General features: G+C 70.5%; 54 protein-coding genes (1 of these 54 running past the window's edge). 22 read left to right on the forward strand and 32 right to left on the reverse strand.

All coding sequences use genetic code 11. The annotated features are described in order from the left end of the window. Positions 1-349: 349 nt before the first annotated feature. The 7 genes from WG923_RS26825 to WG923_RS26855 all read right to left on the reverse strand — a co-directional run bounded on the left by WG923_RS26825 (position 350) and on the right by WG923_RS26855 (position 9146). Positions 350-1486, reverse strand: coding sequence for an MBL fold metallo-hydrolase (locus tag WG923_RS26825; protein WP_340354090.1), 1137 nt, complete (start codon positions 1484-1486; stop codon positions 350-352). 160 nt (positions 1487-1646) lie between these two features. Beyond that, on the reverse strand, positions 1647-2039 hold the full coding sequence (locus tag WG923_RS26830) for a hypothetical protein (protein ID WP_340354091.1): 393 nt from the start codon (positions 2037-2039) through the stop codon (positions 1647-1649). A 324-nt stretch (positions 2040-2363) separates the two neighbouring features. Then, a complete protein-coding gene (gene ligD, locus WG923_RS26835) occupies positions 2364-4904 on the reverse strand; it encodes a DNA ligase D (RefSeq protein WP_340354092.1) in 2541 nt (846 codons plus the stop codon). Further along, complete coding sequence (locus WG923_RS26840; protein ID WP_340354093.1) at positions 4904-5779, reverse strand: tetratricopeptide repeat protein; 876 nt, start codon at positions 5777-5779, stop codon at positions 4904-4906. Before WG923_RS26840 ends, ligD begins: the two co-directional genes overlap by 1 nt. Before the next feature lie 3 nt (positions 5780-5782). After that, entirely contained in the window at positions 5783-6721 is a 939-nt protein-coding gene (ku, locus tag WG923_RS26845; RefSeq protein ID WP_340354094.1) for a non-homologous end joining protein Ku, read from the reverse strand. Between the two features lie 350 nt (positions 6722-7071). Beyond that, positions 7072-7551: a tetratricopeptide repeat protein gene (locus WG923_RS26850; protein WP_340354095.1), complete on the reverse strand. Its 480-nt coding sequence runs from the start codon at positions 7549-7551 to the stop codon at positions 7072-7074. Continuing rightward, the gene (locus tag WG923_RS26855; protein ID WP_340354096.1) at positions 7548-9146 is read right to left on the reverse strand and encodes a hypothetical protein; all 1599 of its coding nucleotides are present in this window, start codon (positions 9144-9146) and stop codon (positions 7548-7550) included. The genes WG923_RS26850 and WG923_RS26855 overlap by 4 nt, the downstream gene beginning before the upstream one ends. A 241-nt stretch (positions 9147-9387) precedes the next feature. On the opposite strand from WG923_RS26855, the gene WG923_RS26860 reads away from it, so the two are divergent. Next, complete coding sequence (locus tag WG923_RS26860) at positions 9388-10011, forward strand: glutathione S-transferase family protein (RefSeq protein ID WP_340354097.1); 624 nt, start codon at positions 9388-9390, stop codon at positions 10009-10011. Positions 10012-10657: 646 nt separating this feature from the next. Here the strand turns inward: WG923_RS26860 and WG923_RS26865 are convergent. From WG923_RS26865 to WG923_RS26875, 3 genes are all read right to left on the reverse strand, one after another. Beyond that, positions 10658-11419, reverse strand: coding sequence for an ABC transporter permease (locus WG923_RS26865; protein WP_340354098.1), 762 nt, complete (start codon positions 11417-11419; stop codon positions 10658-10660). Next, complete coding sequence (locus WG923_RS26870; protein ID WP_340354099.1) at positions 11416-12351, reverse strand: ABC transporter ATP-binding protein; 936 nt, start codon at positions 12349-12351, stop codon at positions 11416-11418. The genes WG923_RS26865 and WG923_RS26870 overlap by 4 nt, the downstream gene beginning before the upstream one ends. A gap of 98 nt (positions 12352-12449) precedes the next feature. Further along, a complete protein-coding gene (locus WG923_RS26875) occupies positions 12450-12680 on the reverse strand; it encodes a hypothetical protein (protein ID WP_340354100.1) in 231 nt (76 codons plus the stop codon). A 293-nt stretch (positions 12681-12973) separates the two neighbouring features. Here WG923_RS26875 and WG923_RS26880 point away from each other — a divergent pair, with 293 nt between their 5' ends. The 9 genes from WG923_RS26880 to WG923_RS26920 all read left to right on the forward strand — a co-directional run bounded on the left by WG923_RS26880 (position 12974) and on the right by WG923_RS26920 (position 22436). After that, the gene (locus WG923_RS26880; RefSeq protein WP_445322982.1) at positions 12974-14023 is read left to right on the forward strand and encodes an ATP-NAD kinase family protein; all 1050 of its coding nucleotides are present in this window, start codon (positions 12974-12976) and stop codon (positions 14021-14023) included. Between the two features lie 17 nt (positions 14024-14040). Beyond that, the gene (locus tag WG923_RS26885; protein WP_340354102.1) at positions 14041-15024 is read left to right on the forward strand and encodes a thiamine pyrophosphate-dependent dehydrogenase E1 component subunit alpha; all 984 of its coding nucleotides are present in this window, start codon (positions 14041-14043) and stop codon (positions 15022-15024) included. Between the two features lie 17 nt (positions 15025-15041). Further along, positions 15042-16058 (forward strand): alpha-ketoacid dehydrogenase subunit beta, encoded by a 1017-nt coding sequence (locus tag WG923_RS26890; protein ID WP_340354103.1) that lies wholly within the window; start codon positions 15042-15044, stop codon positions 16056-16058. Continuing rightward, a complete protein-coding gene (locus WG923_RS26895; protein ID WP_340354104.1) occupies positions 16055-17173 on the forward strand; it encodes an acetoin dehydrogenase dihydrolipoyllysine-residue acetyltransferase subunit in 1119 nt (372 codons plus the stop codon). The genes WG923_RS26890 and WG923_RS26895 overlap by 4 nt, the downstream gene beginning before the upstream one ends. Positions 17174-17250: 77 nt before the next feature. Beyond that, positions 17251-17952 (forward strand): lipoyl protein ligase domain-containing protein, encoded by a 702-nt coding sequence (locus tag WG923_RS26900; RefSeq protein ID WP_340354105.1) that lies wholly within the window; start codon positions 17251-17253, stop codon positions 17950-17952. 46 nt (positions 17953-17998) lie between these two features. Continuing rightward, on the forward strand, positions 17999-19948 hold the full coding sequence (locus WG923_RS26905) for a sigma-54-dependent Fis family transcriptional regulator (protein ID WP_340354106.1): 1950 nt from the start codon (positions 17999-18001) through the stop codon (positions 19946-19948). Between the two features lie 22 nt (positions 19949-19970). Further along, positions 19971-20726 (forward strand): SDR family NAD(P)-dependent oxidoreductase, encoded by a 756-nt coding sequence (locus WG923_RS26910; RefSeq protein WP_340354107.1) that lies wholly within the window; start codon positions 19971-19973, stop codon positions 20724-20726. Between the two features lie 11 nt (positions 20727-20737). Next, the gene (locus tag WG923_RS26915; protein WP_340354108.1) at positions 20738-21679 is read left to right on the forward strand and encodes an acetamidase/formamidase family protein; all 942 of its coding nucleotides are present in this window, start codon (positions 20738-20740) and stop codon (positions 21677-21679) included. Positions 21680-21740: 61 nt separating this feature from the next. Further along, positions 21741-22436, forward strand: coding sequence for an RraA family protein (locus tag WG923_RS26920; protein WP_340354109.1), 696 nt, complete (start codon positions 21741-21743; stop codon positions 22434-22436). 98 nt (positions 22437-22534) lie between these two features. On the opposite strand, the gene WG923_RS26925 is transcribed toward WG923_RS26920, so the two are convergent. The 4 genes from WG923_RS26925 to kaiC form a co-directional block, all read right to left on the reverse strand. After that, positions 22535-24241, reverse strand: a complete 1707-nt coding sequence (locus WG923_RS26925; RefSeq protein WP_340354110.1) for a hybrid sensor histidine kinase/response regulator — start codon at positions 24239-24241, stop codon at positions 22535-22537. Positions 24242-24270: 29 nt separating this feature from the next. Further along, entirely contained in the window at positions 24271-24516 is a 246-nt protein-coding gene (locus tag WG923_RS26930; RefSeq protein ID WP_340354111.1) for a circadian clock KaiB family protein, read from the reverse strand. Between the two features lie 68 nt (positions 24517-24584). After that, a complete protein-coding gene (locus tag WG923_RS26935) occupies positions 24585-24917 on the reverse strand; it encodes a circadian clock KaiB family protein (RefSeq protein ID WP_340354112.1) in 333 nt (110 codons plus the stop codon). Continuing rightward, a complete protein-coding gene (gene kaiC, locus WG923_RS26940; protein ID WP_340354113.1) occupies positions 24914-26680 on the reverse strand; it encodes a circadian clock protein KaiC in 1767 nt (588 codons plus the stop codon). The genes WG923_RS26935 and kaiC overlap by 4 nt, the downstream gene beginning before the upstream one ends. 292 nt (positions 26681-26972) lie before the next feature. Between kaiC and WG923_RS26945 the strand changes: the two genes are divergently transcribed. The 5 genes from WG923_RS26945 to WG923_RS26965 are packed head-to-tail and all read left to right on the forward strand — an operon-like array spanning position 26973 to position 31536. Continuing rightward, entirely contained in the window at positions 26973-28232 is a 1260-nt protein-coding gene (locus tag WG923_RS26945) for an ABC transporter substrate-binding protein (RefSeq protein WP_340354114.1), read from the forward strand. 9 nt (positions 28233-28241) lie between these two features. Further along, a complete protein-coding gene (locus tag WG923_RS26950; protein ID WP_340354115.1) occupies positions 28242-29096 on the forward strand; it encodes a branched-chain amino acid ABC transporter permease in 855 nt (284 codons plus the stop codon). Between the two features lie 10 nt (positions 29097-29106). Then, complete coding sequence (locus tag WG923_RS26955) at positions 29107-30087, forward strand: branched-chain amino acid ABC transporter permease (protein ID WP_340354116.1); 981 nt, start codon at positions 29107-29109, stop codon at positions 30085-30087. Beyond that, positions 30084-30839, forward strand: coding sequence for an ABC transporter ATP-binding protein (locus WG923_RS26960; protein ID WP_340354117.1), 756 nt, complete (start codon positions 30084-30086; stop codon positions 30837-30839). The genes WG923_RS26955 and WG923_RS26960 overlap by 4 nt, the downstream gene beginning before the upstream one ends. Continuing rightward, a complete protein-coding gene (locus tag WG923_RS26965) occupies positions 30829-31536 on the forward strand; it encodes an ABC transporter ATP-binding protein (protein WP_445322983.1) in 708 nt (235 codons plus the stop codon). The genes WG923_RS26960 and WG923_RS26965 overlap by 11 nt, the downstream gene beginning before the upstream one ends. Here the strand turns inward: WG923_RS26965 and WG923_RS26970 are convergent. Beyond that, positions 31533-32150, reverse strand: a complete 618-nt coding sequence (locus WG923_RS26970) for a TetR/AcrR family transcriptional regulator (protein WP_340354118.1) — start codon at positions 32148-32150, stop codon at positions 31533-31535. The two genes, WG923_RS26965 and WG923_RS26970, sit on opposite strands and share 4 nt — an antisense overlap. Before the next feature lie 67 nt (positions 32151-32217). After that, positions 32218-33183 carry a recombination-associated protein RdgC gene (locus tag WG923_RS26975; RefSeq protein ID WP_340354119.1) on the reverse strand — a complete coding sequence of 322 codons (966 nt, stop codon included), beginning with the start codon at positions 33181-33183 and terminating at the stop codon, positions 32218-32220. 124 nt (positions 33184-33307) lie between these two features. Here WG923_RS26975 and WG923_RS26980 point away from each other — a divergent pair, with 124 nt between their 5' ends. Continuing rightward, positions 33308-34741, forward strand: a complete 1434-nt coding sequence (locus tag WG923_RS26980; RefSeq protein WP_445322984.1) for an MFS transporter — start codon at positions 33308-33310, stop codon at positions 34739-34741. A gap of 110 nt (positions 34742-34851) precedes the next feature. On the opposite strand, the gene WG923_RS26985 is transcribed toward WG923_RS26980, so the two are convergent. Further along, positions 34852-35553, reverse strand: coding sequence for a glutathione binding-like protein (locus WG923_RS26985; protein ID WP_340354120.1), 702 nt, complete (start codon positions 35551-35553; stop codon positions 34852-34854). 55 nt (positions 35554-35608) lie between these two features. Here WG923_RS26985 and WG923_RS26990 point away from each other — a divergent pair, with 55 nt between their 5' ends. Beyond that, positions 35609-36301 (forward strand): hypothetical protein, encoded by a 693-nt coding sequence (locus WG923_RS26990; RefSeq protein ID WP_340354121.1) that lies wholly within the window; start codon positions 35609-35611, stop codon positions 36299-36301. 4 nt (positions 36302-36305) lie between these two features. Here the strand turns inward: WG923_RS26990 and WG923_RS26995 are convergent, their stop codons facing one another. The 5 genes from WG923_RS26995 to WG923_RS27015 all read right to left on the reverse strand — a co-directional run bounded on the left by WG923_RS26995 (position 36306) and on the right by WG923_RS27015 (position 41898). Further along, a complete protein-coding gene (locus tag WG923_RS26995) occupies positions 36306-37580 on the reverse strand; it encodes an acyl-CoA dehydrogenase family protein (RefSeq protein WP_340354122.1) in 1275 nt (424 codons plus the stop codon). A gap of 35 nt (positions 37581-37615) precedes the next feature. Then, positions 37616-38725: a phosphotransferase gene (locus WG923_RS27000; protein WP_340354123.1), complete on the reverse strand. Its 1110-nt coding sequence runs from the start codon at positions 38723-38725 to the stop codon at positions 37616-37618. 3 nt (positions 38726-38728) lie between these two features. Next, positions 38729-39454 (reverse strand): Crp/Fnr family transcriptional regulator, encoded by a 726-nt coding sequence (locus tag WG923_RS27005; protein ID WP_340354124.1) that lies wholly within the window; start codon positions 39452-39454, stop codon positions 38729-38731. Positions 39455-39507: 53 nt separating this feature from the next. Continuing rightward, positions 39508-40287, reverse strand: a complete 780-nt coding sequence (locus WG923_RS27010) for an oxepin-CoA hydrolase, alternative type (protein WP_340354125.1) — start codon at positions 40285-40287, stop codon at positions 39508-39510. A gap of 90 nt (positions 40288-40377) precedes the next feature. After that, positions 40378-41898 (reverse strand): 3-hydroxyacyl-CoA dehydrogenase, encoded by a 1521-nt coding sequence (locus WG923_RS27015; protein WP_340354126.1) that lies wholly within the window; start codon positions 41896-41898, stop codon positions 40378-40380. Between the two features lie 85 nt (positions 41899-41983). Between WG923_RS27015 and WG923_RS27020 the strand changes: the two genes are divergently transcribed. Further along, on the forward strand, positions 41984-44053 hold the full coding sequence (locus WG923_RS27020) for a type IV pilus assembly protein FimV (RefSeq protein ID WP_340354127.1): 2070 nt from the start codon (positions 41984-41986) through the stop codon (positions 44051-44053). Between the two features lie 17 nt (positions 44054-44070). Here WG923_RS27020 and WG923_RS27025 read toward each other — a convergent pair whose 3' ends face one another. Both WG923_RS27025 and WG923_RS27030 read right to left on the reverse strand, forming a co-directional pair. Continuing rightward, complete coding sequence (locus WG923_RS27025; RefSeq protein WP_340354128.1) at positions 44071-45258, reverse strand: MFS transporter; 1188 nt, start codon at positions 45256-45258, stop codon at positions 44071-44073. A 24-nt stretch (positions 45259-45282) separates the two neighbouring features. Beyond that, complete coding sequence (locus tag WG923_RS27030) at positions 45283-46290, reverse strand: D-2-hydroxyacid dehydrogenase family protein (RefSeq protein WP_340354129.1); 1008 nt, start codon at positions 46288-46290, stop codon at positions 45283-45285. A gap of 148 nt (positions 46291-46438) precedes the next feature. Here WG923_RS27030 and WG923_RS27035 point away from each other — a divergent pair, with 148 nt between their 5' ends. Then, positions 46439-46957 (forward strand): DUF1993 domain-containing protein, encoded by a 519-nt coding sequence (locus tag WG923_RS27035; protein WP_340354130.1) that lies wholly within the window; start codon positions 46439-46441, stop codon positions 46955-46957. 19 nt (positions 46958-46976) lie between these two features. On the opposite strand, the gene WG923_RS27040 is transcribed toward WG923_RS27035, so the two are convergent. After that, positions 46977-47255, reverse strand: coding sequence for a hypothetical protein (locus WG923_RS27040; protein ID WP_340354131.1), 279 nt, complete (start codon positions 47253-47255; stop codon positions 46977-46979). 107 nt (positions 47256-47362) lie between these two features. Next, positions 47363-48061, reverse strand: coding sequence for a transcriptional repressor LexA (lexA, locus tag WG923_RS27045; protein ID WP_340354132.1), 699 nt, complete (start codon positions 48059-48061; stop codon positions 47363-47365). Positions 48062-48132: 71 nt separating this feature from the next. On the opposite strand from lexA, the gene WG923_RS27050 reads away from it, so the two are divergent. Next, positions 48133-49071 carry an asparaginase gene (locus tag WG923_RS27050; RefSeq protein ID WP_340354133.1) on the forward strand — a complete coding sequence of 313 codons (939 nt, stop codon included), beginning with the start codon at positions 48133-48135 and terminating at the stop codon, positions 49069-49071. A 190-nt stretch (positions 49072-49261) separates the two neighbouring features. Here WG923_RS27050 and adk read toward each other — a convergent pair whose 3' ends face one another. The 6 genes from adk to WG923_RS27080 form a co-directional block, all read right to left on the reverse strand. Continuing rightward, entirely contained in the window at positions 49262-49921 is a 660-nt protein-coding gene (adk, locus tag WG923_RS27055; RefSeq protein ID WP_340354134.1) for an adenylate kinase, read from the reverse strand. Positions 49922-50022: 101 nt separating this feature from the next. Next, positions 50023-50802, reverse strand: a complete 780-nt coding sequence (gene kdsB, locus WG923_RS27060; RefSeq protein ID WP_340354135.1) for a 3-deoxy-manno-octulosonate cytidylyltransferase — start codon at positions 50800-50802, stop codon at positions 50023-50025. Continuing rightward, positions 50799-51005, reverse strand: a complete 207-nt coding sequence (locus WG923_RS27065) for a Trm112 family protein (RefSeq protein ID WP_340354136.1) — start codon at positions 51003-51005, stop codon at positions 50799-50801. Before WG923_RS27065 ends, kdsB begins: the two co-directional genes overlap by 4 nt. Next, complete coding sequence (lpxK, locus tag WG923_RS27070) at positions 50986-51981, reverse strand: tetraacyldisaccharide 4'-kinase (RefSeq protein ID WP_340354137.1); 996 nt, start codon at positions 51979-51981, stop codon at positions 50986-50988. The genes WG923_RS27065 and lpxK overlap by 20 nt, the downstream gene beginning before the upstream one ends. After that, the gene (locus tag WG923_RS27075) at positions 51978-52406 is read right to left on the reverse strand and encodes an ExbD/TolR family protein (RefSeq protein ID WP_340354138.1); all 429 of its coding nucleotides are present in this window, start codon (positions 52404-52406) and stop codon (positions 51978-51980) included. The genes lpxK and WG923_RS27075 overlap by 4 nt, the downstream gene beginning before the upstream one ends. Positions 52407-52488: 82 nt before the next feature. Beyond that, complete coding sequence (locus tag WG923_RS27080) at positions 52489-53121, reverse strand: MotA/TolQ/ExbB proton channel family protein (protein ID WP_340354139.1); 633 nt, start codon at positions 53119-53121, stop codon at positions 52489-52491. A gap of 354 nt (positions 53122-53475) precedes the next feature. Here WG923_RS27080 and xseA point away from each other — a divergent pair, with 354 nt between their 5' ends. Together xseA and WG923_RS27090 are read left to right on the forward strand one after the other, a co-directional pair. Beyond that, positions 53476-54783 carry an exodeoxyribonuclease VII large subunit gene (gene xseA, locus WG923_RS27085; RefSeq protein ID WP_445322985.1) on the forward strand — a complete coding sequence of 436 codons (1308 nt, stop codon included), beginning with the start codon at positions 53476-53478 and terminating at the stop codon, positions 54781-54783. A 40-nt stretch (positions 54784-54823) separates the two neighbouring features. Continuing rightward, on the forward strand, positions 54824-54839 hold the start of the coding sequence (locus tag WG923_RS27090; protein ID WP_340354141.1) for a superoxide dismutase. The gene runs 566 nt beyond the window's last position; 16 of the gene's 582 nt are visible here — the first part of the coding sequence; the start codon lies at positions 54824-54826; the stop codon falls past the right edge of the window.

The raw sequence follows: 54839 nt of genomic DNA on the forward strand, positions 1-54839 counted from the left end.
GCCTTCGACCTGCCCAAGATCGCCAACCTGAAAGCGGTGCTGCCACAGCTATACCGCGACCGCCCCGTGCTCGTGTCGGCGCAGCCGAAGCCATAGCAGGCAGGCAAATCCACCTGGCGGGCAGATCGCCTGGTCGTTCGCGGAGACCCACCCTGACCGCGTCGCCAGGCTGAGCCTGGTCCATGGGAGCGGCTCCGCGCGCACGTTCTTCACTCACCTTCTTCGTCTACGCCATCGCGTTCACGTGGGCGTTCGATCGAGCCTTTGGACGGCCTGCATCGGCAGTGGAGAGATCCCGAGGCAGTTGACGCGCAGGCAAGGAGCCTTCGATCCGGGATGGCTGTGTGCTTCAGTCGATCGGCCAGGGCATCTCCTTCGGCAAGCCCCCGAGCGCGGGTGCGGAGGCCTCCGGCGCCTGCGCGGGAGCGCGCGGCGCACGCGTTTCGACGCCGCGCCACCAGGCTTCGACCGCCTGCGCATGGGCGGGCTCCACGGCTTCGCCGAGGCGGGGCATCACCAGCTGCGCGCCCAGCTTCGGCGCGAGTTCCAGCAGGGTCTCGGCCGGTTCGTCCCAGGCATGCATCGCCAGGCTGAAGGTGCCCCAGTGGATCGGCAGCAAGGGCGCGCCCCCCAGCAGCCGCTGCGCCTCCAGCGCGTTCTTCGGCCCCAGGTGGATGTCGCCCCAGGCCGGATGGAAGGCACCGACCTCCAGCATCACCAGGTCGAACGGTCCCAGGCGCTCGCGGATGGACGCGTATTCCGTCGTCAGGCCGGTATCGCCACTGAAGAACACGGCGTGCCGCTGCGAACGCAGGACCAGCGAGGACCAGAGCGTCGCGTTGCGGTCCTTCATCCCGCGGCCCGAGAAGTGCTGCGATGGCGCCGCCGTGACCGTCAGTTCCGTGCCGGGCAGCCGGTGCGACTCCCACCAGTCGAGTTCGACGATGCGCCCGGCCGGCACGCCCCAGGCCTCCAGGTGCGCGCCGACCCCGAGCGAGGTGACGAAGGGCACGTCGACGTGGGCCAGTTCGCGGATGGTGGGATAGTCCAGGTGGTCGTAGTGGTCGTGGGAGACCAGCACCAGGTCCAGCGGCGGCAACTTGCGCAGCGGGACCGGCACGGGCTGGAAGCGCTTCGGGCCGGCGAAGCGCGAGGGCGAAGCGCGCGGCCCCCACACCGGATCGGTGAGCACGCGCAGGCCGTCGATCTCGACCAGCAGCGTGGAGTGGCCGAGCCACGTCACGCGCAGGCCGCTGGCAGGCGCACGCGTCCAGGTGTCCCGCGGATCCAGGGTCGGCAGCGGCGCGGTCGGCACGCGACGTTCCCCGCCGCAGAGGAAATCCGTGAGCGAGGGCATGGTGGCCTGCGGATCGCGCAACCCCGGCAGCATCGGATGCACGTTGCGAAAGCGCCCGCCGGCCCACAAGGGCGAAGCCTGCATGCGTTCCAGCCGCGCACCCGCGGCCCTGCTGCCGAGCGATTTCATGCGTTCCCCGTGCGTGGACGCGCGGCTCGCGTCCGTGGCCGACAGGATACGCGGGAGCGTGCCAGCCATGCACGGTGCGATCAGCGCACGTTCGCGCCGGCGCGGGAGAACCGGATTCGCAGCCGGCAGTAGCGGCGGGCCGAGGCTGCCCGTGGGGTTGTCAGCGAACGTGCACCAGCCGCACGTGGCTCGCCCACCAGGATTTCAGCGAGCGCAGCCCGCCCGACGGGGCGTCGGAGTGCGGTTCGTAGTCGAACTGCGAGATGGCGATGCCGTCCTCGATCACCGAATGTCCGCTCGTCGTCTGCAGCACGCTCGCGGCTTCGGGCAGGTGGAGGTGGGGCGGTGCTTCTGCTTCGACCACGCAATCGCCGCCGGCCTGGCAGATGGAACGCTGATATTCCACTGCCCTCTCGTAGGCCACGGCGCTCTTCACCTGGGCGGGCAGTTGCGCCAACAGCATCCGGACCTGGCCCTCGTCGATGTGAAAACTCGCGGCCAGCAGCGGCGCGGCGTCCTCGGGCGCCACGCCTGGCCGCAGCCCCTTCATCAAGACCCTGTATGTCTGCACTTCCCGTCCCCCGCTCGCCGCTTGTGGCCGCCTTCTCACCGAGGAGATGGTGAAGGCAGGCGGGTGCGCGGGTCATCGCCCGAATGTGCTCTTGGCAAGGGTGGGGGTGGTGTGCTAACGCGCGCGGCGGCCCGATGCCGTCATTGGGGCGAACCTGTGCCCGGACACTTCCCGGCCCAGGCGCTCGGGTGCCCGAGGGCGACCGCTTCTTGATCCAGCGTAAACCCCTCGATGAAGCCAGTTGCAGGCACGCACCACCGGCACCGTCTCGATCCGTTTCGCCGACATGGCAACCCCTCGCCAGGCTCACGCGGTCGGCTTCCCCCTTGGGGTCCGCACCATCCCCAGCGCCGCCGCCAGCGTCTGCTCGCAGCGCCAGTAATCCGTCCAGGGATCGGCCTGCTGGAAGGACAGGTGCTCGCGCGCCGTGCGCACCGTCCACTGATGGCCACTCCTCACCTGATCGAGATCGTCCCAGGCGATCGGCATCGACACGCCCATGCCCGACCGGGCGCGCGCCGAGAACGCCGCGGCCGTGGTGGCGCCGTGGCTGTTGCGCAGGTAGTCGACGAAGATGCGCCCGACCCTGTTGCGGGCGCCGGACTTCGCGACGAAGCGCTGCGGGATCACCTTCGCCAGGTGCTGCACGACGGCCTCGGCAAACTCCCTGACGGTCTCCCACCCGTCCCGCGGGAGCAAGGGAACGACCAGGTGCAGGCCCTTGCCGCCGCTGGTCTTCAGCCAGCTGCGCAGCGCCAGTTCCTCCAGCATCCCGCGCACCAGCAGGGCGGCTTCCTGCACCTGCTGCCAGGCCACGCCCTCGCCGGGATCGAGGTCGAAGATCACGCAGTCGGGCGTGGCGAAGCTGCGCTCCTGCACGTTCCACGTGTGGAACTCGATCGCGTTCATCTGCGCCGCGGCGACCAGCGCCACGCGCGTGGGGATCTCGAGCAGCGGAGGGTGCCCCGGCCACAGACGGGCCGGCAGTTCGCGCACTCCGGGCAGGGCCTGGTCGCTCAGGTGCTTCTGGTAGAACAGTTCCCCCTCCACCCCGGCGGGACCGCGCACCAGCGAGCAGGGCCGGCCCTGCAGGTGCGGCAGCATCCAGTCCGCCACCGATGCGTAGTAGCGCACCAGCTCCAGCTTGGTCACGCCGCTGGCCGGGTCGATCACGCGTTCCGGGTTGGAGACCTGCACGCCCTCCACGACGCTGGCGCCGGCCCGGACCGGCGCCGGTGCCGCCGGCACGACGGCGCTCTCCAGCCGCACTTCGGCCGCTGGCTTGTCCGTGCGCAGGCCGATGAACTTCGCATGGCGCAGCTGCCGGTCGGGCGTCCAGTCCGAGAACTCCACTTCCGCCACCAGTTGCGGCTGCACCCAATGCACGTCCCGGCGCGCGCCGGTGCTCCAGCGGCTGCGCGGCAGCGGCTGTCCGCCGAACGGGGAGATGCCCGCCGCGATCTTTCCCAGGGTCTTCTTCAGGGCGGCGGCGGTCTTCGCGTCCCACCCGGTGCCCACGTTGCCCACGTACCGCAGCGAGCCATCGGGATCGTGCACGGCGAGCAGCAGGGCGCCGACCTCGTGCTGGCCGCCAGAGCGGTCGCTGTAGCCGGCAATGACGAACTCCTGGCGCAGCTTGTTCTTCAGCTTGAGCCAGGTTTCGGTGCGGCGCGATTCGTAGGGGGCGTCCTTGCGCTTGGCGATGACGCCCTCCAGGCCCATGCGCCGCGCGGACGCGAGCAGCGCGGCCGGATCGGCATCGAAGGCTTCGGACAGCCGCAGGCGCGCCTGCGGCCGCTCCTGCAGCAGCCGCTGCAGCAGCTGGCGGCGCGCCGCCAGCGGCACCTGGCGCAGGTCGTTGCCTTCGAGGTAGGGCAGGTCGAAGAGGAAGTACTCGATGTCGTCGCCGCGCGCGCCGTCGATCGCGTTCTGCAGCGCGCTGAAGTCCGGCGTGCCGCCGGGACCGATCACGACGATCTCGCCATCCAGCCAGGCGCTGCCCAGGCCCAGCGCGCGCACTGCTTCGACCAGCGCCGGCATCCGCGCCGACCAGTCGTGGCCGCCGCGGGTGACGAGCTTCACCACCGGGCCGTCGATGCGCGCCAGCAGCCGGTAGCCATCGAACTTGATCTCCCAGCTCCAGCCCTCGCCGGCCGGTGCGGTCGCGGCGAGCGTGGGCAGCTGCGGTGCGAGGCTCGCCGGGAGCGGCGCCACCACGGCGCCGGGGGGAACGGGCCCGCTGTCCGATGCCGGCTCGGGCTTCAGCGGCCTGGCGACAACGCTGTCCGGAAGCGCGCTCACCACGTCGTACTCCGCGCGCGGCCGCGCGTCGCGGTCACGCTTCTTGAACAGGATCCAGGTTTCCTGCCGGTCGCCCGGCCTGGCGATGCGCACCAGCTCCCATCGCCCCACCAGCTTCTGGCCGCGCAGGGTGAACAGGAGCTTGCCGTCTTTCAGCCCCTGGCGCGGGTCGCCCACCGGCTCCCACGTGCCGCGGTCCCACACGATCACCCTGCCGGCACCGTACTGCCCCTTGGGGATGGTGCCCTCGTAGCTGCCGTACGCGAGCGGATGGTCTTCCACGTGGATGGCGATCTGCTTGTCGGCGGGGTCGTAGCTGGGGCCCTTGGGCACCGCCCATGAGAGCAGCACCCCATCGAGTTCGAGGCGCACGTCGTAGTGCAGCCGGCTGGCCCAGTGCTTCTGGATGCAGAACGACAGCGGACCTTGAGCTCCGTCGGAAGGTTCGTCGCCGCGTGGCTCCCCGGTGATGCCGAAGTCGCGCCGGGCCCGGTAGCGCGCAAGGGCGCCGGCGGGATCGGCCTTCTTCGTTGCGCGCGCCGGCATCACACCTGGCGCTGCAGGCGCCGGTACGCGCTGTAGTGGCGCAGCGCACCTCGCTCGTCGCCGGCCTGCTGGTGCAGCTGCGCCAGGTTGAAATGCGCATCCGCCAGCCCGGGGTCGAGCGCCAGGCTGCGCTCGTAGCTGGCGGCGGCCTGTTCCAGGTGCCCGAGGTGGTCCAGGGCCAGGCCGCGGTTGTAGTGCAGCAGCGCGGAACCGGGGCAATGCCGCAGGGCGGCGTCGCACAGGCGCAGCAGCTCGGCATGGCGGCCGGCGGCATCGAGCAGGGCGCCGAGATTCAGGTAGGCGTCCTCCAGGTCGGGCGCCAGCGCGAGGGCCTGGAGGTAGGCGGCTTCGGCCGCGGCGGCGTCCGTCGCCTCGAGCGCGAGCGCCTGTTCGTAGAGTGCGCGCGCGTCCGGCGGCCCGTCGAGGGAGGCGGGCTCGCCCTGGCCTTCGGCTGCGCGGCGCTGCAGGATCGCCACCGTGCCGGCCACGGGCGCCACTTCGAAATCCATCACCCATTGGCCGCTGTCGGCCTGCAGCCGTCCGCTGCGGTCCCGCACCACCACGTCCGGGCCCACTGCGGTGATGCGCAGCCCGGTCAGCGGCAGCTCCGGCGGCAGCGCCGCCCGCAAGCGCTCCAGCGAGCGCAGGATGCGCCGTGGCGGGATGGCTTGCGACTGCAGTGCGTGGGCGGTGCGCAGCAGCATCAGGTCCTGCAGGGTGAAGCGCCACTCGTTGCGGCGGCCGCGCGTGGGATGGACGAAGCCGGCCTCGATCAGGCCGGCCACGACATGCCGCGACAGGCCCAGGAGCGCCTGGACGCGCCGCAGCGTGAACGTGGAGCCGTCGTCGGCCGCTGTCACCGCTGGTGCGGGCACCGGCTACTTGCGCGCGGCGCGGGCCTTCGCGGGAGCGGCCGGGGCCGCATCCGCGGGCGTCGTGGGCGTGGCGGCCGCGCGCTTCGCGCCCTTGCGTTCCCGGGTCGGAATGACAGGCTGCGTCTGGATGGGCGCGACCTCGGGCTTGGCCGCGGGCGCCGGCTTCTTCGCCAGGCTGGCGCGCAGCGCCTCCATCAGGTCGATCACCTGCGCCGAGCCTGCCGCCTCCTCGTGCGACGCGGTCACCACCTGCTGGCCGGCGATCTTCGCGTCGATGGCGGCCAGGATCCGCTTCTTCTCCTCGTCCACGTACAGCGCGGGATCGTACTTGTCGGTGGAGATCTGCTCGATCAGCTGCAGGGCGAGCTGCAGCTCGCCGGGCGTGACTTCGACCTGCTCGATGTCCAGGTCCTTGAGCGAGCGAACTTCATCCGCATAGAGCAGCTGCTGCAGCACCAGGCCGCCGTCCGTGGCGCGGATCTGCGCCACATACTGCTTCGCCTTCCACGCCCACCGCGCCAGCGCGCAGCGGCCGCTGCGCCGCATCGCCTCGGCCAGCAGCGCGTAGGGCTTCCCGCCGCGCTTGTCCGGAGCCAGCAGGTAGGCCTTGTCGTAGAACAGCGGGTCCACCGACTTCTCCGGGATGAAGGAGATGATCTCGATCATCGGGCTGGCGGACTCCTCGAGGGCCTTCAGCTCCTCGGGCGTGAAGAGAACGAAGCGGTCCTTCTCGAACTCGTAGCCTTTGACCATCTCCGACCGCGGCACGACGAGCGCGGGGTCCTTTTCCGAGACGTACTGCTGCTTCAGGCGCGTGCCGTCCCTGGTGAGCAGGTTGAACTTGACCGCGCCGGACGACTCGGTGGCCGAATACAGCTTCACGGGAATGGACACGAGCCCGAAGGACAAGGACAGCGAAGCGATGGAACGTGCTGCGGCCATGGAACAACCTTTCTCGCCCATCGTGCGGCACTGCCCGGGCGTCGCTGCGGCGGATCTTAGGGCGTGGAGCGGCCCATGGGAAGCGGTTCGGGGGGCGACACGCCGGCAAGAGGCCCTCGCGGGGGGCTGCTGACGCCAGCAGTCTTTCCGCTGTCGTCGCGTCCAGCCCGTCCGTTTCGACGCACTCGGCAACCGTCTTGCCGCTGGCCCTGGACGCGTTCTGCAGCGCTTCGCGGCGCGCTCCCCTTCCTGTCGGCCCGCAAGCACGGCGCCGTCGGGCACGTCGTGGCCGGCCAGCCCACCAACGCGCAGTACGCCCCGAAGGTTTGCCGGCGACCGCGGCCTGGCCGCTAGCGTGCGCTGGAGCGCAGGCGATGCTGCCGGATCGCCTGTTCCAGGTCCGCCAGTTCTTCGCACGGCAGCAGGCAGATGCGCCGCAGGGCGGCGAGGTGCTTCTCCGCATTCGGCAGGTCGCCGAGCATGAGGTAAGCCTCGCCCATGTATTCATGCGCGCCGCGGTGCCGCGGGTTGAGCGCGATGGCCCGCTCGTAGTGGCGCAGCGCGGTGGGCAACTGGCCGAGGTTGCGATACGCGTAGCCGAGGTGGTTCTGCAGGTCGGCGCTCTCCGGATCGCGCACCGCGGCCTGCTGCAATCGCCGCACGGCCTCGGCCCAGTCCTTGCGGTCCATCGCGGCCTTGCCCGCCGCGTAGTCAGGATCCCGTGCCGCGGCGGCCGGAGCGTCGTCGGTGGGCTCGGCAAGGGCGGCAGGCAGCAGCGCGGCAAGCACCAGGCAGGCCGCGATGGCGTGGGCGCGGTGCGTGTGCTTCAACGCTGCGCGAACCAGGCGCGGGCCTTCAGGAGTTCCGGGCGCGGAGCGTCCGCGCCTTTGGCCAGTTCCACGAGCTTGCCGTAGTACAGCGCTGCCTTGGCGCGATCGCCGGATTCCTCGGCGGCGCGGGCGGCGCCGGAGAGACTGCGGAAGCGGTTCGGCTCGCGAACCTGCGAAGCCTCGAACTCGCGCAGCGCCGCCGCGGGCTGCTTCACCTCGAGCAGCAGCTCGCCGAGCAGTTCGCGGGCAGGGAGCACGCGGCCGGGCGTCACGATGTGCTTTTCGGTGCCGTCTTCCAGGTCTGCCGCGGCGCGCATGAGGCGCACGGCATTCGTGGCGTCGCCTTGCGCCAGCGCCATCCAGCCGGCGACGGCGAGCCGCTGGACCTCGACCTCGCCCGCCCAGTAGCTGTCGCCTGCGGCTTGCAGCCCCTTGTGCAGCCGCTCGAGTTCCGCCGCTTCCTTCTGCGCTGCCGCCGTGTCGCCCGTGCGCAGGGCACCGAGCGCGCGGGCGAAATGCGTGATCGCGTCGGGATACAGGTGGCGCGTGGGCTGCGGCTGCAGTTGCATCGCTTCGCGCCAGGCACCGCGCTCGAGTGCATAGCGCGCGGGCATGGCAGCGATCGCGTAGGGTGCGGTTCGCACGCCCGCGTTGTAGCCCTTCACCTGCAGGGCCTCCTGGATCTCGCGCTGCGCGTCGGCGTCGCGGCCCATCTGCAGGTAGGCATACACCGAGTAGTCGCTGGCGTGGTACGCCTGGTCGGGCTCGCCGCTGGTCTTGGCCGCTTCCGAGGCCCGGCGGTTGGTCGCGGCCGAATCCTCCCACGCGCCGATGCGCGTGAAGATGTGCGAGGGCATGTGCAGCGCGTGCGGCGCCGCCGGCGCGATGCCCGCGTACAGGCGCGCCGCCTTCACGCCCTGTTGCGCGAGCGGCGGGGCGTCGTAGCTGTGGATCAGGTAATGCGCGACGCCGGGATGGTCCGGGTGGCGGACGAACTGCGGCTCCAGCACGGCCGCCGCCTTGCGGTAGGCGCCGAAGGTCTGGTCCGATTGCGACTGGGTGCCGGCGATGTACAGCGCGGCGAAGATCTGCGCCTCGTCGTCCTCGGGATAGCGGGCGGCCAGGGCCTGGAAGGCCTCGGAGCGCGACTGCTGGCGTGCCCGTTCGGGGCGGGTCGCGAAATCGCGGTAATAGGCTGCGACCGCCTCGATGTAGTCACGTTCGCGCTGCGTCTTCGGCGGCACCTGCCGGCCCGCGTCGATGGCGGCCTGCGCCGCGGCGGCATCCTTGGCGAGCGCGCCCTGGCCCGCGAGCGGGTTGCCCATCAGGATGGCCGCCACGCCCCAGTGCGCGATGGTGCACGACGGATCCCGCGCCAGCACGTCGCGGAACGCCTTCTCCGTCGCGGTGAACCAGAACGAATGCAGCATGGCAACGCCCGTTTCCAGCAAGGGCTGCACTTCGGGGCTGCAGGAGGAGGCGAACTTGACGCGGCCGACCCGGCCGCCCTGGCCCCCTTCGTCGTGCGCGAGCGCCGCGCCCGAGGTGAGCAGCAGCGCGGCAGAGAGGACTGTGAGCGAATGACGTGGGTTCATGGTGCCCTCACCGTGATCGCAGGGCGACGCCCGCAGGATGCGGGCAGCCCTCCTGCGTGCCGCAGTCTGCGCCGCTGGCCGCAAGGGGTCAATCGCACATCGGTGCGAGCCAGGCCCGGGGCCACGCACTGGCCTCCAGGGGAGGGGCGCACCTGTCCACGACCGGCCGTTGCGACGTGAACCTCCACCTTCGACTGGCTGCCAGACGCTAGACTGCGCCCCTGAAAGAGAGGCCACCGCCATGTCGATCGTGCTCTACCACCACCCCTTCTCGCGCGCTGCGGGCGTGGTCTGGATGCTCGAGGAGGTCGGCGTGCCGTACGAGCTTCGCTTCGTGGACATCATGAAGGGGGCCCACAAGGCCGCCGAGCTCGTCACGCTGAACCCCATGGGCAAGCTGCCGATCCTCGTCGACGGCGACGCCGTCGTGACCGAGTCGGCGGCCATCGGGCTGTACCTGGCCGACCGCTATTCGCTGGGCCGGCTCGCGCCCGCGCCGGACGACGTCGCGCGCGCGACGTACCTGCGGTGGTCCTTCTTCGCGCCGTCGGTGATCGAGCCCGGCGCGATGGCGCAGGCGGCCCGATGGGAGTTCAAGCCCTCGCAGGCGGGGTGGGGCGACCCTGCGTCGATGCTGCGTGCCATGGAGAGCGCGGTGACCGGCCGCGAGTTCCTCCTGGGCGACCGCTTCTCGATGGCCGACGTGATCTTCGGCGGCACGCTGCGCTACATGCTGCGCTTCAACTTGCTCGAGGCGAGGCCCGCATTCGTCGCGTACTGCGACCGGCTCGCCGCGCGTCCCGCCCTGCAGCGCGCGGATGCGCGCAACGCCGCGGTCGCGAAGCAGCACGGCTTGGGCGGGTGAGGTGGGCCGCAGGTGGCGCGATGCCACGTACGCGGGCGCCGGCCCCTGCGCTCCGAGAAAGGGCTGCCAGTCATCGTCGAAGCTGCGGAACGCGGTGGCAATCTGCAGCGGCGCGACGGCCACACCGCTGAAGCCTGCCTGCTCGAACGCGGATTGCAGCGCGGCGGGCCTGCACAGGCCGAAGCGCCGCCCCCCGTCGAGCGCAATGGCCTCGGGGTCGAGGCCTGACGCGGCATCCCAGTAGGAGCGCAGCATCTCCATCGCTTCGGCGTATTTCGCTGATTTCGAGCACCAAGGTGCTCCTCTGGCCCGCACGGTGAGTTCTGTATCGAGGGGTTCGAAATCCGCGTGCTCGACGGTGGATCAGGGACAGAACTTGGACGGTGCCCCGATGTAGCGCTCGTACGCACCACCCTCCTGCCAGGTGTCGTGGATGGTGGGCTCGGCCATGGCACGGCTCCTTCCATCCCGCAATGCCAGGGCGCCATCTCGTGCGCAGGGGGCTGGCAGCGCAAGTCCGCGGTTGCCTGCTTCCACACTGCGCGTTCCAGCGGCGATGCGCCCCGTCAGGGCGGGCGGCTCGCACAGCTCTCCCGCAGGAGATGGCAGCGGCATCGACCGGGTCCCTGTCGCGGTCAACGAGCTCTCAGCTCTTGAGCCGGTAACCGGTCTTGAACATGTAGGCCACCACCCCCATGCACAGCGCCATGAACAACAGCGTCATGGCCAGGCTGATGCCCACGCTCACGTCGGCCACGCCATAGAAGCTCCAGCGGAATCCGCTGATCAGGTAGACCACCGGATTGAACAGGGTGACCTTCTGCCAGAACGGCGGGAGCATGTCGATGGAATAGAAACTGCCGCCCAGGAAGGTGAGGGGCGTGACGATCAGGGTCGGAATGAACTGCAGTTTCTCGAAGCCATCGGCCCAGATGCCGATGATGAAACCCAGCAGGCTGAAGGTCACGGCGGTGAGGGCCAGGAACAGCAGCATGACCCCGGGATGCATGATCCGCAAGGGAACGAAGAAGGCCGCGGTCCCCAGGATGATGAGTCCCAGCGCGATGGATTTCGTCGCGGCCGCTCCGACATAGCTGATGACGATCTCGAACGCCGAGACCGGAGCCGACAGCAGCTCGTAGATGGTGCCGGAGAACTTCGGGAAGTAGATGCCGAAGGAGGCGTTCGAAATGCTTTGCGTGAGCAGCGACAGCATGACCAGACCCGGGACGATGAAGGCGCCGTAGCTGACGCCCCCCACCTCCGGGATGCGCGAGCCGATGGCGGAGCCGAACACCACGAAGTACAGGGAAGTCGAGACCACCGGCGAGACGATGCTTTGCAGCAGGGTCCGGAAGGTGCGGGCCATCTCGAAGCGGTAGATCGCGCGGATCGCATGCAGGTTCATGGGGAGTCGGTGTCACGCACCAGGGTCACGAAGATGTCCTCGAGGGAGCTCTGGCGGGTTTCCAGGTCCTTGAAGGCGATGCCGGCGGCCTCCAGGTCCTGCAGCAGGTGACTGATGCCGGAGCGATCCGTCCGGGCGTCGTAGGTGTAGACCAGCTCCGAGCCGTCGCCGGCCAGCTGCAGGGCGTAGTTGCCCAGGGCCGCTTGCAGTCGCTCCATCGGCTGCGCGAGGTGCAGCGTGAGTTCCTTGGTCCCCAGCTTGCGCATCAGCTCCGCCTTCTCTTCCACCAGGATGATCTCGCCCTTGCTGATGATGCCGATGCGGTCGGCCATCTCTTCCGCCTCGTCGATGTAGTGGGTGGTGAGAATCACCGTGACGCCGCTGGCGCGCAGCGAGCGCACCAGCGCCCACATCTCCTGGCGCAAGGTCACGTCCACGCCGGCCGTCGGCTCGTCGAGAAAGAGCAGGGTGGGTTCGTGCGACAGCGCCTTGGCGATCAGCACGCGTCGCTTCATGCCGCCCGAGAGGGTGCGCAACTGGCTGTCCTTCTTCTCCCACAGCGACAGGTCGCGCAGCACCTTCTCGATATGCGCAGGATTCGGAGGCTTGCCGAACAGGCCGCGGCTGAAGCTCACCGTGTTCCACACGGTCTCGAAGGCGTCGGTCGTGAGTTCCTGGGGCACCAGTCCGATGCGCGAACGCGCGGCTCGAAAATCCCGCCCGATGTCGTGTCCGTCGACGGTCACCGTCCCGGTACTCGCGTTGACGATGCCGCAGACGATGCTGATCAGGGTGGTCTTGCCCGCGCCGTTGGGTCCGAGCAGGGCGAAGATCTCGCCGCGCCGGATCTCGAGGCTGATGTTCTTCAGGGCCGAGAAACCGGACGCGTAGGTCTTGGAAAGCCCGGCGATGGAGAGGATCGCTTCATGCATGTGGCCGCGCAGCGTATCCCAATTTCCGGCGGGATGCTTTCGTGGGGAGCAGCGTGCCGGGACCCGGACGGTTCGGGTCAGGGTCGACAGGACACTAGCTAGGGGCCAGCGGAATACTTGCGCCGGCTGCGGGAGCCGACGAAACGCCCTTCGCCAATGGATTCCAGGGCTTCCCCGGATCCGATCAGCTTTACGAAGCGCTTGAGCGGCAAGACCTGGAACGCGGGCTCTTCGTCCAGGGTGCCGGCGAGATATTCCATCGCAGGATGCCCTTGGCCCGCTTCGTCGGTCACCGTGAAGTAGGTGCGCTCTCGGTTCGATCGTTCCATGGGCATTCCTATGCTGCAGTGCACCATTATCCGCTGGGTGGGAGCGCGCCGGGGCAGGTAGGTACTCCTACGTGGGACGGCCCTGGCCCAGGCGTTGCCCACGCCGTCGAGGCGTAGACGCGGAGAGCGCAGGCGATCGTCGCGCAGCCTGTCACACCCCCTGTGACAGCAGCGTCGCAGGGTGACGCCGGGGCAGGTGCGGCGATGGCGGACCGGCCCCACGACCATGAGCGATCTCGCGGCGCCAAGCCCTCGTGGCACGCGACGGCATGGGTCTTGCGGGGATGCCCGCCATGTCACCGCCCGCCCTCGGCATCATCGCGAACCCCGTGTCCGCGCGCGACATCCGCCGGGTCGTCGCGCATGCCGGGAACCTGCAGATCAGCGAGCGGGTGAACATCGTCATCCGCGTGCTGCAGGCCGCCCGCGCCGTCGGCGTGGAGCGCGTGCTGCTGATGCCCGATCGCGCCGGCATTCACGCGCTGCTCGATCGCCACCTCAAGCGCGGCGACACGGAGCTGCCCGAGCTCGAGTGGCTCGACATGGAGCCGACCTCCACGGTGGAAGACACCTTCGCGGCGACCCGGCTGCTGCAGCGCGCCGGCGTGGCGGCCATCATCGTGCTGGGCGGCGACGGCACGCATCGCGCCGTGGTGCGCGAGCTGGCCGCCGGCGGTGCCGCGCTGCCGATCGCCGGGCTTTCCACCGGCACCAACAATGCCTTCCCCGAGATGCGCGAGCCCACGATCACGGGCCTGGCGGCCGGCCTCTACGCCATGGGCCGGTTGGACGCTGGCGAGGCGCTGCAGCCGAACAAGCTGATCGAGGTGAGCATCCTGGATGGCCGCCGCGCAGCGCGGCGCGACATAGCTATCGTCGATGCCGTCGTCACGCAGGACCGCACGGTCGGCGCCCGCGCGCTGTGGAAGACGCAGTCGCTGGCCGCCGCCTACTTCGCCTTCGCGGAGCCGGAGGCGATCGGGCTGTCGTCCATCGGCGGCCTGCTGCAGCCGGTGGGCCGCCGCGACCCGGGGGGCCTGTCCGTCCAATTGGCGACCGATGCACGCCACGCGTTGCTGCACCTGAACGCGCCGATCGCGCCGGGCCTGGTGCGCCCCGTGGCGGTGGCGAGCTGGCAGCGCATGGTGGCCGGCGAGCCGCTGGCCGTGAGCGCCGAGGCCGGCAGCGTCGCGCTCGACGGCGAACGCGAACTCACCTTCGACCCCGGCGAACGCGTGACGATGACCCTGCGCGAAGACGCCTTCCACACGCTCGACGTGAAGCGCTGCATGGCCGCAGCCGCGCGCGACGGGCTGCTCGCGACCCGCTTTCCCACCCCCTGACCACGAGGAGACACGCCATGGCCGTCAATCCGTTCCCCCTGTCGAAGGAGCAGCTGCTCCAGGCCTATCGAACCATGCGCACCATCCGGGAGTTCGAGGAGCGGCTGCACGTGGACTTCGGCCGCGGCGACATCCCCGGCTTCGTGCACCTGTATGCCGGCGAGGAGGCGGCCGCCGCCGGGATCATGATCCACCTGGGCGACGGCGACCGCATCGCCAGCACCCACCGCGGCCACGGCCACTGCATCGCCAAGGGCGTGGACGTGCGCTCGATGATGAAGGAGATCTACGGCCGCAAGGGCGGCGCCTGCGAGGGCAAGGGCGGCTCGATGCACATCGCCGACCTCGACAAGGGCATGATGGGCGCCAACGGCATCCTCGGTGCCGGCGCGCCGCTGGTGTGCGGCGCGGCCCTCGCCGCCAGGTACCGCGGCAAGGGCGAGGTGGCGATCAGCTTCGTGGGCGACGGGGCCAGCAACCAGGGCACCTTCCTCGAAAGCCTGAACCTGGCGGCGGTGTGGAACCTGCCGGCCATCTTCGTCGTCGAGAACAACGGCTATGCCGAGAGCACCTCGCGCGATTACGGCGTGGCGGTGGACAGCTATGTCGATCGCGCCGCCGGCTTCGGCCTGCCCGGCGTCACCGTGGATGGCACCGACTTCTTCGCGGTGCACGAAGCGGCCGGCGAGATCATCGCGCGCGCCCGCAAGGGCGCCGGCCCCGCCCTGCTGGAATGCAAGATGGTCCGCTTCTACGGCCACTTCGAGGGCGACGCGCAGACCTATCGCGCCCCCGGCGAGCTGGAGCAGATCCGCGCCGACAGCGACTGCCTGAAGAAATTCGCCGCCGCCGTCACGGGCGCCGGCGTCATCACCGCCGGCGAGCTGCAGGCGATCGACCACGCGGTGCTGGACCTGGTCGAAAACGCCGTCGTGGAAGCGAAGGCGGCACCGCTGCCCACCGCGGCCGACCTCACCACCGACGTCTACGTCGCCTATTGACCTTCGAGGAGCACGACATGGCACGCAAGATCAGCATGAAGCAGGCGATCAACGAGGCGCTGGACCAGGAGATGACGCGCGACCCGACCGTCATCCTGATGGGCGAGGACATCGTCGGCGGCGCCGGCGGCAACGGCGAGCGCGACGCCTGGGGCGGGGTGCTCGGCGTCACCAAGGGGCTCTATGCCAAGCATGGCGACCGGTTGCTCGACACGCCGCTGTCGGAGTCGGCCTATGTGGGCGCGGCGATCGGCGCCGCCGCCTGCGGCATGCGCCCGGTGGCCGAACTGATGTTCATCGACTTCATGGGGGTGTGCTTCGACCAGATCTACAACCAGGCCGCGAAGTTCAAGTACATGTTCGGCGGCAAGGCGCAGACGCCGGTGGTGATCCGCACCATGGTCGGCGCGGGTTTCCGCGCCGCCGCGCAGCACTCGCAGATGCTCACGCCGCTGTTCACCCACATCCCGGGGCTGAAGGTGGTGTGCCCGAGCACGCCGTACGACACCAAGGGCCTCCTCATCCAGTCCATCCGCGACAACGACCCGGTGATCTTCTGCGAGCACAAGAACCTCTACGGCTTCGAGGGCGAGGTGCCCGAAGCCAGCTACACGATCCCGTTCGGCGAGGCCAACGTCGTGCGCGAGGGCGGGGACGTCACCATCGTGAGCTATGGCCTGATGGTGCACCGTTCGCTCGACGCTGCCGCCACCCTGGCCAGGGACGGCGTCGAGGCGGAGGTGATCGACCTGCGCACCCTGAGCCCGCTCGACCTCGAAACCGTGCTCGAGAGCGTCCGCAAGACCGGCCGCCTGGTCTGCGTCGACGAAGCCAACCCGCGCTGCAGCATCGCCGCCGACGTCTCGGCGCAGGTGGCGCAGCAGGCGTTCGCGGCGCTCCGGGGCCCGATCGAGATGGTGACGCCGCCGCATGCACCGGTGCCGTTCTCGCCGGCGCTGGAAGACCTGTACCTGCCGAGCGCGGCGCAGATCGCCGCGGCGGTGAACCGCACGATCGCAGGAGCAAGGCAGTGACGGCTGCGCAGATCACGCCGCTCGTGATGCCCAAGTGGGGCCTCGAGATGCGCGAGGGCACGATCACGGGCTGGCTGGTCGAGGAGGGCGCGCGCATCGAGGTCGGCACGCCGGTGATCGACGTGGAAACCGACAAGATCTCGAACGTGGTCGAGGCGCCCGACCCGGGCCTGCTGCGGCGCAAGGTCGCCAGGGAGGGCGAAAAGCTGCCCGTCAAGGCGCTGCTGGGCGTGCTGGCCGAGGCCGACGTGCCCGATGCCGACATCGACGCCTACGTCGCGGCCTACGAGGTCCCCGCGGTCGACGACGAAGGCGAAGAGGCGGGCCCGGCCTACGACTGGGTCGAGGTGAACGGCATCCGGGTGCGCTATGCGCGGCGCGGCCCGGACACCGGCGTGCCGGTGCTGTTCCTTCATGGCTACGGCGGCGACCTGGGCAACTGGCTGTTCAACCTCGATGCGCTGGCGGCGGTGGCACCGGTGATCGCGCTCGACCTGCCGGGGCACGGGCAGTCGGATGCCCGGTTGCCGGGCGCATCGCTGGCGGACCTGTCCGCCTTCGTCGCCGCGTTCCTGGCGAAGATCGGGGTCGATCGCGTGCACCTGGTCGGCCACTCGATGGGGGGCGCGATCGGCGCGCAGCTGGCGCTCGATCATCCGGCGCGGGTCGCCTCGCTTGCCCTGATCAACCCGGCCGGCCTGGGCACCGAGATCAACGCCGGCTACACCCGCGGCTTCGCCAGCGCGGCCTCGCGCCGCGAGCTGAAGCCGGTGGTCGAGCAGCTGTTCGCCGATCCGACGCTGGCCAGCCGCCAGATGGTCGACGACCTGCTGAAGTACAAGCGCCTGGACGGCGTCGGCGAGGTGCTCGACAAGTTGCAGGGCACGCTGTTCGCGAACGGGCGCCAGGCCGACACCCCGGGCCTGCGGCTGGCCGATCGTGACGTGCCGCTGCTGGTGGTGTGGGGCGCGCAGGACCACGTGATCCCGGCGGCGCATGCCCGCAATGCGCCGCCGCGGGCGACGGTGCAGGTACTGGAAGGGGCAGGGCACATGGCGATGATGGAGAAGGCGAGCGAGGTGAACGGGTTGCTGAAGCGGCACATCGCGGCATGAGGGCCGCGCCGCCATTTCCCGCGCAGGCGGGAATCCAGGACGCCCCGGGTCCCCGCCTCTGCGGGGACGACACCAGCGTGAGCCTTCCGGCCTTCGGGTCCGTGACCGTCCACGACCAGCCGCTGGCCGGCGGCGTGGCGTGCGAATCCGACTGGATGGAGCGCTGTGCCGCCACCGGCCATCCTGCGGCTCACCTGTGGCAGGCACCGGTCGGGCTCGTCGTACCCCGTCGCTATGCGCTGCTGCCCGGCTGGCCCGCGGCGCGCGAGGCGGCCGCCGGCGGACTCCAGGTGCGCTCCTCCGGCGGCGGCCTGGTGCCGCAAGGGCCCGGGGTGTGGAACCTGAGCCTCGTGTGGCCCGCCCCGGGTTCGGCGCCGGTCGATCCCTCCGCCGTGTACCGCGCGCTGTGCGCGGAGCTGGCCGCGGCGTTCGCGCAACTGGGCGTAGTCGCCACGCCGCAGCCGGTGACCGGCTCGTTCTGCGACGGCCGCTTCAACCTCGCGGTGAACGGCCGCAAGCTGGTGGGCACCGCCCAGGCCTGGCGCCGGATGGCGGGGCGGCAGGTGGTGCTGGCGCACGCGGTGATCCTGGTCGAGGCCGAGCCCGGGCTGCTGACGGCGCAGGCCAATGCCTTCGAGGCCGCGCTCGGCAGCGACACTCGCTACCGCGCGGAGGCGCTCACCAGCCTGGCCATCGAGGCGGCCGACCCGCAGGTGGCACAGCGCGCGCTCGACGCCATCGCGGCCCGGTTCGCACATGTTCTTACGCGCTCCGGCTGAGCCAGATGTACATTCCTGTCTCCCCGAGCGCGTCGGAGGGTCCGGGATGGAAACGCTGCAGCGCGAACACATCCACGCCGTCATGCGGCTGGCCGGAGAGGGCATGCCCCTGGCGGACGCGCGCGCGCCGGATCCCGTCATCCGCGCGAGCTGGACGCGCTGCGTGCACGAGCACCACCTCGACCCGACGCGCATGCAGGAGGCCATCATCCTGCCGTCGCAGGTGCTGCGCGAGCACCAGGAACGCCTCGAGGAACTGCTGCACATCGCCCGCCACGGCCTCGAAGCGCTGTACCAGCAGGTGGCCGGCCTGGGCTATTGCGTGCTGCTCACCGATGCCGGCGGCGTGACGGTGGACTTCCTCGGCGACCTGCAGCTGGATGCGACGCTGCGCCATGCGGGCCTGTACCTCGGCAGCGACTGGAACGAACAGCATGCCGGCACCTGCGGCGTCGGCACCGCCATCGCGACCGGCCAGGCCGTCACGGTGCACCAGGGCGACCACTTCGACGCGACCCACATCCCGCTCACCTGCACCGCCGCACCGGTGTACGACCCCCTCGGCCGGCTGAAGGCGGTGCTCGACATCTCGGCGCTCACGTCGCCGCAGGCCAAGAGCAGCCAGCAGCTCGCGCTGCAGCTGGTGAAGGTGTACGCGCACCGCGTGGAGGACGCCAACTTCCTGCGCTGGTTCCGCAACCACTGGGTGCTGAAGCTCCATCCCTCGCCGGAGTTCGTGGAGATCAGCCCGGACCACCTGGTGGCGCTGGACGCCGGCGGCCGCATCGTGGGCCACAACCGCGCCGCGCAGCTGCTGCTCGAAGCCGAGCTTGGCAGCGCGGTGCTCGGCCTGCCGTTCGACCAGTTGTTCAATGCGCGCTTCGAGGACCTGGGGCGCTACCTGCGCGCCATGCTCTCGGGCGACCAGCGTGCGGTGACGCTGGCGCGCAGCGGCCGCGTGGTGTTCCTGCATGCGGTGCCGCCGCCCGCGCGCTGGAGCACGCCGCCAGCCGCGACGGCGACCTCGCTGCCGGACGCTTGCGTGCCCGCCCCGCTGGCGCAGCTCTCCGGCGGCGACCCCGCGCTCGACCGGCAGATCCAGCGTGCGGCACGCCTGGTCGACACGACGATGAGCGTGCTGATCACCGGCGAAACGGGCAGCGGCAAGGAATACTTCGCCAAGGCCATGCACCAGGCCAGCCAGCGTCGCGGCAAGCCTTTCGTGGCGGTGAACTGCGCGGCCATCCCCGAGACGCTGATCGAGAGCGAGCTGTTCGGCCACCTGGCCGGCAGCTTCAGCGGCGCCGCGCCGAAAGGCAAGAGCGGGCTGATCCAGGAGGCCGATGGCGGCACGCTGTTCCTCGACGAAATCGGCGACATGCCGCTCGCGCTGCAGCCGCGCCTGCTGCGCGTGCTGGCCGAGCGCGAGGTCATGCCCATCGGCGGCACGCGCGCGCGGAAGGTGGACGTGCGGGTGATCGCGGCCACCCATGCCGACCTGGTCGCCCTCGTGCGCGAGGGACGCTTCCGCGACGACCTGTACTACCGCCTGGCCGGGGCGCATCTCGCCCTGCCGCCGCTGCGCCAGCGCCGCGACCTGCCGTGGCTGGCGCACAGGATGGTCAGCGAGCATCCGTCGCCGGCCAGGCTCGCCCCCGAGGTGGAGGCGTGGCTGCGGGCCTATCCCTGGCCGGGCAACCTGCGGGAGATGAAGAACGTGATTGCCTACGCCTGCGCGATGGCCGGCAAGGATGGCGTGATCGGCCTGGCGGAACTGCCCGATGCGCTGGTCGGCTGCGACGCGGCTGCGGCCGCGCCGGCCGCGGGCGCGTCGTCGCTGCCGCCGGAGGCGCAACTGCTGCTGCAGTACCTGCGCGCGGCAGGCTGGAGCGTGAGCGCGGTGGCGCACCAGCTCGGCGTGGCGCGCATGACGGTGTACCGGCGCATGCAGCGCTGGGGCATCCGGCAGCCGGATCGGGGAAACCCAGGGAACTGAGCAACCAGCAAGGAGACATGCGATGGACCTCGGACTCAAAGGCAAGCGGGTACTCGTCACGGGCGGCACCAAGGGGATCGGTCGGGCCATCGCCGATACCTTCGCCGACGAGGGCGCCGGCGTCTCGATCTGCGCGCGCAACCACGGCGACGTCGAGGTCGCGGTGGCAGCGCTGAAGAAGAAGGGCGTGCCGGCCTTCGGTCGCGCGGTCGACGTCACCGACGCCGACGCCCTGAAAGGCTGGATCAAGGCCAGCGCCGAGGCCCTGGGCGGCATCGACGTGCTGGTGTGCAACGTCAGCGCCCTGGCCGTCGGCGACACGCCCGACACATGGGAGAAGTCGTTCGCCACCGACATGATGCACACGGTCAACGCGGTGGCCGCCGCGGTGCCCTTCCTCGAAAAGTCGGGCAGCGGTGCGATCGTGCTCATCTCCAGCGTCTCGGGCTTCGAGGTCGACTTCGCCGCGGGCTCCTATGGCGCCACCAAGGCGGCGCTGATCCACTACGCCAAGGGCCTGAGCCGCAAGCTCGTCGACCAGGGCATCCGCGTCAACTGCGTGTCGCCGGGCAACACCTACTTCGAAGGCGGGATCTGGCAGACCATCGAGAAGAACATGCCCGACCTGTTCGCCTCCACGCTGAAGGTCAACCCCACCCACAGGTTCGGCACCGCGCAGGAGGTCGCCAACGGCGTGGTGTTCCTCGCCAGCCCCGCCGCCAGCCGCATCTCGGGCGCCAACCTGGTGATCGATGGCGCGCTCACCGTCGCCGTGTGAAGGAGCCAGCCATGGGCGCAGCGGCCGGTCACACCATCCACAGGAACCATATCCATCACGGCTGGAACAACGCGTTCCCGCCCTGCCTGCGCATCGCGCCGGGCGAGACCATCGAGTTCCAGACCGTCGATGCGTCCTCCGGGCAGCTGACGCGCGAATCGACGGCGGCCGATCTCGAGCGGCTCGACCTCGCGCGCGTCAACCCGGTCACCGGCCCGGTCTACATCGACGGCGCGGAGCCCGGCGATGCGCTGAAGGTCACAGTGTTGTCGCTGCGGCCCTCGGGCTGGGGCTGGACCGGCAACATCCCGGGCTTCGGGCTGCTGACCGACCAGTTCCCCAAGGCCCGCCTGCATCACTGGAACTACGACCCCGGCCTCGCCCCGGCGATGTACGGGCCGGGCGGCCGGGTGCCGTTGCGGCCGTTCACCGGGACGATCGGCGTCGCGCCCGCGGCGCAGGGGCTGCACAGCATCATTCCGCCGCGCAACGTGGGCGGCAACATGGATGCCCGCGACATCGCCGAGGGCGCCGAGCTGTACCTGCCGATCGAGGTGCCGGGCGCGCTCTTCTCGGTGGGCGACACGCATGCGGCGCAGGGCGACGGCGAGGTCTGCGGCACCGCGATCGAAAGCCCGATCGACGTCGTGCTGAAGTTCGAGCTGGTCAAGGGCGCGCGGCTGCGCATGCCGCGCTACGTGGTGCCCGGCCCGGTGACGAACCACTTCGACCGCAAGGGCTACGAGGTGACGACCGGCATCGGCCCGGACCTGATGCAGGGCGCCCGGATGGCCGTGTCCGAGATGGTGGAGCTGCTCAGCAAGCGCTACGGCTACGAGCCCGTCGACGCGTACATGCTGTGCAGCGTCTGCGCCGACCTGCGCATCAGCTCCATCGTCGATGTCCCCAACTGGGTGGTCTCGTACTACTTTCCGCGGGTGGTGATCGAATAGGGCATCGCCGGGGCGCCCGGACCCTGGACGGGTACGACTTCGGCAACCACGAATGCAGGCAATGAACGCCAGGGAATTCGACAGCGACTTCCGCGCCCGCCTGGAGGCGCTGGCCACCTCCAACTTGAGCGACGCGTGCGACCGCGTCGGCATTGCCCGCTGCGCCGTGCAGGGGATCGTGCCCCGCTGGGGGCGCACCAGGGTGGTCGGCCGCGCCGTCACCATCCGCATGACGGCCGCCGGCGCGGTGCCGGCCGTGGCCCACCTGGGGGTGGATGCCATTGCCCACAGCGAGGCCGGCGATGTCATCGTGGTCGACAACCGCGGCGACCTGCACCACAACTGCTGGGGCGAGATCCTCGCCCTGGGTGCCAAGCTCAAGGGCGTGGCGGGGGTGGTGGTGGATGGCGCCGTGCGCGACGTCGACGCCTGCGAGAGCTTCGGATTTCCGGTCCATGCGCGGGGCACCGTCCCCAGCACGGCGCGTGGCCGCATCGTGCAGGAGGCCTGGAACGTGCCGGTGCGCCTGGGCGACGCGCCGGTGCGGCCGGGCGACGTGATCGTCGCCGACGTCAACGGCGTGGTGGTCGTTCCGATCGAGCGGCTGGGCGAGGTGGTGCAGGCCGCCGAGGAGATCCTGGCCAAGGAGAACGCCATGCTCGACGCGCTGCGTGCCGGCGAGTCGATGCAGGAGGTCGACCGCCGCTTCCATTACGAACAGATGCTGCGGCCACCCGCAGCGGGGAACAAGTCATGAGCGAGGCGAGCGAGGCTGCGGCGCGGGCCACGCCTTTGGTCGCCTGCCGCATGAAGTCGCTCGTGGTCCCTTGACGCCGGAACGCGTGCAGCGCGCGCTCACTGGTCGTCGACCGCTTCGCGCCTCGCGTCGTGCGCCAGCGCCATCACCTCCATCAGCGTTTCCAGTTCCACGGGCTTGACGAAATGGCGGTCGAATCCCGCCTCCTTCGACTTGCGGCGGTCTTCGGCCTGCCCCCAGCCGCTCACCGCGATGAGCAGGATCTCGCTGCCACCCGGCGTCTGGCGGATGCGCCGCGCCGCTTCATGACCGTTCAGGCGCGGCAGGCCGATGTCCAGGACGACCACGTCCGGCCGGAACGTCGCCGCGGCGCTGACGGCTGCCAGCCCGTCGTGCTCCGTCAGGGTCTCGTAGCCGAGGATGCGCAGGAACTGCGCCATCGTCTCCGCGCCGTCCACGTTGTCGTCCACCACCAGGACGCGGACGCCCTTGTCACGCGAGGCATGCAGCTTGTGCGCGTCGGCGCCGGGTTCGGCCGGCGGCATCGCGCTCGACACCGGCAGGCGCACGGTGAACTTCGAGCCGGAGCCCGGCCCCTTGCTGTCGGCCTCGACCTGGCCGCCATGCATCTCGACCAGCTGCCGCACCAGCGCCAGGCCGATCCCCAGGCCGCCCTGCGAGCGTTCCATCGACCCGTCCCCCTGCGCGAACAGGTCGAACACGCGCGGCAGCAGCGAGACCGGGATGCCCACGCCCGAATCCTCCACCGTGATCACCGCGAAGCCGTCCTGCCGCGCCGCCCTCACCGTGATGCGGCCGCCGTCGGGCGTGTACTTCGCCGCGTTGTTCAGGAGGTTCGCGATGATCTGGCACAGGCGCGTCGCGTCCGCGTCCACGAACAGGGTGCGCCGCGGCGGCACGTCGAGCGCCAGTTCGTGCCGGCCCGCCTGGATCATGGGCTGGCTCGTTTCCAGCGCATCCTGCACGGCGGCCACCACGTCGGTCAGCCCGATGCGCAGTTCCACCTTGCCCTGGCTGATGCGGCTCACGTCCAGCAGGTCGTCCACCAGGTGGACCAGCTGCCCGAGCTGGCGTTCGATGATGCTGCGGGCCGACTCCTTGACCTGCGCATCGGGCGACAGCTCCATGATGCGCAGCGCATTGCGGATCGGGGCCAGCGGATTGCGCAGCTCGTGCGCCAGCGTGGCCAGGAATTCGTCCTTCCTGCGGTCCGCGTCCTTCAGCGCCGCCGCCGTCTGCGCCAGCGCGCGGTCGGCGATCACCCGTTCGGTGATGTCGCGGATGACGTACAGGTAGCCCGTCGTCTGCCCGTCGCCATCGCGCAGGGCCGAAATCGTCGTCTCGACATGGGTCTGGGCGCCGTCGGCATTCCGGTGCACGAGGTTGCCCCGGAAGACGCCGTGCACGCGCAGCGATTGGGCGGCGGCCTCGCGCGCGCGCTCGCCCTCGGGCCACACTTCCGTGAACACGTCGCCCTTCGCGCGCCCCAGGGTCGCCGATGCGTCCTTGCCGTACTGCTTCTCCGCAGCGGCGTTCATGAAGACCAGGTGGTCGCCGGCGTCGAAGGCCAGCACCGAGTCCTTCATTTGCGTGAGCACGTCCTGGCGCAGCCGGTTGGCCGCCGCGTTCGACGAGTCCAGCGTGTAGATGTCGCTGCCGACGACGAGTGCATCGACGTCGCCCTGCCGGATGGCCGACAGGGTCTCTTCCGCTTCGGCGAGGCGGATGCGCAGTTCTTCCAGTTCCCGGCGCAGGGTGTCCGGGTCGTCGTGGCCGGTCGACATGGGTTCCTCGGGCTGGAAACGCCGCGCGGTCAGGACCTCAGGTCCAGGCCGTCGAGCAGGCGGTCGGGATTGGACATGTCGCCGATGAAGCGGCGCACGGGCAGGGGCCACACGCGCAGCAGCGTCGGCGCCGCGATGATCTCGTCGTTGGCCGCGCGCTCCACGTTGTCGGCGATGCTCAGGATTTCGAGCTCGTAGCGGCCCGGCAGGTGCGCTTCGCAGAAGGCGCGCGTGTTGACGACGGCGCGCGCGGACAACGGGGCTGCCGAACTCACCCACAGCCGCAACCTGCAGGCGCAGTCCGGTTCCCTGGGCCGGGCGGGTTCGGGGGTCTTGCGCGCGGTCATGCCTTGGCGGCCGCCAGCGGCAGCAGGTTCAGTCCGACCAGCACGCGTTCCTTGTTCGACAGGTCGCCGATGATCTTGCGGATCGGCGTCGGGAACTTGCGCACCAGCGTCGGCACCGCCAGGATCTGGTCGCCGGCCGCCAGCTTCGGGTTGACCAGCAGGTCGATGACTTCGATGCTGTAGCGGCCGGCCAGGTGGTGCTCGCAGATCAGCTTGAGGTTGGCCAGGGCGGCTTCGGACTTGGCCGTCCTGCCGGCGACGTACAGGCGCAGCTGCCATTCGGCCACGGCGGGCGTGGGCTTCTTGCGGGGCGCGGCGGCCGTGCTCATCGCTCGACCCTCGAGGCCTTGCGGCCGTTGCCGGCCGCGGCGCGCGCCGACCTTTCCCTGCCGCTGGCCGCGGCGATCTCGCGCGAGCGCGTTGCGAGCCCCTCCGCCTCGAACTTCTCGCGCTCGATCGCGAACTGCACCTCGCCGGCCCGTTCCTCCGCCTCGGCGTTCAAGGCCGCGATCTGCGCGTCGAGCGCCCGGCGCCGGTTCGCCAGGTCGCGCAGGCGCCGCTCGTGGTCGCTGCCGCGCAGCTGGCTCGCCGCGAGTTCCTGGGCCTCCTGCGCGATGCGTGCCGTGCCCGTCAGCACGCGGTCGCCCGAGAGGTACACGTCGATGAGGTCCACGCCGTGGTCGCTGAAGATGAACTCGCGCACCTGGTTGGAGTGGTACATGCCCCTCGACTTGAGCACCTGCAGCGTGCGCGTGCGTTCGCCGTTGTAGGCCAGGTTGGTGAGCAGCAGCCAGGTGTCCATGAGCGAGGAGACGCCGACTTCGGAAGCGGCGACCGTGGTCGCCGTATCGGCCGTCAGGCTGGTGAACATCGCCGTGACGCCCTGCTGCTTGAGGAAGTCGATCAGGCGCATCAGCGTGAGCTTGAGCCCCACGTCGTCGTGCTGGTTGCTCAGGTTGCTGATCGGATCGACGACCACCACCGAAGGCTTGAACTGGCGCACCAGCTCGTACATCAGCACCAGGTGCTGTTCCAGCCCGTGCAGCGTGGGCCGCGAGGCGTGGATCTGCAGCAGCCCCTTCCTCACCCACGGCGCGAGGTCGAGGCCGATGGAGCGCATGTTGCGCAGCAACTGGCTCTCGGATTCCTCGTACGCGAAGAGCAGGGCGCGCTCGCCGCGCGCGCATGCCGCGTCGACGAAGCTGGCGGCCACGCTGCTCTTGCCGGTGCCCGGCGCGCCGGACACCAGGACGCTGCTCCCCTTGAACAGGCCCTTGCCGCCGAACATCTCGTCCAGCCCGGGAATGCCGGTCGCCAGGCGCTTGTCCGTCACCTTGTGGTCCAGCCGCAGCGAGGTGATGGGGAGCACCGACACGCCGTTCGAGCCGATCAGGAACGGATATTCGTTCGTGCCGTGGGAGGACCCGCGGTACTTCACGATGCGCAGGCGCCGGGTGGACACCTGGTCGACGATGCGGTGGTCCAGCAGGATGACGCAGTCGGCCACGTACTCCTCGAGTCCGTAGCGCGTCAGGCTGCCTTCCCCGCGCTCGCCGGTGATCACGGCGGTCACGCCCTTGTCCTTGAGCCACTGGAACAGCCGGCGCAGTTCGGCGCGCAGGATCGCCTGGTTGGGCAGTCCGGCAAAGAGGGCCTCGACGGTGTCGAGCACCACGCGCTTGGCGCCCACGGAATCGATGGCGTAGGCCAGCCGGATGAAGAGCCCCTCGAGGTCGTACTCGCCCGTCTCCTGGATCTCGCTGCGCTCGACCCGCACGTAGTCGAGCACGACCTTGCGCTGGCGTTGCAGCTTTTCCAGGTCGAAGCCCAGCGAGCGCATGTTGTCCGCGAGCTCCTGCGAGCTCTCCTCGAACGTCATGATGACCCCCGGCTCGCCGAACTCCACGGCACCGCGCACGATGAACTCGGCCGCCAGCATCGTCTTGCCGCAGCCGGCTGCGCCGCAGACGAGGGTCGGCCGGCCCTGGGGCAGGCCCCCTTCCGTGATCTCGTCGAGCCCGTTGATGCCGGTGGGCGTCTTCTTCAGTTGCGGGGCGGCAGGAGGGTCTTTCTTTGCGCGTGTCTGGGCCATCTTGTGACTGGGCGGAGGCTCCGATTACTCTAACGTGCCGGGCATGGATGAGGACGGCGGGAGCCGTGCCGACGGGTCCGGCGCCGAATGCTTGCCCGCAAGGATTGCCGGTTCATCCGGGGCAGCGCGCCGGACAACGCCTCATCGTTGGCCCGGACGATTTCCCGGCTGAGGCGCCGGCAGGCGCCGGGTGGGGTGGCCTGGCGCCGCGGCGGCACCGGGATAACCCCTGTATTCCCGACTGCTCGAAAACCGATTGAATGGCGACTCCATCGTGTCCAGGAGTCCCGCCATGCCTGCAGACCACGGCCTTTCCCCCATCCCCGTCCGCCGCCGCGCCGGCCTCGCGCTGGGCGCCGCCTCGCTGGCCTTGCTGCTCGCCGCCCCGTCGGCCCAGGCGCAGGGCAAGCCGATCCGCATCGGCGTGCCGACGGCCATGCAGCTGCAGGTCGGCCGCGACACGCAGGACGCGGTGAAGATGGCGATCGACGACATCAACGGCAAGGGCGGGGTGCTCGGGCGCAAGCTGGAGATGGTGGTCGCCGACGAGACGGAGAACCCCGAGACGGGCATCAGCGCGATCAAGAAGCTCACCGCCGACGAGAAGGTCGACGTGCTGGTCGGCGGCTACACCAGCGGCGTGACGCTCGCGCAGCTGCCGCACATTTCCGCGGCCAAGACCATCTACCTCGGCGTGGGCGCGGCCTCGCCCTCGATCACGCAGAAGGTCAAGGCCGACTACGACAACTACAAGTACATCTTCCGCGTCGGGCCGATCAACGCGGCCAACCAGGCGCGCGAGCTCACCGGCTTCATCTCGAACTTCGTCAAGGGCGAGCTGGGCATCAGCAAGATCGCCATCGTGGGCGAGAACGCCAAGTGGGTGCAGGACCTGGTGCCGGTGCTCAAGAAGGGCGCCGTCGAGGCCGGAGCCGACATCCGCGCCACCGAGTTCTTCGACACCCAGACAGCCGATTTCTCGCCGCTGTTCTCGAAGGTGAAGGAATCCGGCGCCCAGTATCTGGTGGTGATCCTGTCGCACGCCTCCAGCGACACCTTCGCCAAGCAGTGGTACGACTCGCGCTTCCCCATGCCCTACGGCGGCATCGACGTCAAGAGCATGGACGGCGACTTCTGCGACCGCATCGGCGCCAAGTCGGTCGGCCAGATGGCCGCCAACTTCGCCGTGCGCGCCCCGCTCACGCCGCGCACCATCCCCTTCTTCGACGAGTTCCGCAAGGTGACCAACCGCTCGCCGGTCTACACCGCCTTCGGCGCCAACGACGCGGTCTACATCTACGCCGACGCCGTCAAGCGCGCCGGCTCGACCGATGCCGACAAGGTGATCAAGGAACTGGAGAAGACGAACCACATCGGCATCCCGGGCGTGATCCAGTTCGACGAGATGCACGACGTCAAGCCCGGCACGCCCACGTACAAGGGCCCGTCCTTCCTGCTGGCGCAGTGGCGCGACGGCTGCAAGCGCGAGGTGGTGTACCCGAAGACGCAGCGCACCGCGGACTTCAAGTACCCGAGCTGGATCCAGAAGTAGCAGCGCCCGGTGCTCGAGATCCTCATCGTCGGGGCGGTGAGCAGCGCGATCTACGCGATGCTCGCCGTCGGCTTCACGCTGATCTTCGGCGTGGCGCGGGTGCTCAATCTCGCGCACGGTTCGTTCTATGCGCTCGGTGCCTACGGCGCCTACTTCCTCACCTCGTCGCTCAAGTGGCCGCTGCTGCCCGCGGCGCTGGCCTCGATCGCCCTGGTGGCGCTGTTCGGCGTGGCGGTGGAGCGCGTGTTCGTGCGCCCCATGCGCAGCTCGCAGCTCGCGGTGCTGATGATCACGCTGGCCGTGGCGCTGGTGGTGGAGCAGGGCCTGTTCCTCACCTTCGGCTCCGAGTACCGCAACGTGCCGGCCTTCGTCGACGCCAAGTTCACGATCGGCGGCGTGGATGTCGGCGGCGCGCGGCTGCTGGCGCTGGGCGTGAGCGTGGTGCTGATCGGGTCGCTGTGGCTGTTCATCCAGCACACCCGGCTGGGCTCCGCGATCCTCGCCATCTCGCAGGATGCGCAGGCCGCGCAGTACGTGGGCATCCCGAGCGACCGCATCTTCTCGGTGGTGATGGGGATCTCGGCGGCGCTGGCGGCGGCGGCCGGCATCCTCGCCGGGCCCTTCCTGAGCGTGCAGCCCACGATGTGGCTGCTGCCGATCGTCAAGGCCTTCGCCATCGTGGTGGTGGGCGGCCTGGGCTCGATCCCGGGCAGCATCATCGCGGCGCTGATGCTCGGGTATGCGGAGACGATCGTGGCGTACGCGGCCTCCACCTCGTGGACCGAGATCGTGTCGGTGCTGGCCACGCTGCTGATGCTGGTGGTGCGGCCGGCGGGCATCTTCGGCCGCCGCGCGGCGTTCTGAGCGCACGACGATGCCGCGCCACCGCCTCGACCTTGCCGCCGCTGCCGTCGTCGTGGGGCTCATGGCGATCCTGCCGCTGGTGTTCCCCAGCAACTACCTGATCGGCGTGCTCACGGTCAGCGCCATCTACGGCATCTGGGCGGTGAGCTGGGACTTCATGTCCGGCCTCACGGGCCGCGAGAACTTCGGCCACAGCCTGTTCATCGGCGTCGGTGCCTACACGGCCGGCTTCCTCAACACCAGCTTCGGTGCCAACCCCTGGTGGAGCCTGCCGGCGGGGATGGTGATGGCGGTGCTGTTCGCGCTGCTGATCGGCCTGCCCACGCTGCGGCTGCGGGGCCCGTACTTCGCGCTGGCCATGCTCTCCGGCGCGGTGATCATGCAGCGGCTGATGCTGATCTTCTGGGAGCACACGGGGGGCGAGGAGGGCATCAACGGCCTGGCGCCCCTCATCCGGTCGCAGCTCGGGTTCTACTACTTTGTGCTGGGCACGCTGGTGGCGATCACGGCGGTGCTGCTGGTGCTGGCGCGTTCGCACTGGGGGCTGATCCTGCGCGCGATCCGCGGCGACGAGGCCACCTGCCAGGCCGCCGGCATCAACGTGACCTTCTACAAGATCGCCTCGCTGGTCATCAGCGCCGGCTTCGCCGGCGCCGGCGGTGCGATGTACGCGCACTACCAGTTGCAGGTCAGCCCGCAGCTGTTCGCCGTGGTCACCTCGATCACGATCATCACCATGGTCTACGTGGGCGGCATGGGGACGATCTACGGGCCGGTGGGCGGCGCCGTGCTGCTGGTGCTGCTGACGGAACTGCTGCGCCGCTTCGGCGAATGGCGGCTGATGGTCTACAGCTGCGCGCTGATCCTGATCCTGTTCTTCCTGCCCCACGGGCTGGTGGCGCCGGCGTGGAAGCGGCTGCGCGCGCTGCTGGCGCGGCGGCGCAAGGAGCCGCTGGTGCCGGTCACCGACGCCATGGAGCAGCAGGCATGACGGCGCTGCTTCAGGTGCAGGGCCTGAACAAGCATTTCGGCGGCCTGCACGCGCTGCGCGACTTCGCCTGCACCGTCGCGCGCGGCGAGATCGTCGGCATCCTGGGCCCCAACGGCGCCGGCAAGACGACGCTGTACAACCTGCTGACCGGCTTCATCCCGCCGGACGCCGGCGCGCGGATCGACTTCGACGGCCACAGCTTGCTGCGCCTGCCGCCGCACCGCATCGCCGCCCTGGGCATTTCGCGCACCTTCCAGCTGTGCCGGCCCTTCGCCGGCCTCACCGTGCTGGAGAACGTGGTGGTGGGCGCGCTGGGCTCGCAACGCGAACGCGGTGCCGACCTGCACGCGCGCGGCCGCGAACTGCTGGAGCGCGTCGGCCTGGCCGGGCGCGAACAGGTGCCGGTGGACGTGCTCTCCTATGGCGACCAGCGCCGGCTCGAGATCGCCCGCGCGCTCGCCGCGCGGCCGCGCCTGCTGCTGCTGGACGAACCCTTCGCCGGCCTGGGCAGCGGCGAGATGGCGGACCTCTCCACCCTGATCCGGCAGGTGCACGCGCAGGAGGGCCTGACGGTGGTGCTGATCGAGCACAAGCTGCGCGAGTTCATGAGCCTGGTGCAGCGTGTGATCGCGCTCGACTTCGGCGCCATCATCGCCGAGGGCACGCCCGAGGAGATCGTGCGCGATCCCGCGGTGATCGAGGCCTACATCGGCCGCGATGCGCCGGTGATGGAGCCGGCCCATGCTGCTTGAGGTGCGCAAGCTGTCGGTGGCGTACGGCAAGGCAGTGGCGCTGGAGAACGTGTCGCTGGATGTCGCGCCGGGCGAGTTCGTCGCGGTGCTGGGGCCCAACGGGGCGGGCAAGAGCACGCTGCTCAAGGCGATTTCGCGCGCGCAGCCTTCGTCGGGCACCCTGAGCTTCCGCGGCGAATCGCTGCAGGCGCTGCCGGCGCATGCGGTGGTGGGCAAGGGCATCTGCCATTGCCCCGAGGGACGGCGGCTGTTCCCGGAGCTCACGGTGCTGAAGAACCTGATGCTCGGGGCGTACCTGCGCAAGGACCGCGCGGAGGTGGAAAAGGACCTGGAGCAGGTCTATCGCCTCTTTCCCGTGCTCGAGGAGCGCGCCGCGCAGGTGGTCAGCACGCTGTCCGGCGGCCAGCAGCAGATGGTGGCGATCGGCCGCGCCCTGATGGGACGGCCCGCGCTGCTGCTGCTGGACGAACCGTCGGTGGGCATCGCGCACCGCCTGAAGGTGGAGATCTTCGACGCGATCAAGCGCATCCAGGCGGGCGGCACCGCGATCCTGATGGCGGAACAGGATGCGCAGTCGGCGCTGCGCGTGGCCGACCGCGTCTACGTGCTGGAGCACGGCCACGTGGGGCGCAGCGGCAGCAGCGCGGAACTGGGATCGGACGACTACATCCGGCAGGCCTATCTGGGCGTGAACTAGCCCAGGCCCACCAGCTGCTTCCAGCGCCGGCCCGGCACGATCAGGCGCGAGCCGAAGTCCGCGGCGCGCAGCAGCTGTCCCAGCAGCGCCTGCGTGCGCCGCGACTGCGGCGATTCGTCGAACAGCCAGAAGGCGAACACCGCCAGGAAGATGGTCGTGAGCACCGTTTCCGCCACCTCGCGCCGCCAGCCCACGTGGGGCAGCAGCGCCACCTCGCGGATCCACTGCACCGTGTCGCTCGTGCGCATGACGCCGCGCGCCTGCAGGTGCACGTGCTCCGGCTGCAGCCGGTAGCCCAGCATCTCGCGCGTGAGCCGCCGGTGCGGCGCCAGCGTGTCCAGCCACTCGGTATAGGCGAACTGCAGGCGCTGGCGCTGCGGCACCTGCTGCCAGCCGGGCGTCTGCGCCAGCCGCAGCAGGGCGGCATCGGCGACGTCGAACCAGGCCTCGGTGAGCGAGTCCTTGTTGGGGAAATGGCGCTGGATGTCCGCCAGCCCGACGCCCATCTCGCGGGCGACGTCGAACAGGTGGATGGCATCCCAGCTGCTGCGTTCGGCCAGCTGCAGCGCCACCTCGAGGATGGCGCTCCTGGCGACTTGCGCTTCCGACTGCATGGCGGCACCTCCGCGCGGGAATGCTGCCACAGGACGCGCTGTAGCGCGCGCGAAGTCAGGGTCCGCGCTAGGCGGCCAGGGCGAGTTCGGCGACGGGCGCCGCCCCCGGCGACAATTCCCCGCCCAGCGCTTCCAGCAGGTCCGGGATCAGCGCCGACAGCTCGCCGGTCAGGATCGCCGCATTGGTGTCGAAGCCCTCATCGTCCTTGCCCCTGGCGTCCTCGGCTTCCTTGACCACGACGTCCAGCAGCTTGAGCTTGCGCACCTGTCCGGCGTCGCTGAGCACGAAGGAGACCCGGTCGTTCCAGGTCATGGCCAGCTGGGTGGGCACCTTGCCGGCGGCGATGTGCTCGGCCACCTCGTCGATCTCCAGCGTGTGGCGCGAATAGCGCACGGCGGACTTCTGTTCGTCCGGCGCCTTCAGCTCGCAGTCGCGGTCGACGGTGAAGCGCCAGGGCGCCTCGCGCGTGGTCAGCCAGTGCGACATGGACGCGGCGGGCGACGTCTGCGTCTGCACTAGCTGCAGGTCCAGCGCGGGCCCGGCGCCCGGCACTTCCAGCAGCGCAGCGAGCAGGGAGGACACGATGCGGTCGGCGCCCGACAGGCTGCCGGCGTCGACCACCAGCAGTTTCTCGCGCGGGTCGAGCCAGAGCAGGGTGGTGCTGCGCTTGCTGAACGCGCGCGGCAGCAGGTCCAGCAGGACCTCCTCCTTGAACTCCTTCTTCAGCTTCGACGGCACGCGTTCGTTGCCCGTCTCCAGCTTGTAGCGCTCGATCTTTTCCTCCACCGCGGCTTTCACGGCCGAGGCGGGCACCGCGCGCTTCTCGGTGCACTGCTTGAGGATCAGGTGGCCGCCGATCATTTCGGCCATCACCTTGCTCTTGTTGCCGCGCGGCGGCACCCACCCGGTGGATTCGGGCTGGGTCGGACCGCAGGGGACGAAACGGGCCTTGTGCAGCGCGCGCTCGAGCGCGGCGAGGTCGGGCAGGACGAAATCCTCCGCGACGCGGAAGAAACAGGCGTTCTTGAACATCAGGACGGTGCGGCGGGCAAAGCGCCGGATTGTAGGCCGGGGGGCACCCCGCCAGCACGCAAACTCCGGCGCTGCGGCGCCCGCACCACTCGCGCGTGCAATGTCCCCGCCCGCGAACGTTTGCATGCCAACCGCTAGACTCCCTCCAGTGCAGAAGAAGTACCAAGAGGGGACGCCCGTCCGGCCCGACGGCCTGCCCGTGCCCGAGCGCTACTGGGCGATGGCGGCCATCCTCCTGGGCATCGCGCTGTCGGTGCTCGATGCCACCCTGGTGAACCTGGCGCTGCCGGACATCACCCGGCATTTCGGCGCCTCGCCGGCGGCCGCCGTCTGGGTGGTCAACGCCTACCAGCTCGCCACCCTGGGCCTGCTGCTGCCCTGCGCCAAGCTCGGCGAGCGCGTGGGCTACCGCCGCGTCTACCTGGTGGGGCTGGCGGTCTTCACGGCGGCTTCCGTCGGCTGCGTGCTGGCGCCCTCGCTGCCGCTGCTGGCCGGTGCGCGGGCGGTGCAGGGCCTGGGCGCCGCGGGCATGATGGCCGTGAACGCCGCGCTGGTGCGACTGACCTATCCCAGCGCGGTGCTCGGGCGCGCGCTGGCGCTCAATTCGGTGGTGGTGGCCACGTCGTCGGTGGCCGGCCCGAGCATTGCGGCCCTGGTGCTCTCGGTGGCGTCATGGCCTTGGCTGTTCGTGATCCAGGTGCCCCTGGGCTGCGTGCTGCTGTGGATCGGCCGCCGCGCCCTGCCGCACAACCCGCCGCGGGCGGGCGGCCAGCCGCTGCGCGCGAGCGAGGTCGCGCTCAACATCGCGATGTTCTCGCTCGTCTTCCTGGGCGCCGATGCCCTGGGCGCGCGGCGCGGCGGCGTGCCGGACGCCGGCATGCTCGCGCTGGGCCTGGGCCTGCTGGCGCTCGGGGCCGGCGTGGCCTGGGTCTACGTGCGCGGCCAGCTGCGCCAGCCGGCGCCGCTCTTTCCGGTGGACCTGCTGCGCATCCCCGTCTTCGCGCTGTCCATGTGCACCTCGGTCACCGCCTTCGCCGCGCAGACCCTCGCCTTCATCGCCTTGCCCTTCCTGCTGCTGCAGGGACAGGGCCGCAGCCACCTGGCGGCGGGCCTGATGATCACGGCGTGGCCGCTTGCGGTGGTGGTGATGGCGCCCATCGCGGGCCGGCTGGTCGGCCGCCATCCGGCCGGCGTGCTGGGCGGGATCGGGCTGGCGGTGCTGTCGTCCGGATTGCTGTGGCTCGCGCTGCTGCCCGCGCACCCCGCCGACTGGCAGATGGCGGTGCCGCTGATGCTGTGCGGCGCCGGGTTCGGGCTGTTCCAGTCGCCCAACAACCACACCATCGTGACCACCGCGCCGCTGGCGCGGGCCGGCGCCGCCAGCGGCATGCTGGGGACGGCGCGGCTCACGGGCCAGTCCTTCGGGGCGGTGATGCTGGGGCTGATCTTCAGCGTGGCGGGCGTGCAGGGCGGCGGGCCGGGGATCGCGCTGGGGCTGGCCTCCGCGCTGGCGGCGGCGTCGGCGGCGTTCAGCCTGTTGCGCTTGCGGACTTCGTAGGCTGGTGGTGACGCGCGAAGCGCAGGAACCCCAGCGCTTCGCGCAACGCTGGGGTTCGCGCGCTTCGCGCGGCTCACCACCAGCCTACGAACCTGCCCCGGCGCCCACCCTCACCGCCGCTGGTACTGCGTCGCCCCGAACAGGATCTCCCGCGCCTTCGGATCGTCCGTGATCGGCTTGCGCAGGTCCGCCAGCACCTTCACCCCGCGCTGCACCGCCGGCCGCTGCGCGATCGTCTCGAACCAGCGCTGCAGGTGCGGATAGTCGCCCAGCTCCACGCCCTGGTTCTGCCAACTGCGCAGCCACGGGAAGGTGGCGATGTCGGCGATGGAGTACTCGGCGCCTCCCAGCCACTCGCTGGCCGCCAGCCGCCTGTCGATCACGCCGTACAGGCGCTTGGCCTCGTTGGTGTAGCGGTCGATGGCGTAGGGGATCTTCTCGGGCGCGTAGAGGCGGAAGTGGTGGCACTGCCCGAGCATCGGCCCCACGCCGCCCATCTGGAACATCAGCCACTGCAGCACTTCGTATTTCGCCCGGTCGCCCGCAGGCAGGAAGCGGCCGGTCTTGGCCGCCAGGTACACCAGGATGGCCCCCGACTCGAACAGCGAGATCGGCTCGCCGTCGGGCCCGTCGGGGTCCACGATCGCGGGGATCTTGTTGTTCGGGCTGATCGCGAGGAAGCCCGGCTCGAACTGCTGGCCGGCGCCGATGTTGACGGGGATGGCCTCGTACGGCAGGCCGCACTCCTCCAGCATGATGTGGACCTTGTGCCCGTTCGGCGTCGGCCAGGAATGAACGGCAATCTTGGACACGCGGAAACCTCCTGTTTCAATTTATGATGGGACAACTTTAGGGCATACGCAGCGCATGTTCGATCGCATCCGGAAAGTCTTCCAGCGCGAACCGAAGGAGCGCGACGGCGGACCTGCGTCCTCGCTCTCTCCGCAGGGGCCCGTCTCGGAATGGGCCGCCTCGCGCGGCATGAGCTTCTCGATGGGCCCGCTGGGCCACACCGCCTCCATGCACGGCAAGGTCGGCGGCCATGTGTGGCGGATGGAACTGGGCAAGCCCACGCGCGACTACATCGGCGGCGAGGAGCTGCGCGCCCGCGCCGAACTGGGTGTGTTCGACGACGTCGGCGCGATGATCATCAACCGCCCGCTCAAGGACGTGCTGGAGCGCCGCGCCTACAGCATGATCACCGACACGCTGCAGACCACCGCCGACCCCCGCCTGCCGGAGGAGATGCGCTGGCTGGCGATGTACGACGAGATCGGCTGGGAAGGCGTGCCGGAAGCGTTCTGGGCCAGCTACTCCGTGCTGGCGGACAAGCGCGAGAACGCCCTGGCCTGGGTGGACGACGCGCTGGTCGACCTGATCCTCGGCTGGCCGGCCCCCGCGCCGGGCGCGCAGGTGCCGTTCATGATCGTGCTGCTGCGCGGCAAGTGCTACCTGCGCATGCAGTACCAGCCGGCGGTCACCAGCACGCTCGACCACGCCAGCGCGGTGTTCACCGCGGCGTGCAAGAGCGCGCTGGGTGCTTTCGGGACCGGGAAGTAACGCTTCAGGACCCCCGCGTCACCGGCGCCGGCGCGTCCTTGCCGGCGGTGCCGTACTTGCCCAGTTCCCACTTGGCGATCGCGTTGCGGTGCACTTCGTCCGGGCCGTCGGCGAAGCGCAGCGTGCGCGCATGCGCATACGCCTGCGCCAGCGGGAAGGCGCCCGAGACGCCGCCGCCGCCATGGGCCTGGATCGCCCAGTCGATCACCTGGCAGGCCATGTTGGGCGCCACCACCTTGATCATCGCGATCTCGGTGCGGGCGACCTTGTTGCCGGCCTTGTCCATCATCCACGCCGCCTTCAGCGTGAGCAGGCGCGCCATGTCGATCCGGCAGCGGGCCTCGGCGATGCGCTCCTGCGTCACCGTCTGCTGCGCCACCGCCTTGCCGAAGGCGACGCGCTCCAGCGAACGGCGGCACATCAGCTCCAGCGCGCGCTCGGCCAGGCCGATCAGGCGCATGCAGTGGTGGATCCGCCCGGGGCCCAGGCGCCCCTGCGCGATCTCGAAGCCGCGGCCCTCGCCCAGCAGGATGTTGTCCGCCGGCACCTTGACGTTCTCGAACACCATCTCGGCGTGGCCGTGCGGCGCGTCGTCGTAGCCGAACACGTCCAGCGGACGGATGATCCTGATGCCGGGCGCATCCGCCGGGATCACGATCATGCTTTGCTGCGAGTGGCGCGGCGCGTCCGGGTCCGTCTTGCCCATCGTGATGTAGATCTTGCAGCGCGGGTCGGGCGCGCCGGAGATCCACCACTTGTGGCCGTTGACGATGTAGTGGTCGCCCTGGCGCTCGATGCGGGTCTGGATGTTGGTCGCATCCGAGGACGCCACTTCCGGCTCGGTCATGGCGAAGGCGGAGCGGATCTCGCCTTCGAGCAGCGGCTTGAGCCACTTCGCCTTGATCTCCGCGGAGCCATAACGGGCCAGCGTCTCCATGTTGCCGGTGTCGGGCGCGGAGCAGTTGAACACCTCGGACGACCAGGGCACCGCGCCCATGATCTCGGCCAGCGGCGCGTATTCCAGGTTGGTCAGGCCGGCGCCGTCGTAGCCGGAGTGCTGCGCGCTGTCGACCGGCAGGAACAGGTTCCACAGGCCCGCGGCGCGCGCCTTGGGCTTGAGCGCCTCGATGATCGGGATCGGCGTCCAGCGCTTGCCGGCATCGGTGTTGGCCTGCAGCTCCTTCTTGTACGTGCGCTCGTTCGGGTAGATGTGCTCGTCCATGAACTTCTGCAGGCGCGCCTGGAGTTCTCGGGTCTTGGCGGAGTATTCGAAGTCCATGGGTTGATCTCCTCTGGTAGGTGGATGGGTCGCGTTCAGGCGCGCTGGGCGAAGCTCCAGGCCAGTTCCGCCATCGGCCGCGCGGACTTGCCGGAGGCCACGGCCTGCTGGCTGGAGGCGGTGCCCGCCTCCACGCGCTTGGCGATGCCCTGCAGGATGGCGGCGATGCGGAACATGTTGTAGGCCATGTAGAAGTTCCAGTCCGCCTTCAGGTCGGCGACCGTGGACGCTCCGGTGCGGTCGCAGTAGCGGCGGATGTAGTCGTCTTCGCTCGGGATGCCCAGCGCCGCGTGATCGAGCCCGCCGATGCCGCGGAAGGAGCCGTGCGGGATGTGCCACGCCATGCAGTGGTAGCTGAAGTCCGCCAGCGGGTGGCCCAGCGTGGAGAGCTCCCAGTCGAGCACGGCGACGATGCGCGGCTCGCTCTCGTGGAACATCAGGTTGTCCAGCCGGTAGTCGCCGTGCACGATGGAGACCTTGGTCTCGTCGCGCGCCGCCGGCGGGATGTGCGCCGGCAGCCATTCGAGCAGCCGCTCCATCTCGGGGATCGGCTGGCTCATGGGGCCCGCGCCGTCGGTGGAGGCCTTGTACTGCTTGCTCCAGCGGCCGATCTGCCGCTCGAAGTAGTTGCCCGGCTTGCCGTAGTTGGCCAGGCCGCGCTCGGCGAACTTCACGGTGTGCAGCGCCGCGATCACGCGGTTCATCTCGTCGTAGATCTCGCTGCGCTGCGGCGGCGTCATCCCGGGCAGGGCCTGGTCCCACAGCACGCGGCCCTGCATGCACTCCATGATGTAGAAGGCGCGGCCGATGACCGACTCGTCCTCGCACAGCACGTACATGTGGGGCACCGGCACGCCGGTCCCCTCCAGGCCGCGCATCACGGCGAACTCGCGTTCCACCGCATGGGCGGAAGGCAGCAGCCTGGCCACCGGACCGGGCTTCGAGCGCATCACGTAGCTGCGCGCAGGCGTCACCAGCTTGTACGTCGGGTTGGACTGGCCGCCCTTGAACATCTCCACCGACAGCGGGCCGCGGAAGCCCTCGAGGTTCTGCTCCAGCCACGCGGTGAGCGCCGCCACGTCGAACGCGTGGCGCTCGGAGACGGGCCGGGTGCCGACGAAATGATCGTAGTTCTGCTCGGTCATCTCTTATTTTTCGTTGTCCGTCTCGACGATGCGCATGAGGCTTTCGCGGTTGCGCACCACCAGCCCGCCCGGCTCGATGCGGATCACGTCCTCGCGCTCCATCTGCTTGAGTTCCTGGTTGACGCGCTGGCGCGAGGCGCCCAGCAGCTGCGCGAGCTCCTCCTGCGCCAGCTGCAGGCCGATGCGAACCTCGCTGCCGTCGCCCAGCGAGGGCACGCCGTAGCTGCGCACCAGGTGCACCAGTTGCTTGGCGAGGCGGGCGCGCAGCGGCAGCGTGTTGAGGTCCTCCACCAGGCCGAACAGCTGGCGGATGCGCCGCGCGTGCAGCTTGAGCAGGGCCTCGTACAGCTCCACGTGCTGCGACAGGATCTTCTGCAGGTCCGCGCGCGAGACGAGCAGCATCGTCGTGTCGCCGTGCGCATAGGCGTCGTGGGTGCGGCGCTCGCCGTCGAAGATGGCGACGTCACCGAACCAGATCCCCGGTTCCACGTAGGTCAGGGTGACCTGCTTGCCCGTGATGGAGGTCGAGCTCACGCGCACCGCGCCGCGCGCCACTGCGCTCCAGAACTCGGCCGGGTCGCCGCGGGCGCAGATCAGGTCGCCGTCCTTGTAGCGTTTGACGAAGGCGCATCGGAGGATGTCGTGCCGCAGCGAAGGGGAGAGGGTGGAGAACCAGCGGCCATTGTTGATGGCCGCGCGTTCCTCGATGGTAAGAATGGGGTCGTCCATGGTCTGTCTTGTGAGCGACTGCCGGCCCTCCTGCGTGGCGTTCGGGCTCGCGCTCATTCGTACTCCGGCTTCTGTTTGGCCAGGAAGGCGCGGATGCCGACCCCCCCGTTGGCATGGTGCAGGTTGCGCACGAAATGTTCGCGCTCCGCGGCGAGGTGGCGGTTCAGGGGCGCGGCCGGCGCGTCGTTGACCAGCTCCTTGATGCTGGCGATGACATTGGGCGCCCGCTCGTTGAGGCGCTCGGCCAGCGCCAGGGCGTCCGCCAGCGCCGCACCGGGCACCGCGATGCGGTTGACCACGCCGAGCTGCTGCAGGCGCTGCGGCCCGATGCGCTCGCCGCACATCAGCAACTCGTTCACCGCCTGGCGCGGCAGCATCTGCGCGAGGCTCCAGGAGCCCCCGCCGTCGGGCGACAGCGCGACGCTGCTGTAGGCCATCACGAACACCGCGTCGTCGGCGGCCACGATGAAGTCGCAGGCCAGCGCGAGCGAAAAGCCGGCGCCGGCGGCCGCGCCCTCCACCGCCGCGATCACCGGCTTGGGAAAGGTGCGGATCGCCTCGATCCAGCCGTGCAGGCCGTCGATGGACTGCGCCTGCGCCTCGCGCGGCTGGTCGCGGTTGGCGAGCAGGCGCTGCAGGTTGCCGCCGGCGCAGAAGGTGCTGCCGGTGCCCGTGAGGACGACGCTGCGCACGTCGGGATTGCTGTCCGCCGCGTTGAGCGCCTCGACGCCGGCGGCGTAGATCTCCGGCCCGAGCGCGTTGCGCGCGTCCGGGTTGCTGATGGTCAGGACCATGGTGCGGCCCTGGCTGGCGCTTTTCAGTTCCGCCGGCATCACAGGCCTCCGCCGAGCCGCCTCAAGGAGGCCTGGGCCCCCTCGGGGGGCAGCGACCACACGAAGTGGGGAGCGTGGGGGCTCACGGTTCTAGGCCTCTTCCTGCAGCAGGGACAGCCCGATCGCGCCGCGGCGGCGCAGCCAGGGGCTGGGGCGGTAGCGCGGATCGCCGTACACCGTCTGCAGGTTGAACAGCACTTCCAGGATGTTGGTCGGTCCCCAGCGGTTGCCCATGGCCAGCGGGCCGAGCGGATAGCCCAGGCCCAGCGTCACCGCCGTTTCCAGGTCGGCCGGCGAGCACACGCGCTGCTGGCACATGTCGGCGGCGATGTTCACGATGGTCGCGACCACGCGCTGCGTGACGAAGCCGCCGGAGTCGCGGATCACGCTGACCGGCTTGCCGTCGCGCGCGAACAGGGCATGGGCGGCATCGCGCATGTCGGCGCGCGTCGCGGGGTTGGTGGCGAGCACGCGGCGCTTCGTCGCGGCGTCCTCGATCAGGAAGTCGATGCCCACGGTGCGGGCGGGATCGAGCCGCTCCACCACGGCCACGGTGGTCACGTCGAAGCCCAGCGGCGCCACGATCGTGAGCGCCTGCGCCGAGGGCGACGCCCCGGTCTCCACCTTCGCGCCCAGGTCCTTCACCAGCTGCAGGAGCTCCGAGCGGCGCGCGGCCCGCGAGGAGACCCATACCGGCGGCATCTCCTGCACCACGGGCGCGGGCGCTTCCGCCGGTACCTGCTGCTTGCCCTCGACATAGCGGTAGAAGCCCTCGGACGTCTTGCGTCCCAGCACGCCGCCGGCCACGCGCTGCGCCGCGAGCGGGCTCGGGCGGTAGCGCGGCTCGTCGTAGTACTGGTGGTAGATCGACTCCATCACCGGATGCGAGACGTCCAGCCCCGTGAGGTCCATCAGCTCGAAGGGCCCGAGCTTGAAGCCGACCTGGTCGCGCAGGATGCGGTCGATGGTGGCGAAGTCGGCCACGCCTTCGCCCACGATGCGCAGCGCCTCGGTGCCGTAGCCGCGGCCGGCGTGGTTGACGATGAAGCCGGGCGTGTCCTGCGCCTGCACGGGCGTGTGGCCCATCTGCTTCGCATAGGCGGTGAGCCCCTCGCACACGGCGGGATCGGTCTTCAGGCCGGCGATCACCTCCACCACCTTCATCAGCGGCACCGGGTTGAAGAAGTGGTAGCCGGCGACGCGCTGCGGCCGTTGCAGGCCGTTGGCGATCGCGGTGACGGACAGCGAGGAGGTGTTGGTGGCCAGCACGGCGTCGGGCCCCACGATGCCTTCGAGCTGCGCGAACAGCGCCTTCTTCACGTCGAGCCGCTCGACGATCGCCTCCACCACCAGCTCGCAGTCGGCGAGTTCCTGCAGGCTGCCCGCGGCCTTCAGCCGCTGCCTGGCACCCTGCACGGCATCGGCGTCCATGCGGCCCTTTTCCTGCAGGCGATCCCACTGCGCCCCCAGTTCCTGCAGCGCGCGCTGCACGGCCTCGGGCTGGGTGTCGTAGAGCCGCACGGTGCTGCCGGCCTGGGCCGCGATCTGTGCGATCCCGCGACCCATCGCCCCGGCGCCGGCGATGCCGATGGTGTTGTAACGAGTCTCCATGCGGGCATTATCGGCGGGCGCGCCGGGCCTCCCGGACGCAACTTTCTTGGGACGCGGTTCCGGCTTGCCTAGAATGGTCGCCTTGATGTTTCACAAAGTTACCTGCCGTGCCGTGGCCCTTGCCGCGTGCGGGTGGCTGGTCGCGTTCGATGCCAGCGCCCTCGCCGTCGGCCGCGCCCGCGGCGCCGTCCTCGTGGGGAGGCCCCTCGAACTGACCATCCCCGTGACGCTGGATGGCAAGGGCGAGGACTCGCCCTGCGCGAGCGCCGAAGTCTTCTACGGCGAGGAACGGGTGCGCAGCGATCCGACGGTGCGCTGGGAGCCGGGGACCGGCGGGCAGGGCGTGCTGCGCGTGAGCTCGCCGCTGCCGGTCGACGAGCCCATGGTGACCGTCTACCTGCGCGTCGGCTGCGGCCAGAGCACGACGCGGCGCATCGTGATGCTGTCCGAGTTGCCACCGGACAACGAACCCGGCACCCTGCCGCGCATGGCGAACGTGCCGGCGCAGCCGTCGTTTCCGACGCCCACGCCTGTGCGCCCCGCACCGGCCCCGGCGCCCGCCGCGGCCGCCGCGGCGAACCCGGGCGCGGGCCCGGGCACGGGCGGTGCGCGTGCCACCGGACCGCGCCGCCGCGATGCGGGTGCGGCGGATGCGGCCGTGGCCGCCCTGCGCACCGAGCGCGCCCTGCCGGCGGCGCCCGCGGGCCGACCGGCCGCGCCGGCGCCGGCGACGCGCGCCCGCAAGCCCGAGGCTGTCCAGCCCCGGCCCCGCCTGAAGCTCGAACCGCTGGAGCTCGGCCCCGAGCGCGATCCGGTGCTGCGCCTGTCCTCCGAGCTGCGCACCGAAGTCTCCACCGATCCGCAGCGCCGCGCCGCCGCCGCCGCCTTGTGGAAGGCGCTGCAGAAGGGGCCGGACGAGGCGCTGCAGGACGCCCTGCGGCTGCAGTCGGTCGAACGGGAATTGCGGTCCCTGCGCGACATCACGCAGCAGAACGCCGCCACGGTGGCGCGCATGCGCGAGGAGGTCGAGCGCGCCCGCGGCCAGCGCGGCATCGCCGGCGGCATGGTCGCGGCGCTGTCGCTCGTCCTGCTGGCGCTGCTCGCGTGGGTCGGCTGGCGCTGGTGGGGCGACCAGCGCCTCAAGCGCGTCGGCCGCTGGTTCGAGGAGCATGGCGAGGCCGCGAGGGCCACCAGCTCGCGCCATCCGGCGCACGGCCTGCAGACGCAGCCGGCACCGATCCTGCGGGAAGGCCCGCCGGCACCGGTCCTGCGGGAAGCTTCCCCGGCGCCGGCGAGGCGGGATGCGCCTTTCGGCGCTGCAACGGCCGCCGCCGCTGCGGCGGGCCTTGCCGCCGGCGCGGCCGCGGCGAGGTCCGCACCGGCCGCACCGGCCGCGCCTGCCGCCAGCGCCCCGCGCGAGGAATTCCTTGCCAGCCGCGGCGGCATCACGCGCATGGTGGGCGTGCAGGAACTGATCGACGTCCACGACAAGGCCGATTTCTTCCTCTCCATCGGCGAGTACGACCAGGCGATCGCGTTGCTCGAGGCGCATGTGCACGACGACGTGGAAACCAGCGCGCTGGCATGGATGGACCTGCTGGAGCTGTACCACTCGCTGGGCCGGCGCGCCGAGTACGAGCGCCTGCGCAACGAGTTCCGCCAGCGGTTCACGGCCAGCGTCCCCGAATTCGACCATTTCGACCAGCCGAGTGCATCGCTGGAGAACTACGGGCGCGCACTCAGCCGCATCGTCGCCCTGTGGCCCTCGCCGCGCGTGCTGGACGTGATCGAGGAATCGATCTTCCGCAAGCCGGGCCTGCCGGGCGCGGAGCCCTTCAGCCTTGAGGCGTACCGCGAACTGGTGCTGCTGTACCACGTGGCCAGGGAAATGGCGGAGGAGGGCAAGGGCGCCGCCGCGACGCCGACCTTCCACGACACGGCGGTGCATCCGCTGAACCTGGCCGAGCGCGCCGAGCCCCACGCCGAGCGGGAGCTGCTGATGGTGCCGCCGCCCTCGGTGCGGCTCGGGGTCGACATCGACCTGGGCGACCTGCCCGAGGGCAAGCCGGGCGGCCGGGAACTGCCGGCGCTGGACTTCGACCTCGACGAGCCGACCACCTTGCCGCCCTTCGACTCCTCGCGCAAGGGGCCTTGAGGGCTTCGTCGCCCGGGCTAGCGCCGGGCCGAGGCGAAGCGGCTGGCCAGCGCACTGGCCGCCATCGCCGCCACGAGGCCGGCCACGCCGGCCCAGTGCAGCGAATCCATCCCGCCGCCGGCGATCAGCCAGCCGCCGGTGGCCGCGCCGACCGCCTGGCCGGCGTACATCGCCGAGGAATTCAGCGCCACGGTCGCCGAGGCCAGCGCCGGCGCGATGCCTACCAGCCGCGCCTGCTGCGCCGAGTTGGTGGAAAAGCAGCCCAGTGCCCACGGGATGGTCACGAGGACCGCCAGCGGCAGCGACACGCCCAGGGGGAAGATCAACAGGCTGCCGGCCATGAGCGCCAGGCCGATCATCACCGCGCGGCCGGCGCCGACGCGGTCGATGTGGCGTGTCATCAGCATGTTGCCGGCCAGGCCGAAGGCGCCGAAGCACATGAAGTAGAAGCTCAGCGCGCCGGGCGCCAGGCCGAGCTTCTGGCGGAAGTACGGCGCCATGTACGAGAACAGCACGAACTGGCCGGCGGCGGAGAGCACGGTGACGCCCACGGCTACCATCAGCGCGCGCGAACCCAGCGTTTCCCGCCAGGCGGCGAGCGACAACGCCGGCGGCCTGATGCCGAAGGGCAGGGCGCGCCACACCCACGCTGCGCTCAGCATGCTGAACGCGGCGACCATGACCATCGCGCTGCGCCAGCCGAGCGTGCCGCCCACCAGCGCGCCCAGGGGCATGCCGATCACGGAGGCGAGCGACCAGCCGAGGAAGATGAAGGTGATGGCGCGCCCGCGCTGCGCCAGCGGCACCAGCAAGCCCAGCGAGGCTGCGGCCTGCGGCGTGAAGATCGCGGGCGGCAGCAGCGCCAGCACGCGCAACGCGAGCAGCCAGGCGAAGGACGGCGCGAAGGCGCAGGCCAGGTGCAGTGCCGCGTACCAGAGCATGGAGATCGACAGCAGCAGCCGGCGGTCCCAGCCGGCCACGAGGGAAGCGAGCAGCGGCGCGCCGACGCACATCAGCACCGCCCCGGCCGAAATCAGCTGGCCCGCGGTGGACACGGAAACCGCCAGGTCGCGGCTGATCTCGTTGAGCGTGCCCGGCACCACCATCACGCCGGTGCCGATCACGAAGTTGCCGAACAGCAGCGGCCAGAGGACGGAGGGCAGCGGCTCGCGGGCCGGCAAGGACGAAGCGAGCTCGGTGGCCATAGGGGACGCTGCCGCGCCGGGGCTTCAGCGGCGGACCTGGAGGGCGCCGGGATTGACGATGTTGGTGGGCGTGCCCTTGATGAAATTCACCACGTTGTCGAAGGCGGCGCCGAAATACAGCTCGTAGCTTTCCTGCTCGACGTAGCCGATGTGCGGCGTGCAGATGCAGTTTTCCAGTCGCAGCAGCGCGTGGCCCTGCAGGATCGGCTCGCTTTCGAACACGTCGATGGCGGCCATGCCGGGGCGGCCGCGGTTGAGCGCGGCGATCAGCGCCTCGGGCTCGATCAGCTCTGCCCGCGAGGTGTTGACCAGCAGCGAGGTGGGCTTCATGCGATTGAGGTCTTCCAGGCGCACGATGCCGAGCGTCTCGTCGTTCAGGCGCAGCTGCAGGGTGAGCACGTCGCTGTCGGTGAACAGGGCCTCGCGGCTCGGCGCGGCCATCAGGCCGTCGCCCTCCGCCCGGGCGCGGGATTCGGGGCTGCCCCAGACCTGCACGCGCATGCCGAAGGCCTTGCCGTAGCCGGCCACCAGCTGGCCGATCTTGCCGTAGCCCCAGATGCCCAGCGTCTTGCCGCGCAGGACCTGGCCCACGCCGAAATTGGGCGGCATGGAGGACGACTTCATGCCGGACTGCTGCCAGGCGCCGTGCTTGAGGTTGGCGATGTACTGGGGCAGGCGGCGCATCGCCGCCATGATCAGCGCCCAGGTGAGTTCGGCCGGCGCCACCGGCGAGCCCACGCCCTCGGCCACGGCGATGCCGCGCTCGGTGCAGGCTTCGACATCGATGTGGGCGCCGACGCGGCCGGTCTGGGAGATGAGCTTCAGGCGCGGCAGCTTCTCCACCAGTTGCCGCGTGATGTGGGTGCGTTCACGGATCAGGACGATCACGTCGGCGTCGCGCAGGCGCACGGAGAGCTGGCCGATCCCCTTGACGGTATTGGTGAAGACCTTGGCGGGGTAGGCTTCCAGCTTGGTGGCGCACTGCAGCTTGCGCACGGCGTCCTGGTAGTCGTCGAGGATCACGATGTTCATTCCCTCGATTGTGCCTTGCGGCCCGGTCTGGCCATGGCTGCGCTGCGCGCGTGCGTTGCAGCCCGCGCGGGCCAGCCAGAAAGGGCCGGCGCCGGGGGTTTCCCGCACGCTCCTAAGATGGCGGCTTTCAGCGAAGAGGAAATTTCCCATGACGATGTCGATGTACGCGGCGAGCATCCCGGTGTTCCAGCACATGCTGCGCAACCTGGCCCACATCCTGGACAAGGGCGAGGCGAGCGCACAGGCGCGCGGCTTCGACCCTTCGGCGCTGACCACCTACCGGCTCGCGCCGGACATGCTGCCGTTCACGCGGCAGGTGCTGATCGCCTGCGACGCCGCCAAGCTGTGCGCGGCGCGCATCTCCGGCGTGGAGGCCCCGAAGTTCGAGGACACCGAGTCCACCTTCGCGGACCTGAAGGCGCGGGTGCGCAAGACGCTGGACTACCTGCAGGCGGTGCCGGCCAGCGCCATGGACGGCAACGAGGACAAGCAGATCACCTTCCCGGTGGGGCGCGACAAGACGCGCACCATGACCGCGCAGGCCTACCTCACCACCTGGGCGCTGCCCAACTTCTTCTTCCATGTGACGACCACCTACGCGATCCTGCGGCACAACGGCGTGGACCTGGGCAAGGCGGACTACCTGGCCGGCGCGGCCGGGCGCTGACCCGGCAGGCCTGGCGCGTTCAGCAGCCCTGGGCCTCCAGCGCGGCCAGGCGATCGAGTTCGGCGCAGACGTCCGCCAGCCGGCCGGAGATCACCATGCGGCCGGCCGTGCTGCGCGGCGCGCTGGGCTCCAGCACGCGGACGACGCGCAGCGGCTTGAGTTCATGCGCCCGGGCCGGCCGGGCGGGCAGCGCGCGCGCCGGCGCGGCGGGCGAGGCATCGGTGGGCGGCACGAGGGCCGCGAGCAGGCCGCGGAACGCGGCGGCCAGGCGGGACAGCGAAAGGAATGCGTTTGCCATGTGACAGCTCCTGGGGAGACACAGGCAGGATTGGAAGAAAGGCTGCTGCCGCAGGGTGATGGCGAACGCCTCGCCATACGCCTGCCACCTGCGGCGGCCGCCGTGGCCTACATGAGCATCGTGTTGCGGATCAGGCCGACGGCGATGCCTTCGATCTCGAAGGGTTCGCCGGGCTCCACCACGATGGTCGGGTAATCCGGGTTCTCGGCATGCAGCTCGATCAGGTGCTTGTTGCGGCGGAAGCGCTTGACCGTGACGTCTTCGCCCAGGCGCGCCACCACGATCTGGCCGTTCTTGGCTTCGCGGGTGGCCTGCACGGCGAGCAGGTCGCCATCCATGATGCCGGCGTCGCGCATGGACATGCCGCGGACCTTGAGCAGGTAGTCCGGGCGGCGCTGGAACAGGCCGCTTTCCACGTAGTACGTCTTGTCCACGTGTTCCTGCGCGAGGATGGGCGAGCCGGCCGCCACCCGGCCCACCAGGGGCAGCGCGAGCTGCAGCAGGGTGGGCAGGGGCAGGTCGAACTGCTTGACCCGCGCCTCCTGGATGGCGCGCAGCGTCTCGCCGCGCAGGCGGATGCCGCGCGAGGTGCCGCTCACGAGCTCGATCACGCCCTTGCGCGCGAGGGCCTGGAGGTGTTCCTCCGCGGCGTTGGCGGACTTGAAGCCGAGTTCCCCGGCGATTTCCGCGCGGGTGGGCGGGGCGCCGGTGCGCTCGATGGCGCTCTGGATCAGGTCCAGAATCTGCTGCTGGCGCGGCGTGAGCTTGGGTGGCTCCATCGACGACTCCTGGTCCGTTGCGGTCATGCGGGCGTTGGTTGCCATGGCGGGACTGTGTTGATATCCAGTATCTGTATTTTTGAACAGTTTGGAGCGGAATGCAAGCGCACGAAAGAAGAATCGTCGTCCTGGCCACCGGCGGGACCATCGCGGGGCAGGCCGCATCGGCCGGCGACAACCTCGGTTACCGGGCCGCGCAGATCGGCGTCGGGCAGTTGCTGGCCGGGCTGGCCGGGCCGGCGGGCTTCGCCATCGAAGGCGAGCAGGTCGCGCAGATCGACAGCAAGGACATGGACTTCGGCGTGTGGCGGACGCTCGCGCAGCGCTGCGCGCACTGGCTCGCGCAGGAAGAGGTCGCCGGCATCGTGGTCACGCACGGCACCGACACGATGGAGGAGACGGCCTTCTTCCTGCAGGCGGTGCTGGCGCCGGCCAAGCCCGTGGTGCTGACCGGCGCGATGCGGCCGGCGACCTCGGTGGCCGCCGACGGGCCGCAGAACCTCGCCGACGCACTGGCGGTGGCCGGCTCGGGGCAGGCGCGCGGCGTGTGCGTGCTGTTCGCCGGCACGGTGCACGGCGCGCGCGACGTGCAGAAGGTGCACGGCTACCGGGTCGACGCGTTCGCATCGGGCGATGCGGGCGCCGTGGCGTACGTGGAAGAAGGGCGCTTGCGCGTGCTGCGGGCGTGGCCCGAAGGTGCGACGGTGCAGGCAGTGCAGGCGCTGCCCGATCCCGCGCAGTGGCCGCGCGTGGAGATCGTCTCGAGCCACGCGGGCGCGGGCGGTGCGTTTGTGCAGGCGCTGGTGAAGGACGGCGTGCGGGGGCTGGTGGTCGCGGGGACCGGGAACGGGACGGTGCACCAGGCGCTGGAAGCGGCGCTGCTGCAGGCGCAGTCCCAGGGCGTGGCGGTGCGGCGCACCTCGCGCTGCCTGCAGGGGCGGGTGCTGCCGCACGCGGGCGACCGCCTGCCGGCGGCGGAGGGGCTCACGCCCGTGAAGGCGCGGATCGCGTTGATGCTGGAGCTGATGGGGCGTTGAGACGCGCGCGAAGCGCTGGGGTTGCGCGCGCTTCGCGGCTTACCACCAGCCTACGGATTGCGGCCCGCCGTAGGCTCGGGTGACGCCAGGAACCCCAGCGATGCGCGAAAAGAGCAGCCGCGGCTTCTGCGGTCCGTAGGCTGGGGTGACGCCAGGAACCCCAGCGATGCGCGCCAGCGCGGCGCCGGCTTCAGCAGTCCGCCAGCGCCTCCAGCGCCCGCGCCGTGATCTCGTCCACGTTACCCATGCCGTCGATCTTGCGCACCTTGGGCGCGTTCTTCGGATCGCCCTTGGCCCAGTTGCTGTAGTACTCCACCAGCGGGCGCGTCTGCGCGGCGTAGACGTCCAGGCGCTTGAGCACCGTCTCCTCGCGGTCGTCGTCGCGCTGGATCAACGGCTCGCCCGTCACGTCGTCGCGGCCTTCCACCTTGGGCGGATTGAACTTGACGTGGTAGGTGCGGCCGGAGGCGGGATGCGAGCGGCGGCCGCTCATGCGCTCCACGATGGCGGCGAAAGGCACGTCGATCTCCAGCACGCAGTCGATCTTCACGCCGGCGGCCTTCATGGCCTCGGCCTGCGGGATCGTGCGCGGGAAGCCGTCGAACAGGAAGCCGCGCGCGCAGTCCGGCTGCTCGATGCGCTCCTTCACCAGACCGATGATGATGTCGTCGCTGACCAGGGCCCCCGAGTCCATCACCTTCTTGGCCGCCAGGCCCAGCGGGGTGCCCGCCTTCACCGCGGCGCGCAGCATGTCGCCGGTGGAGATCTGCGGGATGCCGTACTTCTGGCACAGGAAGGTGGCCTGCGTGCCTTTGCCGGCGCCCGGTGCGCCCAACAGGATCAGTCTCATGGGAATCCTCGGATGGTCTGGAAGTCGGTCGGCACTGCGGGCCGAGCGAAGCCGTCGCGCCTGTCGTCGCCGAGGATAGCACGCACCCTCCTGCGCGGAACTTACGCGCCGCTCGCGTTTCCTTGCCCTGCGGCAAAGAGAGCGCGCACGCGCTCGAGGTCTTCCGGCGTGTCGACGCCGGCGCCCGGCGCGGTGGCGCTCACGTGCACGGCGATGCGGTGGCCATGCCAGAGCGCACGCAGCTGTTCCAGCGCCTCGCACGCCTCCACCGGCGCCTGCGGCATGCGCGGGAACGCGCGCAGGAAGCCGGCGCGGTAGCCGTAGATGCCCACGTGGCGCAGCGGCGCGGGCTCGGGTAGCGCGCTCACGCCCTGGGCGAAGCCGTCGCGCCACCAGGGGATGGGCGCCCGGCTGAAGTAGAGCGCCAGGCCGTCGGCCTGCAGCACCACCTTCACGATGTTGGGATTGAGGAAGTCCTCGACGCTCGCGACCGGGTGGGCGGCCGTGCTCATGCTGGCCTGGGGGCGCTCGCGCAGCAGGTTCGCCACCGCGTCGATCAGCGCGGGGTCGATCAGGGGTTCGTCGCCCTGCACGTTGACCACCAGGTCGTCGCGTTCCAGCCCGAGCTGCTCGCAGGCTTCCGCGAGGCGGTCGCTGCCCGAAGGATGGTCGGCGCGCGTGAGCACGGCGCGCACGCCGTGGGCGCTGCAGGCGTCGGCGATGCGCTCGCTGTCGGTGGCGACCACGACCTGCGCGGCGCCGGACTGCTCGGCGCGATGGGCGACGCGCACGACCATGGGCAGGCCGCCGATGTCGGCGAGCGGCTTGTCCGGCAGGCGCGTCGAGGCCAGCCGGGCGGGGATCAGGACGGTGAAGCTCACACGAGCGGGGTGCGGGGAGGCAGGCGCTCCAGTTCCTCGTCGCTCAGCGTGCGCGCCTCGTCTTCCAGCAGCACGGGGATGCCGTCGCGGATCGGATAGGCGAGGCGGGCGCTGCGCGAAAGCAGTTCCTGGCGCTCGCGATCGAAGTCCAGCGGCCCCTTGGTGACGGGGCAGACGAGAAGCTCAAGCAGGCGGGGATCCATGCCGGGATGATAGCCGCGCGTCGAGGAGGCGATCGAGGTCCTGCCAGAACGCCGCCGGAATCTCGACCTGCAGCGGGACGGCCCACGCATCCGGCCGCAGTTGCCACAGCTTGACCGCATCCTTCTCGGTGCACAGCAGCGTCGCGTCCTTCGGGATCGCGGCGGGCAGGTGGACGAAATCGTGGTGGTCGGGCAGCGCGTAGCTCGCCGCCAGCGTGAGGCCCGCGGCGCGCAGCATGGCGAAGAAGGCCTCGGGCGAGGCGATGCCGGCCAGCGCGATCACGGGCACTCCGCGCAGGTCCGCCAGCGAACGGCGCGCGCCATCGCCGCGCAGCGCCTCGGCCGCCAGCGTGCGGCGCAGGACGTGACCCTCGATGCCGGGCGTGTCCGCGTCGCGCAGCACCAGGTCCACCGTTCGCGGCCACGGTTCGCGCAAGGGGCCGGCGGGCAGCAGCAGGCCGTTGCCGATGCCGCGCCGGTCGAAGACGCAGATCTCGATGTCGCGGGCGAGGGCGTGGTGCTGCAGCCCGTCGTCGCTCACGATCACCTGCGTGGCGGGATAGGCCGCCAGCAGCGCGCGGGCGGCCTGCGCGCGCCTGCGGGCCACGAACACCGGCAGGCCGCCGTTGCGGCGCAGGAGCAGCGGCTCGTCGCCGGTGACGGCCGGGTCGTCCTGCGGGCGCACCTCGCGGCAGTCGCGGCTGCTGCGGCCATGGCCGCGCGACACGACGCCCGCGCGCAGGCGGCGGCGCCGCAGGTGCTGGAGGATCGCGAGCACCACCGGTGTCTTGCCCGCGCCGCCGGCGATCACGTTGCCGACCACGATCACGGGCACCGGCAGGCGTTCGACGCGGCGGCGGCCCGAGGCATACAGGCGCCCATGCAGCGCGGAGCCCGCGCGATAGACGAGCGAAACAGGCCACAGCAGGCCGGCCAGCGGGCCGCGGCGCAGCCAGGCCCGCTGCAGGCCGCTCACTTGCTGCCTGCCTGCGCGGAGGACTGCGTGGCGAACGTGATCTGGGTCAGGCCGATGCGGCGCGCGGCCTCCATCACCGTGATCACGGACTGGTGGGTGGCGGTGGCATCGGCGCTGATGATCACGACCGAGTCCTTGCCCGCCTTGGCCGCTTCGGCCATGGATTCGGCCAGCGCCTCGGGCCCGCGGCCCGTCACGGGGTGCTTGTTCACCATGTAGCGGCCGTCGCTGGAGACGGCGACGATCACCTCGCGCGGGTAGTCGCGCTGCGCGTCGGTGTCGGCTACCGGCAGGCGCAGCTGCATCTCCGTGAACTTGCTGTACGTGGTGGTGAGCATCAGGAAGATCAGCACCACGAGCAGCACGTCGATGAAGGGGATCAGGTTGATCTCCGGTTCGTCCTTGGCGCGCGGGCGGAAGTTCATGCCGGCCTCCGCCGGGCCACTCCAAGGAGGCCGAAGCCCCCCCGGGAGGCAGCGCAGTACACGCAGTGACAAGCGTGGGGGCTCATGCTCTGCGGAGGTTGTTCAGGTGGCGGGCGAAGCGTTCCGCGGCCAGTTCCAGCGTCAGCAGGTATTCATCGACCCGGCCGCGGAAGTAGCGCCAGAAGATCAGCGCCGGGATGGCCACGATCAGGCCGAAGGCCGTGTTGTACAGCGCCACCGAGATGCCGTGCGCGAGCTGGGCCGGGTTGCTGCCCGTCGCCACGCCCGTGGCCGACTGCGAGCCGAAGATCTCGATCATGCCGATCACCGTGCCCAGCAGCCCGAGCAGCGGCGCCGCCGAGGCGATCGTCGCCAGCGCGTTGAGGTAACGCTCGAGGCGGTGGGCCACCGCGCGGCCGGTGCTCTCCATGTTCGCGCGCAGGTCGGCCTCGGTGCAGCGCGGATCGGAATTGAGCGCGCGAAAGCCGCTGGCCAGCACCTCGCCGAGCGCGGAGTTCTGTTCGAGCTGGCGCACCACGTCGGGCGAGGGCACCGACGCGCGCGAGACGGCCAGCGCTTCGTCCAGGAGCTTCGGCGGGGCGATCTTGGCCGTCTTGAGGCTCAGGAAGCGCTCGATGACGAGTGCGAGGGCCAGGATGGAGCAGGCAACGAGGGGCCAGATCGGCCAGCCTGCGGCTTGTATGATCGAAAGCAAACGGGGTCCTCCGCCGGGTGTACTGCCGGCAGCGACGCATTGCGCGCTGCCTGCCGCGGATTATCGCGGACTTGCTGCGCTGTCAGACCACAAGTACCGCGCGTAGGACGGCTCGACGTCGCCGTAGGACGACACTCACAAAAGTTGTGGATAACTTTGTTGAGAACCGACCTTCCCCCCCGCGCGGACCCGCGCCAATCCTGCAACGTGACAGAACGATGACCAAATGAGCAGGAAAATTCCTTTCAAAATCAATGACTTGCTCGACGGAATCAGCGTCACAGCCCATCTGTGGGCGTTTTCCCCCGCTTTCGGGACTCTGTGGATGAATTTCCATGGGGTTTTCCCTGAGGAATGGGCGCTTTGTTGACGGACGGCACCTCGGCAGGCGTGCGGGTCTGGGCGGTGGGCGCCCTGTGCCGCGCCGTGGCGGACGCGCTGGAGGCCCGCTTCAACCCGGTGACCGTGCGCGGCGAGATCAGCGGCTTCGCGCGCGCGGCCAGCGGGCACTGCTACTTCTCGCTGAAGGATGCGCAGGGGCAGGTGCGCTGCGCCATGTTCCGCCGCAGCGCCAGCCTGCTCCCCTTCCAGCCGCGCGATGGCGAGCTGGTGGAAGTGAGCGGGCGGCTGGGCGTGTACGAGCAGCGGGGCGACCTGCAGCTGGTGGTCGAGAGCATGCGGCGCGCGGGGCAGGGCGCGCTGTTCGAGCAGTTCCTGCGGCTGAAGGCGAAGCTGGAAGCCGAAGGCCTGTTCGACGCCGCGCGCAAGCGCGGGCTGCCGCTGCTGCCGCGCGGCATCGGCATCGCGACTTCGCTGGGCGCGGCGGCCCTGCACGACGTGGTGACCTGCCTGCGGCGGCGCGCGCCGCACGTGAACGTGGTGCTCGCGCCCGCGGCGGTACAGGGGGCGCAGGCGCCGGGGGAGCTCGCGGCGGCGCTGGAGTCCCTGTACCGGCTGGCCGCGCGCGGCACGATCGACGTGATCCTGCTGGTGCGCGGCGGCGGCTCGATGGAAGACCTCTGGGCCTTCAACGACGAACAGCTCGCGCGCACCATCGTGCGCAGCCCGGTGCCGCTGGTGAGCGGCGTGGGGCACGAAACCGACTTCACCATCGCGGACTTCTGTGCCGACGTGCGTGCCCCCACGCCCACGGCGGCGGCCGAACTGGCCGCGCAGCCCCGCGACACCTGGACCGCGGCGCTGCGGCTGATGCACGCGCGGCTGCAGGAGGCCGCGCTGCGCCGCCTCGACCGCGCGTCGCAGCGCCTCGACCAGGCGGCGGCGCACCTGGGCCGGCCTTCGGCGCGCACGGCCCAGCAGCACCTGCGCATCGAACGGCAGGCCCAGCGCCTGCGCTTCGCGCTGGCCGCGCGCGTACGGCACTCGGAGGACGAGCTGCGGGCCGCGCGCGACGCGCTGCGCGGCGGCATCGCCGAGCGGCTCGCCCGCGCCTCGCGCCAGTGCGAGCGCTTCGGGATGCGGCTGGAACTGCTCGACCCGCGCCTCGTGCTGCAACGGGGTTACGCGCTGCTCACCGATGCCGCCTCCGGCGCGCCGCTCACGAGCGTGGGCGCCATGCACGAGGGGCAGGCCGTGCGCGCCGCCCTTGCGGATGGGGTGGTTGATCTGCGGGTCGCGCCGCGGAACGTGAATCCTTCCTAGAATCGGCGGTTCGACACCACAACCCAGCGAAAGAAGAGCCATGGAACACGTCCTGC

Source organism: Ramlibacter sp. AN1133 (genome assembly GCF_037890035.1).
GTDB lineage: Bacteria > Pseudomonadota > Gammaproteobacteria > Burkholderiales > Burkholderiaceae_C > Ramlibacter.

Coding starts and splice junctions, on each gene's coding strand:
- WG923_RS26825 (WP_340354090.1), bottom strand. CDS start 1,486: ATGAAATCGCTCGGCAGCAGGGCCGCGGGTGCGCGGCTGGAACGCATG.
- ligD (WP_340354092.1), bottom strand. CDS start 4,904: ATGCCGGCGCGCGCAACGAAGAAGGCCGATCCCGCCGGCGCCCTTGCG.
- ku (WP_340354094.1), bottom strand. CDS start 6,721: ATGGCCGCAGCACGTTCCATCGCTTCGCTGTCCTTGTCCTTCGGGCTC.
- WG923_RS26855 (WP_340354096.1), bottom strand. CDS start 9,146: ATGAACCCACGTCATTCGCTCACAGTCCTCTCTGCCGCGCTGCTGCTC.
- WG923_RS26860 (WP_340354097.1), top strand. CDS start 9,388: ATGTCGATCGTGCTCTACCACCACCCCTTCTCGCGCGCTGCGGGCGTG.
- WG923_RS26865 (WP_340354098.1), bottom strand. CDS start 11,419: ATGAACCTGCATGCGATCCGCGCGATCTACCGCTTCGAGATGGCCCGC.
- WG923_RS26870 (WP_340354099.1), bottom strand. CDS start 12,351: ATGCATGAAGCGATCCTCTCCATCGCCGGGCTTTCCAAGACCTACGCG.
- WG923_RS26875 (WP_340354100.1), bottom strand. CDS start 12,680: ATGGAACGATCGAACCGAGAGCGCACCTACTTCACGGTGACCGACGAA.
- WG923_RS26880 (WP_445322982.1), top strand. CDS start 12,974: ATGTCACCGCCCGCCCTCGGCATCATCGCGAACCCCGTGTCCGCGCGC.
- WG923_RS26885 (WP_340354102.1), top strand. CDS start 14,041: ATGGCCGTCAATCCGTTCCCCCTGTCGAAGGAGCAGCTGCTCCAGGCC.
- WG923_RS26890 (WP_340354103.1), top strand. CDS start 15,042: ATGGCACGCAAGATCAGCATGAAGCAGGCGATCAACGAGGCGCTGGAC.
- WG923_RS26905 (WP_340354106.1), top strand. CDS start 17,999: ATGGAAACGCTGCAGCGCGAACACATCCACGCCGTCATGCGGCTGGCC.
- WG923_RS26910 (WP_340354107.1), top strand. CDS start 19,971: ATGGACCTCGGACTCAAAGGCAAGCGGGTACTCGTCACGGGCGGCACC.
- WG923_RS26915 (WP_340354108.1), top strand. CDS start 20,738: ATGGGCGCAGCGGCCGGTCACACCATCCACAGGAACCATATCCATCAC.
- WG923_RS26920 (WP_340354109.1), top strand. CDS start 21,741: ATGAACGCCAGGGAATTCGACAGCGACTTCCGCGCCCGCCTGGAGGCG.
- WG923_RS26925 (WP_340354110.1), bottom strand. CDS start 24,241: ATGTCGACCGGCCACGACGACCCGGACACCCTGCGCCGGGAACTGGAA.
- WG923_RS26935 (WP_340354112.1), bottom strand. CDS start 24,917: ATGAGCACGGCCGCCGCGCCCCGCAAGAAGCCCACGCCCGCCGTGGCC.
- kaiC (WP_340354113.1), bottom strand. CDS start 26,680: ATGGCCCAGACACGCGCAAAGAAAGACCCTCCTGCCGCCCCGCAACTG.
- WG923_RS26945 (WP_340354114.1), top strand. CDS start 26,973: ATGCCTGCAGACCACGGCCTTTCCCCCATCCCCGTCCGCCGCCGCGCC.
- WG923_RS26955 (WP_340354116.1), top strand. CDS start 29,107: ATGCCGCGCCACCGCCTCGACCTTGCCGCCGCTGCCGTCGTCGTGGGG.
- WG923_RS26960 (WP_340354117.1), top strand. CDS start 30,084: ATGACGGCGCTGCTTCAGGTGCAGGGCCTGAACAAGCATTTCGGCGGC.
- WG923_RS26965 (WP_445322983.1), top strand. CDS start 30,829: ATGCTGCTTGAGGTGCGCAAGCTGTCGGTGGCGTACGGCAAGGCAGTG.
- WG923_RS26970 (WP_340354118.1), bottom strand. CDS start 32,150: ATGCAGTCGGAAGCGCAAGTCGCCAGGAGCGCCATCCTCGAGGTGGCG.
- WG923_RS26975 (WP_340354119.1), bottom strand. CDS start 33,183: ATGTTCAAGAACGCCTGTTTCTTCCGCGTCGCGGAGGATTTCGTCCTG.
- WG923_RS26980 (WP_445322984.1), top strand. CDS start 33,308: ATGCCAACCGCTAGACTCCCTCCAGTGCAGAAGAAGTACCAAGAGGGG.
- WG923_RS26990 (WP_340354121.1), top strand. CDS start 35,609: ATGTTCGATCGCATCCGGAAAGTCTTCCAGCGCGAACCGAAGGAGCGC.
- WG923_RS26995 (WP_340354122.1), bottom strand. CDS start 37,580: ATGGACTTCGAATACTCCGCCAAGACCCGAGAACTCCAGGCGCGCCTG.
- WG923_RS27000 (WP_340354123.1), bottom strand. CDS start 38,725: ATGACCGAGCAGAACTACGATCATTTCGTCGGCACCCGGCCCGTCTCC.
- WG923_RS27005 (WP_340354124.1), bottom strand. CDS start 39,454: ATGGACGACCCCATTCTTACCATCGAGGAACGCGCGGCCATCAACAAT.
- WG923_RS27010 (WP_340354125.1), bottom strand. CDS start 40,287: ATGCCGGCGGAACTGAAAAGCGCCAGCCAGGGCCGCACCATGGTCCTG.
- WG923_RS27015 (WP_340354126.1), bottom strand. CDS start 41,898: ATGGAGACTCGTTACAACACCATCGGCATCGCCGGCGCCGGGGCGATG.
- WG923_RS27020 (WP_340354127.1), top strand. CDS start 41,984: ATGTTTCACAAAGTTACCTGCCGTGCCGTGGCCCTTGCCGCGTGCGGG.
- WG923_RS27025 (WP_340354128.1), bottom strand. CDS start 45,258: ATGGCCACCGAGCTCGCTTCGTCCTTGCCGGCCCGCGAGCCGCTGCCC.
- WG923_RS27030 (WP_340354129.1), bottom strand. CDS start 46,290: ATGAACATCGTGATCCTCGACGACTACCAGGACGCCGTGCGCAAGCTG.
- WG923_RS27035 (WP_340354130.1), top strand. CDS start 46,439: ATGACGATGTCGATGTACGCGGCGAGCATCCCGGTGTTCCAGCACATG.
- WG923_RS27040 (WP_340354131.1), bottom strand. CDS start 47,255: ATGGCAAACGCATTCCTTTCGCTGTCCCGCCTGGCCGCCGCGTTCCGC.
- lexA (WP_340354132.1), bottom strand. CDS start 48,061: ATGACCGCAACGGACCAGGAGTCGTCGATGGAGCCACCCAAGCTCACG.
- WG923_RS27050 (WP_340354133.1), top strand. CDS start 48,133: ATGCAAGCGCACGAAAGAAGAATCGTCGTCCTGGCCACCGGCGGGACC.
- adk (WP_340354134.1), bottom strand. CDS start 49,921: ATGAGACTGATCCTGTTGGGCGCACCGGGCGCCGGCAAAGGCACGCAG.
- WG923_RS27065 (WP_340354136.1), bottom strand. CDS start 51,005: ATGGATCCCCGCCTGCTTGAGCTTCTCGTCTGCCCCGTCACCAAGGGG.
- WG923_RS27075 (WP_340354138.1), bottom strand. CDS start 52,406: ATGAACTTCCGCCCGCGCGCCAAGGACGAACCGGAGATCAACCTGATC.
- xseA (WP_445322985.1), top strand. CDS start 53,476: ATGGGCGCTTTGTTGACGGACGGCACCTCGGCAGGCGTGCGGGTCTGG.